At 45.2% G+C, this 57,671-nt stretch carries 36 protein-coding genes, 3 tRNA genes and 8 rRNA genes (1 of these 47 running past the window's edge); 38 read left to right on the top strand and 9 right to left on the bottom strand.

Annotated elements, in window-relative coordinates; translation table 11 throughout:
* Positions 1-169: 169 nt before the first annotated feature.
* A complete protein-coding gene (queG, locus tag ITG09_01670; protein ID UPR52393.1) occupies positions 170-1,312 on the bottom strand; it encodes a tRNA epoxyqueuosine(34) reductase QueG in 1,143 nt (380 codons plus the stop codon).
* Between the two features lie 241 nt (positions 1,313-1,553).
* On the opposite strand from queG, the gene tsaE reads away from it, so the two are divergent.
* The 8 genes from tsaE (at position 1,554) to hflC (ending at position 11,068) form a co-directional block, all read left to right on the top strand.
* Positions 1,554-2,018: a tRNA (adenosine(37)-N6)-threonylcarbamoyltransferase complex ATPase subunit type 1 TsaE gene (gene tsaE / locus ITG09_01675; protein ID UPR52394.1), complete on the top strand. Its 465-nt coding sequence runs from the start codon at positions 1,554-1,556 to the stop codon at positions 2,016-2,018.
* On the top strand, positions 2,012-3,727 hold the full coding sequence (locus ITG09_01680) for an N-acetylmuramoyl-L-alanine amidase (protein ID UPR52395.1): 1,716 nt from the start codon (positions 2,012-2,014) through the stop codon (positions 3,725-3,727). Before tsaE ends, ITG09_01680 begins: the two co-directional genes overlap by 7 nt.
* A gap of 53 nt (positions 3,728-3,780) precedes the next feature.
* Complete coding sequence (gene mutL / locus ITG09_01685; GenBank protein ID UPR52396.1) at positions 3,781-6,021, top strand: DNA mismatch repair endonuclease MutL; 2,241 nt, start codon at positions 3,781-3,783, stop codon at positions 6,019-6,021.
* Positions 6,022-6,118: 97 nt separating this feature from the next.
* Positions 6,119-7,051 (top strand): tRNA (adenosine(37)-N6)-dimethylallyltransferase MiaA, encoded by a 933-nt coding sequence (miaA, locus tag ITG09_01690; protein UPR52397.1) that lies wholly within the window; start codon positions 6,119-6,121, stop codon positions 7,049-7,051.
* Positions 7,052-7,243: 192 nt separating this feature from the next.
* On the top strand, positions 7,244-7,507 hold the full coding sequence (gene hfq, locus ITG09_01695) for an RNA chaperone Hfq (protein ID UPR52398.1): 264 nt from the start codon (positions 7,244-7,246) through the stop codon (positions 7,505-7,507).
* A 44-nt stretch (positions 7,508-7,551) separates the two neighbouring features.
* Positions 7,552-8,859 carry a GTPase HflX gene (gene hflX, locus ITG09_01700; GenBank protein UPR52399.1) on the top strand — a complete coding sequence of 436 codons (1,308 nt, stop codon included), beginning with the start codon at positions 7,552-7,554 and terminating at the stop codon, positions 8,857-8,859.
* Between the two features lie 26 nt (positions 8,860-8,885).
* A complete protein-coding gene (gene hflK / locus ITG09_01705) occupies positions 8,886-10,088 on the top strand; it encodes an FtsH protease activity modulator HflK (GenBank protein UPR52400.1) in 1,203 nt (400 codons plus the stop codon).
* Positions 10,089-10,090: 2 nt separating this feature from the next.
* Positions 10,091-11,068, top strand: coding sequence for a protease modulator HflC (gene hflC, locus ITG09_01710; protein UPR52401.1), 978 nt, complete (start codon positions 10,091-10,093; stop codon positions 11,066-11,068).
* 189 nt (positions 11,069-11,257) lie between these two features.
* Here the strand turns inward: hflC and ITG09_01715 are convergent, their stop codons facing one another.
* A complete protein-coding gene (locus ITG09_01715; protein UPR52402.1) occupies positions 11,258-11,446 on the bottom strand; it encodes a DUF2065 domain-containing protein in 189 nt (62 codons plus the stop codon).
* A 172-nt stretch (positions 11,447-11,618) separates the two neighbouring features.
* Between ITG09_01715 and ITG09_01720 the strand changes: the two genes are divergently transcribed.
* Together ITG09_01720 and ITG09_01725 are read left to right on the top strand one after the other, a co-directional pair.
* Entirely contained in the window at positions 11,619-12,935 is a 1,317-nt protein-coding gene (locus tag ITG09_01720; GenBank protein ID UPR52403.1) for an adenylosuccinate synthase, read from the top strand.
* Positions 12,936-13,231: 296 nt separating this feature from the next.
* The gene (locus ITG09_01725) at positions 13,232-13,867 is read left to right on the top strand and encodes a sel1 repeat family protein (GenBank protein UPR52404.1); all 636 of its coding nucleotides are present in this window, start codon (positions 13,232-13,234) and stop codon (positions 13,865-13,867) included.
* 220 nt (positions 13,868-14,087) lie between these two features.
* On the opposite strand, the gene ITG09_01730 is transcribed toward ITG09_01725, so the two are convergent.
* Positions 14,088-15,497: an amidohydrolase gene (locus ITG09_01730; GenBank protein ID UPR52405.1), complete on the bottom strand. Its 1,410-nt coding sequence runs from the start codon at positions 15,495-15,497 to the stop codon at positions 14,088-14,090.
* A gap of 248 nt (positions 15,498-15,745) precedes the next feature.
* Between ITG09_01730 and rnr the strand changes: the two genes are divergently transcribed.
* From rnr to rplI, 5 genes are all read left to right on the top strand, one after another.
* Entirely contained in the window at positions 15,746-18,247 is a 2,502-nt protein-coding gene (rnr, locus tag ITG09_01735; protein ID UPR52406.1) for a ribonuclease R, read from the top strand.
* Between the two features lie 157 nt (positions 18,248-18,404).
* Positions 18,405-19,145, top strand: coding sequence for a 23S rRNA (guanosine(2251)-2'-O)-methyltransferase RlmB (rlmB, locus tag ITG09_01740; protein UPR52407.1), 741 nt, complete (start codon positions 18,405-18,407; stop codon positions 19,143-19,145).
* A 292-nt stretch (positions 19,146-19,437) separates the two neighbouring features.
* Positions 19,438-19,851, top strand: a complete 414-nt coding sequence (rpsF, locus tag ITG09_01745; GenBank protein UPR52408.1) for a 30S ribosomal protein S6 — start codon at positions 19,438-19,440, stop codon at positions 19,849-19,851.
* Positions 19,852-19,983: 132 nt separating this feature from the next.
* Positions 19,984-20,211: a 30S ribosomal protein S18 gene (gene rpsR, locus ITG09_01750; protein UPR52409.1), complete on the top strand. Its 228-nt coding sequence runs from the start codon at positions 19,984-19,986 to the stop codon at positions 20,209-20,211.
* A gap of 38 nt (positions 20,212-20,249) precedes the next feature.
* Positions 20,250-20,702, top strand: coding sequence for a 50S ribosomal protein L9 (rplI, locus tag ITG09_01755; protein ID UPR52410.1), 453 nt, complete (start codon positions 20,250-20,252; stop codon positions 20,700-20,702).
* Positions 20,703-20,919: 217 nt separating this feature from the next.
* Here rplI and ITG09_01760 read toward each other — a convergent pair whose 3' ends face one another.
* Positions 20,920-21,804 carry a DUF481 domain-containing protein gene (locus ITG09_01760; GenBank protein ID UPR52411.1) on the bottom strand — a complete coding sequence of 295 codons (885 nt, stop codon included), beginning with the start codon at positions 21,802-21,804 and terminating at the stop codon, positions 20,920-20,922.
* Between the two features lie 175 nt (positions 21,805-21,979).
* Here ITG09_01760 and ITG09_01765 point away from each other — a divergent pair, with 175 nt between their 5' ends.
* Genes ITG09_01765 through ITG09_01775 form a run of 3 tightly spaced genes read left to right on the top strand, consistent with a single transcriptional unit; the run spans position 21,980 to position 25,671 of the window.
* Positions 21,980-23,371, top strand: coding sequence for a replicative DNA helicase (locus ITG09_01765; GenBank protein ID UPR52412.1), 1,392 nt, complete (start codon positions 21,980-21,982; stop codon positions 23,369-23,371).
* A 6-nt stretch (positions 23,372-23,377) separates the two neighbouring features.
* Positions 23,378-24,463: an alanine racemase gene (alr, locus tag ITG09_01770; GenBank protein ID UPR52413.1), complete on the top strand. Its 1,086-nt coding sequence runs from the start codon at positions 23,378-23,380 to the stop codon at positions 24,461-24,463.
* A gap of 2 nt (positions 24,464-24,465) precedes the next feature.
* A complete protein-coding gene (locus tag ITG09_01775; protein UPR52414.1) occupies positions 24,466-25,671 on the top strand; it encodes a BamA/TamA family outer membrane protein in 1,206 nt (401 codons plus the stop codon).
* A gap of 118 nt (positions 25,672-25,789) precedes the next feature.
* Here ITG09_01775 and ITG09_01780 read toward each other — a convergent pair whose 3' ends face one another.
* Positions 25,790-26,209, bottom strand: a complete 420-nt coding sequence (locus ITG09_01780) for a YjbQ family protein (protein UPR52415.1) — start codon at positions 26,207-26,209, stop codon at positions 25,790-25,792.
* Between the two features lie 326 nt (positions 26,210-26,535).
* Between ITG09_01780 and pgi the strand changes: the two genes are divergently transcribed.
* Positions 26,536-28,188 (top strand): glucose-6-phosphate isomerase, encoded by a 1,653-nt coding sequence (gene pgi, locus ITG09_01785; GenBank protein UPR52416.1) that lies wholly within the window; start codon positions 26,536-26,538, stop codon positions 28,186-28,188.
* A 158-nt stretch (positions 28,189-28,346) separates the two neighbouring features.
* On the opposite strand, the gene ITG09_01790 is transcribed toward pgi, so the two are convergent.
* The 4 genes from ITG09_01790 to ITG09_01805 all read right to left on the bottom strand — a co-directional run bounded on the left by ITG09_01790 (position 28,347) and on the right by ITG09_01805 (position 34,388).
* A complete protein-coding gene (locus ITG09_01790) occupies positions 28,347-28,808 on the bottom strand; it encodes a chemotaxis protein CheX (protein UPR52417.1) in 462 nt (153 codons plus the stop codon).
* A 17-nt stretch (positions 28,809-28,825) separates the two neighbouring features.
* Positions 28,826-29,284 carry a zinc uptake transcriptional repressor Zur gene (gene zur / locus ITG09_01795; GenBank protein ID UPR52418.1) on the bottom strand — a complete coding sequence of 153 codons (459 nt, stop codon included), beginning with the start codon at positions 29,282-29,284 and terminating at the stop codon, positions 28,826-28,828.
* A 338-nt stretch (positions 29,285-29,622) separates the two neighbouring features.
* Positions 29,623-30,945 carry an IS4 family transposase gene (locus ITG09_01800; GenBank protein ID UPR52419.1) on the bottom strand — a complete coding sequence of 441 codons (1,323 nt, stop codon included), beginning with the start codon at positions 30,943-30,945 and terminating at the stop codon, positions 29,623-29,625.
* Between the two features lie 128 nt (positions 30,946-31,073).
* A complete protein-coding gene (locus ITG09_01805) occupies positions 31,074-34,388 on the bottom strand; it encodes a hypothetical protein (protein UPR52420.1) in 3,315 nt (1,104 codons plus the stop codon).
* Between the two features lie 338 nt (positions 34,389-34,726).
* Here ITG09_01805 and ITG09_01810 point away from each other — a divergent pair, with 338 nt between their 5' ends.
* The 19 genes from ITG09_01810 to ITG09_01900 all read left to right on the top strand — a co-directional run.
* Positions 34,727-35,647: a LysR family transcriptional regulator gene (locus ITG09_01810; GenBank protein UPR52421.1), complete on the top strand. Its 921-nt coding sequence runs from the start codon at positions 34,727-34,729 to the stop codon at positions 35,645-35,647.
* A 266-nt stretch (positions 35,648-35,913) separates the two neighbouring features.
* Entirely contained in the window at positions 35,914-36,894 is a 981-nt protein-coding gene (gene dusA, locus ITG09_01815) for a tRNA dihydrouridine(20/20a) synthase DusA (GenBank protein ID UPR52422.1), read from the top strand.
* A 248-nt stretch (positions 36,895-37,142) separates the two neighbouring features.
* Positions 37,143-37,364 carry an envelope stress response protein PspG gene (pspG, locus tag ITG09_01820; GenBank protein ID UPR52423.1) on the top strand — a complete coding sequence of 74 codons (222 nt, stop codon included), beginning with the start codon at positions 37,143-37,145 and terminating at the stop codon, positions 37,362-37,364.
* Positions 37,365-37,478: 114 nt separating this feature from the next.
* A complete protein-coding gene (locus ITG09_01825; GenBank protein UPR52424.1) occupies positions 37,479-38,168 on the top strand; it encodes a TIGR04219 family outer membrane beta-barrel protein in 690 nt (229 codons plus the stop codon).
* Positions 38,169-38,370: 202 nt separating this feature from the next.
* Complete coding sequence (locus ITG09_01830) at positions 38,371-38,601, top strand: hypothetical protein (GenBank protein UPR52425.1); 231 nt, start codon at positions 38,371-38,373, stop codon at positions 38,599-38,601.
* A gap of 123 nt (positions 38,602-38,724) precedes the next feature.
* Complete coding sequence (locus ITG09_01835; GenBank protein UPR52426.1) at positions 38,725-40,590, top strand: assimilatory sulfite reductase (NADPH) flavoprotein subunit; 1,866 nt, start codon at positions 38,725-38,727, stop codon at positions 40,588-40,590.
* Entirely contained in the window at positions 40,590-42,317 is a 1,728-nt protein-coding gene (cysI, locus tag ITG09_01840) for an assimilatory sulfite reductase (NADPH) hemoprotein subunit (GenBank protein ID UPR52427.1), read from the top strand. The genes ITG09_01835 and cysI overlap by 1 nt, the downstream gene beginning before the upstream one ends.
* Entirely contained in the window at positions 42,310-43,086 is a 777-nt protein-coding gene (locus tag ITG09_01845) for a phosphoadenylyl-sulfate reductase (GenBank protein ID UPR52428.1), read from the top strand. The genes cysI and ITG09_01845 overlap by 8 nt, the downstream gene beginning before the upstream one ends.
* Before the next feature lie 689 nt (positions 43,087-43,775).
* Positions 43,776-45,330 (top strand): 16S ribosomal RNA (locus ITG09_01850).
* A 397-nt stretch (positions 45,331-45,727) separates the two neighbouring features.
* Positions 45,728-48,620, top strand: a 23S ribosomal RNA gene (locus ITG09_01855).
* A 134-nt stretch (positions 48,621-48,754) separates the two neighbouring features.
* Positions 48,755-48,870, top strand: a 5S ribosomal RNA gene (rrf, locus tag ITG09_01860).
* A gap of 393 nt (positions 48,871-49,263) precedes the next feature.
* Positions 49,264-50,818 (top strand): 16S ribosomal RNA (locus tag ITG09_01865).
* Between the two features lie 64 nt (positions 50,819-50,882).
* Positions 50,883-50,958, top strand: a tRNA-Glu gene (locus ITG09_01870).
* 372 nt (positions 50,959-51,330) lie between these two features.
* Positions 51,331-54,223 (top strand): 23S ribosomal RNA (locus tag ITG09_01875).
* A 134-nt stretch (positions 54,224-54,357) separates the two neighbouring features.
* Positions 54,358-54,473: ribosomal RNA gene (rrf, locus tag ITG09_01880) — 5S ribosomal RNA — on the top strand.
* Between the two features lie 393 nt (positions 54,474-54,866).
* Positions 54,867-56,421, top strand: a 16S ribosomal RNA gene (locus tag ITG09_01885).
* Positions 56,422-56,488: 67 nt separating this feature from the next.
* Positions 56,489-56,565 (top strand) — tRNA-Ile (locus ITG09_01890).
* A gap of 14 nt (positions 56,566-56,579) precedes the next feature.
* A tRNA-Ala gene (locus ITG09_01895) sits at positions 56,580-56,655 on the top strand.
* 370 nt (positions 56,656-57,025) lie between these two features.
* A 23S ribosomal RNA gene (locus ITG09_01900) occupies positions 57,026-57,671 on the top strand (it continues 2,247 nt past the right edge of the window).
* The 16S, 23S and 5S rRNA genes sit together here with 3 tRNA genes alongside, the layout of an rRNA operon.

Below are 57,671 nucleotides of genomic sequence, written 5' to 3' on the forward strand. Positions count from 1 at the left end.
GTGTTTAACTTTGTGAGGGTGTCGGAAGTTTACGAGAAATCTGAATTTTTTCCACATTGTTAAAATTGAGAACAAGGTCAAACATTGTTCTAAAATTATGTGCAACGGGTTGTCTTAAATGTTGGACTACTGATGTGGTGTAACTAGACAACCCTTGATACTTAAAGGGCTAGGCATCTCTTGGAAGGCCTTTCTCAACAATACGTATCAATCTGTGCTTTTTCGTGGCGATTTTGCTGCTGCCTTCTTGCACGCTACTCGCGTTGGGTAACTGCTGTAGTTGTTTATTCAAAGCCCACTCAATATGCACATCCAACATATCGCTTTTCCCTTGATGAGATTCCAGTGTTTCAACAATGCGTTGTTGAAATGGTGCATTGCCCATCGCAACAAAGATATTGCGTAACCACTGGGTGTGGCCAATACGTCTGATTGCTGAGCCTTCCATCTTCTTTAGAAAGGTCGCTTCATCCCAACTTGAAAGCAAAACCAGATCGGCTTCTTGGAAATCTTCTCTGCGGTGAAAGTCTGTTTGCTCTGTGAGTTCAGCATGACGGTTCCATGGACAAACTAATTGGCAGTCGTCGCAACCGTAAATACGATTACCAATGGCGTCTCTAAATTCTTCCGGGATCACACCATCGTATTCAATGGTTAAGTACGAGATACATTTGCGCGCATCCACAACGCCATCAGCAATAATGGCGCCTGTGGGACAAGAGGTGATACATGCGGTACATTTGCCGCACTCATCGATACTTGGCGTATCTACTGGAAGCGGGATGTTAACTAAGAGCTCCCCTAAGAAGAACCAAGAGCCAGCGTCTTTATCAAGAATTAACGAGTGTTTACCTGTCCAACCCAACCCCGCTTTTTGAGCGAGCGGTCTTTCCAAAATAGGCGCTGAATCGACGAAAGGACGTGAGTCTAAACCTTCGACTTCCTTCTCGATTCTTTGTCCTAGCTTTTTCAATTGGTTACGGAACAATTTATGATAATCGCGGCCTAAAGAATAACGGCTGATATAACCTTGAGTGGCATCGCTTAGGTTAGAGGCAAACTGCGCTTCTGGTGGTAGGTAGTTCATTCGGGCGCTGATCACTCGAATGGTGCCAGGATGAAGCTCATTAGGGCGAGCTCGCATCATTCCATGTCGAGCCATCCAATCCATTTCGCCGTGATTACCAGCATCTAGCCATGCTTGAAGAGGAGCTTCGTGTTCACTTAAATCAACATCGCAGATGCCAACTTTTTGAAAGCCTAACTCTTTTCCCCAGATTTTAATTTTTTCAGCAAGATGGTCTAGATTCATGGCTTAATTCTTATTTTCTCTGTTTTACAATTAGAGATAAGGCTAATTAAAATTAGGTTCGGCAAAAATGGGGGCGGATCTTAACGGATCTTAGTGGTATTGACCAGAACAGACGCGTTTTAAGCAGTATTTTTCATAGAACTTACACTTGAGTGCTTGTCTCCCAAAAGCATCACGGTTTACTATTCTTGTTCTTTTGATTTTTATATAGTCAACGATCGATTTTTTAGAGAACGTATTCATGAGCACGAAACAATTTACTTTGAAAGATGAACAGGCAACGATTCAACTAGGAACGGAGCTGTCCAATCTTTGCTCACAGCAGACGACTATTTATCTGCATGGTGATCTTGGCGCAGGTAAAACGACTTTTAGTCGTGGCTTTGTAAAAGCACTTGGCCATCAAGGAAATGTAAAGAGCCCAACGTATACTCTAGTTGAACCTTATCAACTTGCCGATTGGCAGGTGTACCACTTTGACCTTTATCGCCTAGCCGATCCAGAAGAGTTAGAGTTCATGGGAATTCGTGACTACTTTACTCCGGATGCTATCTGTTTGGTTGAATGGCCTGAGAAAGGCTATGGGATGCTACCAGAAGCGGATTTGGACATTGATATTCGTTACCAAGACGATCACCGTATTGTTTCTTTAACCGCTAATAGTGAATACGGACAGCGCTTACTTAGTCAGTTGGAGTTATGTTGATTTCTAAACGCCTTTTTTCAACAGTGGCCATGATGGCTGCTGTTTTTTCTATACTGTTTTCTTCACTTGTTTCTGCAAACTCACTGAAAAGCTTAAGAGTTTGGCCTTCCCCAGAAGAAACTCGTGTGGTTATCGACTTAAAATCAGAAGCGGACTTTAGCTATTTCACTTTGAGTAGCCCAAGTCGTTTAGTGGTCGATTTAAAAAATACCAACCTTGCGACTAAGTTACCGGTCGTGGTGAAAGATAGCCCTGTTCTATCTAAGATTCGTAAGAGCTCACCGCCAGACAAAAGCACGTATCGCTTGGTTTTTGAGTTAAAGAAGTCGTCTAAAGCAGAGTTGTTCAAACTGAACCCGACTCCGGGTGGTCAGTATGGGCACCGCTTGGTGATCGACTTACCTCATGGCGCTGCAAGTAAAGCGACACCGACGCCGAGTAAGCCAACGGTAAGCAAAGACATTAATCAGGTTAAGCGTCAGAAAGACATTCTAATTGTGATTGACCCTGGCCACGGCGGGGAAGACCCTGGCTCAATCGGCCCATCCCGCAAGTATGAAAAAGACGCGACTCTGAGTATTTCTAAGAAGTTAGCAGCTCAACTGAATGCGGTTCCGGGGATCAAAACTCGTATGACTCGTAATGCTGACTACTTTGTGAACCTGAATCGACGTGTTGCGATTGCTCGTGAGAATGAAGCTCACCTAATGATCTCTATTCACGCAGATGCCTTTACGACGCCACAACCAAGAGGTGGTTCGGTGTTTGTGCTGAACACTCGACGTGCCAATACTGAGATTTCGCGCTGGATCGAGAACAAAGAGAAACAGTCAGAGCTGCTCGGTGGCAGTGGTGCTGCGTTCACTGGCAATATTGATGATAAGAACGTAAACCAAACCCTGCTTGATTTGCAGTTTAGTCACTCTCAAAAAGAGGGCTACAAACTGGCAACGGCAATTCTGTCTGAAATGGGTAAAGTCGCGAAGCTGCATAACAGTAAGCCGATTAACACCAGCTTAGCGGTATTACGCTCACCACAAATTCCATCAGTATTGGTCGAGACGGGCTTTATTTCAAACCCAACGGAAGAGAAGCTTCTTTTCCAACGTTCGCACCAAGATAAATTGGCACGAGCAGTGACTAAAGCCGTTGTTAAGTATTTGAAGGCTAACCCGCCAGAAGGGATTAGCCTGTCTAATGCGACCCCATCAACGGGTAGCGTGAGCCAGCATAAAGTGTCTCGTGGTGAGTCTTTATCGGTGATTGCGAGCAAATATGGCACCTCAACGCAGGCCTTGATGAAACTGAACAATCTGAAATCAAGTAGCCTAGCAATTGGTCAAGTGCTTAAGATTCCAGGCAGCGCTTCAAGTTCATCATCAAGCAGTGCTGTTAAAACTAAGACCATAACTCACACGGTTAAGTCTGGAGAGTACCTAGGTAAGATCGCCAGCCGCTATAAAGTCTCGGTGGCTGATATTAAACGTGAAAACCGCTTAAAATCAGAAACGGTGAGAGTGGGTCAGAAGTTACGTATTACGGTTGAAGTAAAAGACATACCTCTGCGTAAACACAAAGTCGCAAGAGGTGATTACCTAGGTAAGATAGCCTCTAAGTACGGTGTGAGTGTTGATGGTATCCGTAAAGCGAATAACCTACGTTCTGACAGCCTAGCGGTGGGGCAGGTGTTGATTATTCCACACAAATAAGCTTTTTAACGCAGACATGTTTTCATCAATGGCAGTATAAGGTAGCTATAAATATGACGATCAAAATACTGCCAGCTCGGTTAGCTAACCAAATTGCAGCGGGTGAGGTGGTAGAAAGACCCGCTTCTGTTGTGAAGGAGTTGGTTGAAAACAGTTTGGATTCAGGTGCGACACGTATCGATATTGATATCGAGAAAGGCGGCGCTAAGATGATCCGCGTTCGTGACAACGGCAAGGGCATCGTCAAAGATGAGCTTGCCTTGGCACTGAGCCGTCATGCGACCTCTAAGATCCATACCCTTGATGACCTTGAGGCGATCGTCAGCCTAGGTTTTCGTGGTGAGGCGCTAGCGAGTATTAGCTCGGTTGCGCGTTTAACCATGACTTCACGCCCTGCCACTCAAGATCAAGCTTGGGCAGCGCACAGTGAAGGTCGTGATATGCAGGTCAAACTGCAGCCTGCAGCGCATCCGATTGGTACCTCTGTTGAGGTGTTGGACTTATTCTTCAATACTCCTGCTCGTCGCAAGTTCTTACGTACTGAGAAAACCGAATTCACGCATATCGATGAGTTACTCAAGCGCATTGCATTGAGTCGCTTTGATGTGACGATCAACCTCCGCCATAACGGTAAAATGATTCGTCAGTACCGTGCTGCTAAAACACAAGTTCAAGCAGAAAAGCGCATCGCTGCGGTATGTGGTAATCCTTTTGTTCGTCATATGCTTAAGATCGAGCTAGAACATCAAGGCCTAAAACTTCATGGCTGGATCACCACGCCTGAAGGAGCAAGACAACAAAGCGATCTACAATACTGCTATGTGAATGGTCGTATGATGCGCGACAAGCTGATCAATCACGCGATTCGTCAGAGCTATGAAACCAGCCTTCGTCCAGATCAATTCGCAACGTATGTGCTATTCATTGAACTCGACCCGCATCAAGTGGATGTGAATGTTCACCCTGCTAAACATGAAGTGCGTTTTCATCAAGCGCGTCTTGTGCATGACTTTATTTACCAAGCATTGAGTGATGGTTTAGCCCAAAGCAAGCAAATCGATGCTGCGCCAATTAATCAGTCGGCTTTTCATCAATCAGAAGTGACACATCATCAACAAGATAGTTCGATGTCTGAGATGGGGGATGTTGCGGCTTTCTCTGAGCCAGAAAACACGCTACCTAGTAGCGCGGATCAAAGCCAAATTTCGGAAAGGCTGCGACACGCTATTGAACAAACGCCTGCCTATCCGAGAAAAGCCGAATCTGAACAGGTTTATGATAACCCTCAGCACAGTGTTAATGATGCTGGTCAGCGCTACAGCCCACCAGAAAACCGAGGTTTATCGTCTAGCCGGGGCTCTTCAAGCAACTTAGATTCGTCAACTAACATGAGTTCAGCTAGCACTGGCTCGTCGGCTCATGAAACCAGCTTTACCGGCTCTCCTCGTCAAGAGTGGACTGAGTCTCGACCTGCTCCGAGAAAAGAAAAAGAACCCAACCAACATCATGCTGCCCCCGTGCCTTCAAAGCGTGAAGTCAAAGCCTACAAAGAGCTTCTGAAAACGCCAGATTTTGATGAACAAGTTGTAGCTCCATCATCGCCTCAAGAGCATGTAGCACCAGTAGAAACCAGAGACAACATAGAAAATATAGAAGCTAAGTCTGTTCAACAGAATCCTGTTCACTTAAAGCCAAGAGCACCTGTGACGGACTTAGGCAAAGCAGTTTCGGTAGTGGAACGCCAATATTTGGTAATGGGAAACAAAAACGGCAGCGTACTGGTGTCTCTAGCCAAAGCTGAATTGCTACGTGTGATTGGCCAACTTGATACCCGAGAAGGGGCGTTAAAAAGCCAGCCGCTGTTGGTGCCTTTATCAATCAAATTAGGCGCTGATTTAGTGGGTGTCGCTAAGGCGCTAAGCCAAATGCTGTCCGTGCTTGGTATCGAGCTTAAAGCTAGGAATAACGAAGCGATCATGGTGATGGGCGTGCCTTCCCCTTTAAGGCAGCAAAACTTACAAATTTTGATCCCAGATCTGTTATCTTACGCGGCTTCATTCAACGCTCAGATAGTTGATAGTCACTCGGCTAATACTTCCAGCGACCTGTTGCCATCATTGGTCAACTGGATCGGGATTCAAACGGCACAAGTAAAAAGCGACTACACTTTATCTGAAGCGGTTCAACTAGTTGGGGAACTTGAACAACTTTGGCATGGTCTACTTCCATTAGATGATCCAGAGTTTGTTAATCCTATCGACTTTTCAGCGACTATAGCCGCGTTTACGGTTTAACTTTTTCGCGACGAAATTTGTCTTTTTAGCTGAAGACGTCGCGACACAAAGCCCTTTGCTAAAAAGAGCTAAAACAGAGAAGCAAAAACAAAATATCATGACTGAAAAATTACCTTTAGCGTTGTTTTTAATGGGCCCAACGGCGTCAGGAAAAACAGATTTAGCTATCCGCTTACGTCAGAAATACCCTGTAGAGATCATCAGCGTCGATTCGGCACTTATTTACAAAGACATGGATATTGGTACCGCTAAACCGGATGCGGAAGAGCTTGCGCTCGCGCCTCATCGCTTGATTGATATTTTGGATCCAAGCGAAGCGTATTCTGCGGCAGATTTTCGTCGTGATGCGATCAGTGAAATGAACAAGATTGTAGCGGAAGGCAAAATCCCGTTACTTGTTGGTGGCACAATGCTGTATTACAAAGCATTGTTAGAAGGTTTGTCGCCATTACCCGCGGCGGATCAAGAGATTCGTAAGCAGATTGAAGCGGAATCTATCGAACAAGGTTGGCAGGCATTGCACGATCAATTAAGAGAGATAGATCCCGTATCCGCTGAAAGAATACACCCAAATGATCCACAAAGGCTTTCAAGGGCATTGGAAGTTTACCGAATTTCGGGTAAAACATTAACAGAGCTAACTCAAACGAAAGGCGATAGCCTGCCATTTCGTGTAAAACAATTTGCAATAGCTCCCAAGGAAAGGACTGAACTCCATCGCCGTATTGAACTGCGTTTCGAGAAGATGATAGAAGCGGGATTTGAAGATGAAATGAAGGCGTTGTACGCCAGAAAAGATCTTCACCCTGAACTGCCATCGATCCGATGCGTTGGTTATAGGCAGATGTGGGATTATTTAGACGGTAATTGTGATTTAGACGAAGCGGTTTTCCGTGGTGTCTGTGCAACCCGTCAGTTGGCCAAGCGACAAATCACCTGGTTGCGCAGTTGGGATGATTTAACTTGGTTAGATAGCGAAAACATTGATCAAGCGTTAGAAACTCTTTCAGATGCAATAGCATCTGATTAGTATTGCTGTGTATAATGTGATCGCTTTTGCGTGAATATACTCTGGAAAGGATCCGTTATTGAGGCTTTTAAAAAATCACAGCCTTTCAATAACAACGGAGTTTTTTTATTCATTTAGCTCAGATGCAAGGCCGCACCTTTTTGTGCACCACTAGCTAAATAATTACAACAAAATACAAATAAGGAAAATAAAATGGCTAAGGGGCAATCGCTACAAGACCCATTCCTAAATGCACTCCGTCGTGAGCGTATTCCAGTCTCTATCTATCTTGTTAACGGCATTAAGCTGCAAGGTCAGATCGAGTCTTTCGATCAATTCGTGATCTTATTGAAGAACACAGTAAACCAAATGGTTTACAAGCATGCGATTTCTACTGTGGTACCTGCTCGTGCAGTTAGTCACCACAGCGGCGAGCAACGCACGCCATCTGATCGTCCAGAGAAGACTGAAGATTAATCGTTCAATTGATACAGCTTGCGCTGTAATAAGGAGTTGGTTGCTTGTTTGACCGTTATGAATCCGGCGAGCGAGCCGTACTTGTTCATATCAACTTCACGCAAGAGGGAGAATGGGAAGACCTAAGCGAATGTGAAATGCTGGTCTCCTCAGCGGGGGTAGAAACGCTACAAGTGATTACTGGTAGCCGACAATCCCCACTCCCTAAATACTACGTTGGAGAAGGTAAAGCCCTAGAAATCGCACAAGCTGTTCAGCTGACCGGTGCTGAAATTGTGATTTTTAACCACTCCCTCTCTCCTGCCCAAGAGCGAAACCTCGAACAGTTGTGTAAATGTCGTGTGATTGATCGCACGGGTTTGATCTTAGATATTTTTGCACAGCGTGCGCGAACTCATGAAGGTAAGCTACAAGTTGAGCTCGCTCAGCTTCGTCATATCTCTACTCGATTGATTCGTGGTTGGACTCACCTTGAAAGGCAGAAAGGTGGTATTGGTCTTCGTGGTCCAGGTGAAACTCAACTGGAAACCGATCGACGTTTGTTGCGTGACCGTATAAAGGCAATACTGCGTCGTTTAGCGAAAGTGGCTAAGCAACGTGAACAAGGACGACGTGCTCGTAATCGAGCTGAAATCCCAACAATTTCTTTGGTTGGTTATACCAACGCAGGGAAATCAACACTTTTCAATCGCATCACAAGTGCTGGTGTTTATGCGGCAGACCAACTGTTTGCAACCCTAGACCCAACATTACGTAAGATTGATTTGGCAGATGTCGGGCCTGCAATTCTCGCAGATACCGTAGGTTTTATCCGTCATCTACCACACGACTTAGTCGCTGCGTTTAAGGCAACATTACAAGAGACGCAGGAAGCTGACATTTTGTTACATGTTGTTGATGCCAGTGATGACCGTTTTCGTGAGAACATTCAGGCTGTTCATGAAGTATTAGAAGAAATTGATGCTCATGAAGTGCCAACCCTTGTAGTCATGAATAAGATTGACTGCATGGAAGACCAAAAACCTCGAATTGAAAGGGACGAAGAGGGCGCACCTCGCGCTGTTTGGGTTTCTGCAATGGAAGGAGAAGGTATTGAACTGCTGTTTGAAGCTTTAACCGAGCGTTTAGCGAGTCAGATGGTTCAATTCCGGTTGTGTATTCCACATCAACATCAGGGCCGTATTCGTAGCTTATTCTTTGAGATGAAATGTATTCAACAGGAAGAGTATGATGACAATGGTAACTTGTTGATAGATATTAGAATGCAACAAATAGATTGGTCTAAACTCGAAAAAAGAGAAGGGGCGCTCTTAGGTGACTTTATCGTTACCAAAGAGACTGCTACAGTATAACGTCATATCAATGATGGAGTTTTCTAATGGCGTGGAATGAGCCTGGAAATAACAACAACGGCGATAATAACGGCCGCGATAACGACCCTTGGGGTAAGAACAATAATCGCGGCGGCCGAGATCAAGGACCGCCAGATCTAGACGAAGTGTTTAGTAAACTAAGTCAAAAGTTAGGTGGCAAGTTTGGTAAAAAGGGTGGTAGCGGTAACGGACCATCTATTGGTGGTGGCGGTGCAATTGGCTTTGGTGTCATTGCCGTTATTGCGATTGCTATCTGGTTCTTCGCTGGTTTCTACACCGTTGGCGAAGCAGAAAGAGCAGTAGTACTTCGATTGGGTCAGTTTGACCGTATTGAAGAGCCTGGTCTTAACTGGCACCCACGCTTCATTGATGAAATCAAAGATGAACAACTGGTAAACGTTCAAGCGATTCGTTCTCTACGTGCTGCTGGCACGATGCTAACGAAAGATGAAAACGTTGTGACCGTTGAAATGGGTGTTCAATACCGTGTTTCTGACCCATACAAGTACTTGTATCGTGTAACGAATGCTGACGACAGTTTACGCCAAGCAACCGATTCTGCGCTTCGTGCGGTAATTGGTGACTCACTAATGGATAGTATCCTAACAAGTGGTCGTCAACAGATTCGTCAAAGCACTCAAGAAACGTTGAACCGTATTATTGATAGCTACGACATGGGTATTCTGATTGTTGACGTGAACTTCCAGTCAGCACGTCCACCTGAGCAAGTGAAAGATGCATTTGATGATGCTATCGCGGCTCGTGAGGATGAAGAGCGTTTCGAGCGTGAAGCTGAAGCTTACCGAAATGACATTCTTCCAAAAGCAACAGGTCGTGCTGAGCGTTTGAAGAAAGAAGCGGTGGGTTACTCAGAGCGCACAGTTAATGGTGCTCTAGGTCAAGTGGCTCAGTTCGAGAAACTGCTACCTGAATACCAAGCTGCTCCTGAAGTAACACGTAACCGTATGTACCTTGATACAATGGAAAAAGTGTACTCAAGCACATCGAAAGTCCTGATCGATTCTGAATCAAGCGGTAACTTGCTATACCTACCAATTGATAAGCTAGGCGCACAAGGTGGTTCTCAGTCGGGCACTCGCCCTGCAAAAGCATCATCAACTTACGATCAAATTGAGTTAGAAACTCAAGCGGATCCAAAGCCTAGCACTCAAACTCGTTCAGACAGTTCACGCCAAGGGAGATACTAATAATGCGTAAATTAATGATCCCTGTATTAGTTGTGACGATTGCCCTTCTGTTGATGTCACTGTTTGTGATTCAAGAAGGTGAGCGTGGCATGGTAATTCGTTTTGGTCGAGTTCTCGATGACAACGGCGTATCACGAATCTATGAACCAGGCCTGCACTTTAAACTGCCAATGTTTGATCGCGTAAAAGTACTTGATGCTCGTATTCAAACGATGGATGGTCGCTCTGACCGTTTCGTAACATCAGAGAAAAAAGACGTTCTAATTGATACCTACGCAAAATGGCGTATTGCTGATTTTGGACGTTTTTATCTGAGTACTGGCGGCGGCAATATCATGACGGCAGAAGCACTTCTTGAGCGTAAAGTGACAGATGTTCTTCGTTCTGAAATTGGTGCTCGTGAAATTAAGCAGATCGTATCAGGCCCTCGTAATAAGGACATCCTGCCAGACTCTGCTGATAGCGAAGTCGTCACAACGGTAGCGGCTGCAGAAGCTCTAGAAGTTGATGGCGAACGCGACAAGATCATGGAAAACGTTTTGTCTGGAACGGCAGAAAGTGCGATGGCTGATTTAGGTGTTGAAGTTGTTGATTTCCGAATGAAGAAGATTAACCTTCCTGACGAAATCAGTGAATCTATCTACCGACGTATGCGTGCAGAACGTGAGTCGGTTGCTCGTAGACACCGTTCTCAAGGTCGTGAGAAAGCAGAAGTTATTCGTGCTCAAGCTGAGCTAGAAGTGGCAACAGTTCTTGCTGAAGCTGACCGTACAGCTCGAATCACTCGTGGTGATGCAGATGCAGAAGCAGCTAAGATCTACTCTGATGCGTTCAGCAAAGATCCTGAGTTCTATGGCTTCATGCGTTCATTGCAAGCTTATGAGACATCATTTAGCGATAAGAGCGACATTCTTGTACTGGATCCGAAGACTGACTTCTTCCAATACATGAATCAAGCAAGCGGCGCGCCAGCAAAATAAGCTGATGCGTTAGCGAATGCTTAGCTCAATAAGCAAAATACGTTAAAACTTAAAAGGCTCCCATTGCGGGAGCCTTTTTGTTTTCTATGACTTATTTCAGGACGAGACATGCTTGCAGACTCACTATTGGGGCGCGAAAGAAGGCGCTTAACAGAGTGGTACTTATAAACAGATTAGTACTTATAGAAACTAACGGTAGGTCATGAAAGCGATAACGGCGCCAGCGACCACAAGACAGCCGCCAATGCGGCGCAGTTGCGTGTCTGGTTGTTCGCTCAGTTGCGCAACCATGTTTCTCCAGCCATTGGGTGCAATCAAGGGGCCAAGCCCTTCAACAATAAGTACGAGCCCAATAGCGAGCCAAATTGATTGAGACATGCTTCTGCCTTTTGTCTTTAAAAAGGTAATGATATCAGTATCTTTACACATTCGCCTTCAGTTGTTGGTGGTTTATTTTTGTACAGCATTAACGTTTATGAACAAAAAGTGACTGCAAGAAGTGTGATTCAGTGCTAGAATCCATTTTTAATTAGCAACAGAAATTGGAAAGATGGGAAATAACGTAGTCGTTCTAGGCACCCAATGGGGTGATGAAGGTAAAGGTAAAATCGTTGACCTTTTAACTGAAGATGCAAAATACGTGGTTCGCTACCAAGGCGGTCACAATGCAGGTCACACACTTGTAATTGACGGTGAAAAAACCGTTCTTCACTTAATTCCATCAGGTATCCTACGCAATAACGTTAAATGTGTTATTGGTAACGGTGTAGTATTATCGCCTGACGCACTTCTAAAAGAAATGAAGCCTCTTGAAGATCGCGGTATTCCAGTACGTGAACGTCTTTTCATCTCTGAAGCTTGTCCTCTAATTCTTCCGTACCACATTGCTATCGACAACGCGCGTGAAATCGCTCGTGGCGCTAAAGCTATCGGTACAACGGGTCGTGGTATCGGTCCTGCTTACGAAGATAAAGTTGCTCGTCGCGGTCTACGCGTTGGCGACCTTTTCGATAAAGAAGCATTCGCTGAGAAGCTAAAAGAAGTTATGGAATTCCACAACTTCCAACTAGAGCACTTCTACAAAGCTGAAACAGTAAGCTACGAAGAAGTTCTTGAGCAAGCGATGAGCTACGCAGACATGTTAACTGCGATGGTTATCGACGTAACTGACGAACTAGACGCAGCACGTAAGCGCGGCGACAAGATCATGTTCGAAGGTGCTCAAGGTACGCTACTAGATATCGACCACGGTACTTACCCATACGTAACGTCTTCTAACACGACTGCTGGTGGTGTTGCTGCAGGTTCTGGTTTTGGTCCTCGTCACATCGGTTACATCCTTGGTATTACTAAGGCTTACTGTACTCGTGTTGGTTCAGGTCCATTCCCAACTGAGCTATACGATGGCCTTGATAAGCAAGACCCAGTTGGTAAGCACCTAGGCGATGTTGGTCACGAGTTTGGCGCAACGACTGGTCGTCTACGTCGTACTGGTTGGTTCGATGCTGTCGCTATGCGTCGAGCAATCCAAATCAACTCTCTATCTGGTATGTGTCTAACTAAACTAGACGTTCTAGATGGCCTAGAAGAACTAAAAATCTGTACTGGTTACAAGATGAAAGATGGTTCTATCCTAGAAGTTTCTCCAATGGCTGCTGAGTCATTCGAAGAAGCGACGCCAATCTACGAAACAATGCCTGGTTGGTCTGAAAACACATTTGGTGCTAAATCTATCGACGCGCTTCCACAAGCTGCTCTAGATTACATCAAGCGTATCGAAGACCTAACTGGTGTTCCAATTGATATCGTATCAACTGGCCCAGATCGTAACGAAACTATCATCAAGGTTCATCCATACGGCGCGTAATGCCTGTTGAGTGATTACCACAGCACGTAAAGTGCTTGATAATTAAATCGTTTCTAAAAGCCGACTTTCTTAAGTCGGCTTTTTAATACCTGCAATTTAGCCACTCACTCTTTGATGGTGATCTTTTAAGCATCATCAGGCAAAATATTGCCCATTAGCGGCAAGTTTTGTCTAAAGCCATCAAGGTTGTTGCCGATACAGATATCATGGAAAGTGAAGTTCACCCTATTTTTTGCGTCTGCCTCGGTAGGCAATAAGAAATAGATAACTTTAGCGACAGATAATTGAGTGCAGGTATGAAGCTACGAATTGTGGCAGCTTCATTAATAATGGCGCTGAACTCACCCTTGAGTCATGCAAATTTGGCTGATGTGGGAGAGCCCGTTCCAATATATACAGAAGCTGAACTGATTAAATTAATCGAAAATAATCGACATCTAGAGCGTGTGAAAGCGGATAAGTGCCAGCTAGTAGAAGATATCGTTGCTCGTGCAACGCGTATTAGCTTGCCTTCTTATGAGTTTTTATACGGTGATATGCTGGCGTGGGGTGTGTGTGTTCCACAAGATGTAGAGCTTGGTCTTTACTATATGGAAAACGCAGCGCATCAAGGTTTACCCGCAGCACTAGAGCAACTGGGTCGTTATTATTCTCGTGGAACCTTGGTTCAACAAGACAAAGAGCGTGCAATTCCGTACCTACGCGAAGCGGCTTCTATGGGTAACTTAAGTGCGAGCATCCACTTAGCAGAACTCTTGTTACGTGACTACGGCAGTCCGTTAGATTATGAAGATGCTTACCGTTGGTTGTATAACTCGGTAACCGCAGACCAAAGACAACACAGGCGTATCACTGTGCTTCGCAGCGGTCTGGAGCAGAGAATGCCAGACAATATTATTGCTCGAGCAAAACGCCGAGATGTGTTCTGGTAATTACGAATATAAATTAAGGTGATGGCTAACGACTGCACTCGTTAATCATCTATCTTGATCTAGAAAGATATCGATATAAAAAGGCCTCGTAGGTAAATACCTATGAGGCCTTTTTTGATCTGAACTGCTTTTTTGTTTAACCGCTTTTTAGATTTAACAGCAGTCTTGATTTACCCGCTTTTTAGAGTTAACAAAAAGCGCAGTAATTTAGTCTTAGCCGTTATTGAACAATTTCACCAGATTCAATCACCGTTTTACGAACGACCTTGGTGAAATCGAGTGCTTCCTGGCGGATCTCATCTTCGTCTACCGTTAGCATGTCGCGATCTTGCATGATGATCTTGCCATCAACGATGGAGTGGCGAACGTTACCCGAGTTAGCTGAGTACACTAAAGCTGAGTATGGGTTGTATACCGGAATCATGTTTGGCGCTTTTGTGTCGATCACTATGATGTCGGCAAGCTTGCCTGCTTCAAGAGAGCCGATCTTATCTTCCATATGTAGTGCTTTTGCTGCGCCCATTGTCGCCATGTCGATCACTTTGATCGGCGGCATTGCCGCACGATCTTTGTTTACTAGTTTGTGAACTTTAGCGACTTGGTTGAATTCATCAATGGTGCTCAGTGTGTTACCAGACATTGGGCCATCGGTACCTAGACCAATACGAACGTTTTCGTCGTACATCTTAAGGGCAGGGGATACGCCTTTCGCTGATTTGATATTGGCACTCATGTTGTGAGCGACACCCATACCTGATTTTTTCACCAGTTCGATATCATGGTCATCCACTAGGATCATGTGTGCACCAACCAGATTTTTGTTCAATGCGCCAATGCTGTCCATGTATTGAACCGGGGATAACCCATCAGAACGCTCTGCGATTTTCTCTTCTTCACGGTGTGATTCTGCAAGGTGAATCATTACTGGTACATCTAACTCTAAAGAGAGTTTGGAAATTTTCTGCAGGATCTCAGTCGTATTTGTGTAAGGCGCATGTGGGGCAAATGCTGGCGTGATTCGCGGGTGATCTTTGTATTCTTCAATGAAGTTCAACGCGTACTTAATGCCCTCTTCGGCGTTGGCTGCGTCAGCGACTGGAAACTTAATCACGGTTTCACCAAGAATGGCACGCATACCGATCTTATCGACGGTTTTCGCTACTTCATCTTCAAAGTAGTACATGTCGGCATAAGTGGTTACACCGCCTTTTACCATCTCGACGTTACCTAGGTTGGCACCAATACGTACCATGTCTCGTGACACCAACTTCTTCTCTAGAGGGAAGATATAACGGTGAAGGCGATCTGGCACATCATCGGCTAATGAGCGAAACACGGTCATTGATACGTGAGTATGAGTATTGATGAGACCTGGCATGACGATATCGCCATCAACGTCTAAAACTTGCTTCGCTTGGTACTGCTTCTCTAGTGAAGCATCACCTACCGCAATGATTTTGTTGTCTTTCACGACAACCGTTCCGCTCTCATAAACCGTTTTATCTTGGTTCATGGTGAGAACCATCGCATCGGTAATCATCAGGTCGGCTTTTTCCATTGCTGAACTTGCAAAGGGAAATAGAGCTAGGCTTGCCATTGCTGAAGCCAATAAGGTGCGTTTTAGTTTCATATCAATACTCAGAACAGGAGTTGGTAAAGTGCGTGGATAATAGTGTATTTCATTCATGGCGCAAACGTTTGTTTTATCGTTTGCGTGAAATTTTGATGATAGTCCGCGGCTATGAAGTGATGTTTCATTAGATGAAAATAGTTATCAATCTGAGGTTATTTGAGGGTTTTCCAAAGCATATCTGTAGGTTACCCCTAGCATCAGATATACTAGGGGTATATACCTTCCTTGCTTAAGCAGGCCCGCCTATGTCAAAAAACACACCAACGTCAGAAAACACGACAGCGACAACCACTGTTGATCCTTTTGCCGACCGAGAGTCGAAAAATTACGAAAACCCAGTACCAAGCCGAGAGTTCATTATTTCGTTTCTAACAGAAGCGAATATTCCAATGAACCGTAACGATCTATTCGAAGCTTTGGGTCTGGCTGGAGAGGAACAATACGAAGGGCTGCGTCGTCGTTTACGTGCAATGGAGCGTGATGGACAGCTTATCTTTACTCGTCGTCAGTGCTACGCATTGCCTGAGAAGATGGAACTGATCAAAGGCTATGTGATTGGTCATAAAGACGGTCATGGTTGGGTTCGTCCAGACGGTAGTGTGGGTAAAGACAATGATATCGTGCTGCCGCATCACCAGATGAAAACCATCATGCACGGTGATTACGTATTGGTTCAACCTACTGATAACAGTAAACGTGGTCGTCGTGAAGGTCGTTTGGTTCGTGTTCTTGAAGAGCGCACAACTCCACTTGTTGGTCGTTTTTTCTTAGAATATGGCCATTCTTACGTGGTTGCTGATGATTCACGTATTAGTCACGACATCCAGATCCCTACTGAGCATAAAGGCGGTGCTCGAATGGGTAATGTGGTTGTGATTGAAATTACGGATCGCGGTGGTCGTTCTCGTAACATGATGGGTAAAGTGACCGAAGTTCTTGGTGAGAACATGGCACCGGGTATGGAAACGCAGATTGCGATCCGTACTCACCAGATCCCACAAGAGTGGCCTGAAGCGGTAGATAAGCAAATCGAAAACCTCGGTGAGCATGTTCCTGAAGAAGCAAAAGAAGGACGTGTTGATCTACGCAAACTACCATTGGTTACGATTGATGGTGAAGATGCGCGTGATTTCGATGATGCGGTTTATTGTGAAGCGAAGAAAGGCGGTGGCTGGCGTCTATGGGTAGCGATTGCCGACGTAAGTTACTACGTTCGCCCAGATACAGCGCTAGACAAAGAAGCGATTAACCGTGGTAACTCGGTATACTTCCCGTCACAAGTAGTACCAATGCTGCCAGAAGTGCTTTCAAATGGTTTGTGTTCATTGAACCCTCAAGTCGACCGTTTGTGTATGGTGTGTGAGATGACCATCTCAGACAAAGGTAAACTGTCGGGTTACAAGCACTACGAAGCGGTAATGAATTCTCATGCTCGTCTTACTTATAACAAAGTAGGTGCGATCTTAGATGGCAATGAAGAATTACGTGAGCGTTACGAACCAGAAGTGCCACATCTTGAAGAGCTTCATAAGATGTACAAGGTGCTTAAGAAAACGCGTGACGAGCGTGGTGCGATTGAATTTGAAACGGTCGAAACTAAGTTTATCTTTAATGCGGATCGTAAGATTGACCGTATTGAGCCGGTAATTCGTAACGATGCACACAAGATCATCGAAGAATGTATGATTCTTGCGAATATCGCCTCGGCATCTTACGTAGAAAAAGCCAAAGAGCCTGCGTTGTACCGTGTTCACGATACTCCAGGTGAAGAGCGCTTAATGGGCTTCAAGAGCTTCTTGAGTGAATTAGGTTTAACGCTGGAAGGTGGTTTGTCTCCATCTCCGGTCGATTATGCACAACTGATGCAACAGATTAACGAACGTGAAGATCGTGAGTTAATCCAAACAATGCTGCTGCGCTCAATGAAGCAAGCGGTATACAACGCGGATAATGCGGGTCACTTTGGTTTAGCTCTTAAACGCTATGCTCACTTTACCTCGCCAATTCGTCGTTACCCAGATTTGCTATTGCACCGTGCGATTAAGTACCTTATTGCGAAAGAAGAAGGTCGTAACAGCGAACGTTGGACGCCAACCGGTGGTTACCACTACACTTTCGATGATATGGACTTCTACGGCGAACAGTGTTCAATGACTGAGCGTCGTGCTGATGACGCAACACGTGAAGTAAACGACTGGTTGAAGTGTGAATACATGCAAGACCATGTCGGCGAAGTGATGGATGGCGTAATTGCCAACGTGACTGGCTTTGGTTTCTTTGTACGTCTAACTGAGCTGCACATTGATGGCTTGGTGCATATCTCAGCGTTAGCGAACGATTACTACCAGTTTGATGCTGTTGGTCAGCGTCTGGTGGGTGAAAGCTCTGGTAATATCTACCGCTTGGGTGATTCGGTTAAAGTTAAGGTTTCGGCAGTTAACTTAGAAACTCGCCAAATCGACTTTGACTTAGAAGACACCGATCGTCAGCCGCGTGGTAAAGGTAAAACAGCCAAGAAGCGTGCAGCAGAAGCGATGAAAAAGGCGAAAAGCAAGAAGCGTTCAGCAGTGAAGAGCAATAAGCCGGGTGTATCAGCGAAGCCTATGGTTGAGCCAACTAAGCGACCAGATGGAAGCAGCGAAGGCCCAGCTAAGAAGAAAAAATCATCGAACAAAACCGGTGCTGCTAAAGCTCGCGCAAAGAAAAAGCGTGCTGCAAGCCGTAAGCCAAAGGCTGATAAGTCTTAAGCTATCGTCATTACAGTGACTAGTAGGGCTTAACGTCTAACGAATTTAAATGCGAGAGTATCAGGCGGAAGATGCATGCTCTCGGAATAAACAACACAGAGGTGGGTGCATCGGGTTTGATGCCTTCATCTCTGAGCAATAAGAGTAACCAGAGACAATGAGTAACGAATTTATTTACGGTATTCACGCGGTGAAAGCCGTACTAGAAAAAGATCCAGCACGCTTTATTGAAGCGTACGTGCTTAAAGGCCGTCAAGACGATCGCCTTCTTCCATTACTGAATCAACTGCAGCAATTTGGCGTGTCGATTCAACAAATGGGTCGTAAGCCGCTTGATGAAAAAGCACAAGGTGCAAACCACCAAGGTCTTATTGCTAAGGTGAAGCCTGCTAAGCAGCTTAATGAAACTCACCTAGACGATATCCTTGCGCAGCACGAACAGCCTCTGCTGTTGGTTCTAGACGGCGTAACAGACCCTCACAACCTAGGTGCTTGCTTACGTAATGCAGATGCCGCAGGTGTGGCCGCTGTTATCGTTCCTAAAGACCGTTCTTCTCCGCTAACGGCAACGGTAAGTAAGGTTGCTTGTGGCGCAGCAGAAACGGTTCCGCTAGTACGAGTGACTAACCTGGCTCGCACAATGCGTGCACTGCAAGAACAGGGTGTATGGTTTGTGGGTACCGCAGGTGAAGCGACACATGATATCTACCAAGCGAAGCTAACAGGCCCTCTTGCAGTAGTTATGGGCGCAGAAGGTGACGGTATGCGTCGTCTAACGCGTGAAACCTGTGACGACCTGATTAAGATCCCAATGGCAGGTAGTGTGTCGAGCCTAAACGTTTCGGTAGCGTCAGGCATCTGTCTGTTCGAAGCGGTACGTCAGCGCCTAGCTCAATAGCGTTAAGCTGAGTCAAAAGACAAAACGACTTTAAGTCTATGAATTTATTAGCGCTCACCACTTGCTGGTGGGCGTTTATTTTTAGGCTGTAATAGCAAAATCCATCGGTTTGTCGGATGGCTAGATGGCGACAGAAAAACTGTTTCATTATTAGCCAAATACCGCTTGCCAATATCGGGTTCTTTCTATAATATTTGCCGTCCTTAAAACTCGGTCATTTTTCTTTAGTTCCTTGCTTCCCTTGGACGACCGAGCCTTTCGTGGAAGCTAATAATCCGTAAGGAGCAACCAAATGCGTCATTATGAAATCGTATTCATGGTTCACCCTGATCAAAGCGAGCAAGTTGCTGGCATGATCGAGCGTTACACTGGTTCAATCACTGAAGCTGGTGGTACTATCCACCGTCTAGAAGACTGGGGCCGCCGTCAAATGGCTTACCCAATCAACAAACTTCACAAAGCTCACTACGTTCTTATGAACGTTGAAGCTGGCCAAGAAGTGATGGACGAGCTAGAAACTGCTTTCCGTTTTAACGATGCAGTTCTACGTAACATGATCATGCGCACTAAAGGCGCTGTGACTGAGCAATCTATCATGCTTAAGCAAAAAGAAGAGCGTGCAGAGCGTGCTCCTCGTCGTGATGACCGTGAAGAACGTGCACCACGTCGTGAAGAAGAAGCTAAGCCAGAAGCTGCTGCTGAGTAATTCTTTTTTGGCCTTTTAGGTCATTAAATTTTATTCAACTCGTTTAGGTATTCTCACTACAAGCATTTGCTTAGACTTATTTATAAGTTCGTGTGAGTACCGCATTATTAAATTTAGATCAGGAGATAGCCCATGGCTCGTTTCTTCCGTCGTCGTAAATTCTGCCGTTTTACTGCAGAAGGCGTACAAGAGATTGACTACAAAGACGTAGCAACTCTAAAAAACTACATCACTGAAGCTGGTAAAATTGTACCTAGTCGTATCACTGGTACAAGTGCTAAATACCAACGTCAGCTAGCTCGCGCTATCAAGCGTTCTCGTTACCTAGCACTACTACCGTACACTGACAAGCATCAGTAATCGGTAATAGTTAATAATAGTTTAAGAGGACTAAGATAATGCAAGTTATTCTACTTGATAAGATCGGTAACCTAGGTGGCCTTGGCGACCAAGTAAACGTTAAATCTGGTTACGCTCGTAACTTCCTTATCCCACAGGGTAAAGCAGTTATGGCAACTAAAGACAACGTTGCTATGTTCGAAACTCGTCGTGCAGAACTAGAAGCTAAAGTTGCTGAGCAACTAGCTGCTTCAGAAGCTCGCGCTGAGAGCGTTAACACTCTAGAAGGCGTTACAATCGCTTCTAAAGCTGGTGACGAAGGTAAACTATTCGGTTCTATCGGTACTCGTGACATCGCTGACGCTATTACAGCGGCAGGTGTTGCAGTAGCTAAGAGCGAAGTACGCCTACCTGAAGGCGCTCTACGTAACATCGGCGAATTCGAAGTAAGCATCCAACTTCACTCTGAAGTTTTTGCTACTGCGAAAATCGCTATCGTTGCAGCTGAGTAATTTCAGTACCAAGACGAATTCTTTCTTTTGAAAGTTTTAAACACCAGCTTCGGCTGGTGTTTTTTTATGTCTGGAATATAGGAAAATATAGGGAAGGGTTATGGTAAGTAAAAAGCTTACGGTGATCCATAAGCTCTTATTGCTGAACAGGCCGTTCTTAAGGTTAGAAGTGCCGTTAAGAATGGAATTGCTCTTAAGGTTAGAATTAGTCTTAACGTTAGAACTGGAAGAGCAGGTTAATCGACAGCACAGAGTCTTCTTTGCTTAAACCTTCAGGTACCTTATCGTGGTACTGGCGAGAGTGAGCTATTTTCAGCGCGATATTGTCAGTAATATCGTTGATCGCTTCTAATTCAGTATCAAATTTCAGGTTACTGTGGCCAGATACTAACGTCACGTCTGCCTTGAGCTGCAAATTCTTCAACACCTGCCAAGACGTATTCACGTTACCACGGAAAATTGCTTCTTCAACAATATCTGGGAAGATGATGTCATCATCGTCTATTTCATCGAGGTTTGGCTCTTGGTAACGAAAACCTGGGCCCATTTCGACTTCCAACACAAACTCTTCAGTATTTGAAAACTGGTAACCCAGACCACTCGAAATTGTATAGTCCTTAAAGTAAGCACTGTATCGAGAGTCGACGCCTTTAAAGCTGCCGTAAAGGTAGGTTTTAGGGCTTAACTTGTAGTCACTCTGAGCCGAGTAAGTTGATTGCCTTTTGTCTTCTTCACCATCTTTATAGAGGTTATAGTATTTCCATTCACCACTGGTTCTATGACGACCAGCCGTGTACTCACCGTTCAGGCGTGCGTTAAGCGCTCGTGAATCAGAATTACCAGTATGCGACTGATATCCAAATTCGACTTCCGTTTTTAGCGGGCTCGGCAGTTCTGTATCACTCGTATCACTCGGTGCGATATCCAACTCTTTTTCTTCAGGTGTTGGCGCAACGACGACCGGCTCTGCAGTAGGTTCTGGTACTACTATAGAGTCGAGGATTGCATCAACAGAGGCTTTAGCATCATCAGCTAAGGCTAACGGAGTGCTCAGGAGACCGATGCTTAGAAGACCAGTGCTCAGAGCCAATAATTTGGACACGCATACCTCAGTTATACAGTGAATGAATGGCGGGATCGTAATGCTACCCTTGGTTAATTCCGTCAGCAATAAGTAAATTCTTCCTGAAGAATAAAACAAACTCATAGGATCGGATTACAAACGGATGTTCTTGGGTATAATGAACGATCATTATTAGTTATTGAGTGTAGTCATAGTGGATACCAAAAGTCAGAAATCAGCCAACGATCAGGTGGACGCCATCAAGGTCCCGCCACATTCATTAGAAGCTGAGCAATCTGTTATTGGCGGTTTGTTATTGGATAACGAACGCTGGGATACAGTTGCCGAAAAGGTTGTGGCCAAAGACTTTTATAGCCGTCCTCACCGTCTGATCTTTGAAGCGGTAAAGGATATCCTTGAAGAAAGCTCTCCTCTGGACCTTATTACACTCTCTGAACACTTAGAGCTACGCGAGCAACTTGAAGAAGTGGGTGGCTTTGCTTACCTAGCTGATCTAGCTAAGAACACACCAAGCGCGGCTAACATCAATGCGTATGCGGATATTGTGGCGCAACGTGCACTCGTTCGCAGCCTGATTGGTGTCGCGAATGAAATTGCTGATTCTGGTTATGATCCTCAAGGTCGTACATCGGAAGAACTTGTTGATCTGGCTGAAAGTAAAGTCTTCGCGATTGCTGAAGGCCGTGCAAGTGAAAATGAAGGTCCACAAAACGTTGATAGCATTCTAGAGAAGACACTAGAGCGTATCGAGATCCTGTACAAAACGCCGCAAGATGGTGTGACAGGTGTCGATACTGGCTTCAACGACCTCAATAAGAAGACTGCAGGTCTACAAGGTTCTGACTTAATTATTGTCGCGGCTCGTCCATCGATGGGTAAAACCACCTTTGCGATGAACTTGTGTGAAAACGCAGCGATGAAACAAGATAAGCCTGTTCTGATCTTCTCTCTTGAGATGCCAGCCGAACAGCTGATGATGCGTATGCTTGCGTCACTTTCTCGTGTCGACCAAACCAAGATTCGTACCGGTCAATTGGATGATGAAGATTGGGCGCGTATTTCATCGAGTATGGGTATTCTTATGGATAAGAAGAATATGTATATCGATGATAGCTCGGGTCTGACACCAACAGAAGTACGCTCTCGTGCTCGACGTATTGCTCGCGAGCATGATGGTATCTCTATGATCATGATAGATTACCTTCAATTAATGCGTGTACCTTCGTTATCTGATAATCGTACTCTTGAAATCGCCGAGATTTCTCGCTCATTGAAAGCGCTCGCAAAAGAGCTCAACGTTCCGGTTGTTGCACTTTCTCAGCTTAACCGTTCCCTAGAGCAACGAGCTGATAAGCGCCCAGTTAACTCGGATTTGCGTGAATCAGGTTCGATTGAGCAAGATGCCGATTTGATCATGTTCATCTATCGTGATGAGGTTTATAACCCAGACAGTTCACTGAAAGGCATCGCTGAAATTATCCTTGGTAAGCAGCGTAACGGTCCTATCGGCTCGGTTCGTCTGACATTCCAAGGGCAACACTCCCGATTTGATAACTATGCAGGCCCTGCATTTGATGATGAGTAATCGCTAATGACTTACATGAAAGCGGCGACGGCGAGCATTGACTTAAACGCGCTCGAACATAACCTGAACCAGATAAAGTCGAAAGCGCCTCAGTGCAAGGTAATGTCTGTTGTGAAAGCCAATGGCTACGGACACGGCTTACTGCATATCGCTAAGCACTCGAAAAACTCAGATGCTTTTGGTGTGGCGCGTATTGAAGAAGCATTACAGCTTCGTGCTGGTGGCATAGTTAAACCTATTTTGTTGCTGGAAGGTTTTTACTCTTCGGGTGACTTACCCATTCTAGTGACCAATAACATTCAAACCGTGGTGCATTGTGAAGAGCAATTAAGCGCGCTAGAGAATGCCGATTTGGAAACACCCGTTGTGGTATGGTTAAAAGTCGACAGTGGTATGCATCGTTTAGGTGTTCGTCCTGAGCAATACCAAAACTTTGTTGAGCGTTTGCATCAATGTGCGAATGTTGCTAAACCTCTTCGTTACATGAGCCACTTTGGTTGCGCTGATGAGTTGGATAGAAGCACGACCGTTGAGCAGACTGAGCTTTTCTTATCTCTTACCGATGGTTGTGAAGGGGAGCGTTCACTTGCTGCTTCTGCGGGTCTATTAGCTTGGCCTGATAGCCATCTTGATTGGGTTCGCCCCGGAATCATCTCTTATGGTGTTTCTCCGTTTGTTGATAAATCAGCGCAAGAGCTGGGCTTTTTGCCGGTGATGACTCTGACTTCACACTTAATTGCGGTTCGTGATGTGAAGGCTGGTGAAAGTGTGGGTTATGGTGGTAACTGGACCAGTGAGCGTGATACCAAGGTTGGTGTTATCGCAATTGGTTACGGCGATGGTTATCCTCGCACTGCACCTAACGGCACCCCAGTATTCGTAAACGGTAGAAAAGTACCAATCGCAGGGCGTGTCTCCATGGACATGCTAACGGTTGACCTTGGTCCTGATGCTACGGATAAAGTGAGTGACGAAGCGACGCTTTGGGGTAAAGACTTACCTTCAGAAGAAGTGGCTGAACATATCGGCACTATCGCTTACGAACTCGTGACTAAACTGACGTCTCGCGTGGCGATGGAATACGTAAAATAGATATGTTCAAGCGAACTTCTCGATACTGGTTAATGTCTGCAATGGCAGTAACTGGTGTCAGCTTTTCTTCTTCTGTTCTAAGTGAAGAAAAAGACTCCGCTTTTGTTCCTTTCTATTTCAGCACCGAAACCATGGGTAATACCTTTGGGGTTGCTGGTGTCGCAAAGGGCGTTTGGCAACCTCAAGCCGCTTTGTTTGGTATGGCTTTGTATTCAGACAAAGACAGTTACGTCGGTTTTCTATCGGCCTTTAATTATGCCTTGTCTGAGAATATCTTGTTTAGTACTCAGATGTACCAAGCGCGCTTCAACGACAATCCTTATTATATTGGCTCTCAAGGCGATAACGATTCATCTATCGATAACAAAACCATTGCCGATGGCTTAGAGCAGAATTATCAGTTTGAATTTAAGTATCTGCTGCCTTGGGGCAATGTTGCAGAGCATGGCTTACTCGGCGCGTTTCAGCCAATCAAAGAGGTCAGTTTTGCTTCGCCAGTTGAATCGGGTGTCAGTTCGATTGTCTTTACGCCTTTTTATACCGCTCGTGAGCTGGAAGGTTTAAATAATACCGAGGAGGCGACCGGTTTTAGTTTGGCGTTCGATTGGGATAATCGTGATAGTACACGTAACCCAACCAAAGGCTCTCATACTAACCTTGAGTTCACCACCGGTGCCGATAGTTGGTCTAACGACGATTTGTGGCTGAAATGGACTTTTCAAAACAGTCAGTACTTCGCTTTAGGTCCTCTAGGGGGCTTGTTCGACCAACAAGTTGTGGCACTCGATTTCTATACCGCTGATACACCAACCTGGGATAACTGTTCTGGGCAAGATTGTGCTCGTCCACCGGAAACTGAACAAGCTCGACTTGGTGGTTTATATCGCTTACGAGGTTATACAGGAGGTCGCTACCACGGACGTTCTGCGGTTCATTACTCTGCTGAGTACCGAGTGATTCCTGACTGGCAACCTTTGGGTGATATCCCAGTGATTAACTATTACGATTTGCCTTGGTGGCAATGGGTGGCGTTTGCCGAAGTCGGGCGCGTTGCTGATGAGTACGATATAAAAACACTGCACTCGGATATGAAATGGAGCCTAGGTGGCGCTGTTCGTTTTCAAGTGGAAGGTATTGTCGTTCGTGCTGAGTTAGCTCGAGGCGGTGATGAAGGGACCTTTAGGGTTATGATAAACCAGCCCTTCTGAAGCTTTCGGCCTACAGTAGGCCAAATACTATCTTGATAAGAGTGGTCGTGGAAACACACCACTCTTTTTGTATTAAAAAAGCATTGTTTTTATTAATAAAATCTTGCTTTCAAATAGTCTACTCACCTTGAATAGTCGCAATCACTGTGCGGCTGCCACCACAATCACGGTGTTCACCCAAGTATATGCCCTGCCATGTTCCCAAAGCTAAACGACCGTTGGTTATCGGAATTGTCACACTGGTGCCAAGTGTCGATGCTTTAATATGAGCAGGCATGTCATCATCACCTTCATAGGTGTGTCTGTAATAAGCGGCTCGCTCGGGTACGAACTTATTGAAGTGTGATTCCATGTCGCGGCGAACCGTCGGATCGGCGTTCTCATTGAGTGTGAGGCTGGCAGAAGTATGTTGAAGAAAAAGATGTAATAAACCAACAGATAGAGAATTGATATCGTTTATCTGTTGTTCAATTTCATCAGTAATGAGATGAAATCCACGCTTTCGTGCATTTAGGTGTATAGTCTTCTGAATCCACATACGCCATCCTTTATAATGTGTTTGGAAAAAAAGTGGTTTAACGCTATCTTTTGAACTTGAATTTATCAGCTATCGCTCACATTTAATTATGTTAGAGCCTGAGTCAGCATCGATCCCTCTATCAGGAAATCGAATTCTGATTTATCTCAAGGTGGCGCTCTTCATATACGGCATAATACGTCGTGAAAAAAAATTACAAAGAATCTTTCAGTGGTGATGCGGTCTGGTCATCATAGAAAAATATAAACTTTCGCCTAATCGGGGGTTCTATTCATCACTCTGGTGACGTCTAGAATAAAACCTACAGTAATATCGGGATAGATACCATGTTGAAAAATATCAACCCAACGCAAACACAAGCGTGGAAAGCTCTAACTGCACATTTTGAGTCTGCTCAAGATATGGATATGAAAGAACTATTTGCTCAAGATGCAAAGCGTTTCGAGAGCTTTTCTACTCGTTTCGGTTCGGACATCTTAGTGGATTACTCTAAGAACCTTATCGACGCTGAAACGATGCAGCACTTATTTGCTCTTGCGAATGAGACTGAGGTTAAGTCTGCAATTGAAGCTATGTTTAGCGGTGATGCAATCAACAAGACTGAAGGTCGTTCAGTACTTCACACTGCTCTACGTAACCGTAGTGATAAGCCAGTAATGGTTGATGGCAAAGACGTAATGCCAGCAGTTAATGCAGTACTAGCAAAAATGGAACTGTTCACACACCGTATCGTTTCTGGTGAGTGGAAAGGTTACACAGGTAAAGAGATCACTGATGTAGTCAACATCGGTATCGGCGGTTCGGACCTTGGTCCATACATGGTGACTGAAGCACTAACTCCATACAAAACTCGCCTAAACATGCACTTTGTTTCTAACGTAGACGGCACTCACATCGTTGAGACACTTAAGCCTCTTAACCCAGAAACAACACTGTTCCTAGTGGCATCAAAGACATTTACCACTCAAGAAACAATGACGAACGCACACTCTGCGCGTGATTGGTTCTTGGCTGAAGCGGGTGATAACGCACACGTTGCTAAGCACTTCGCAGCACTATCAACAAACGCAACTGCGGTTGCTGAGTTTGGTATTGATACTGACAACATGTTCGAATTCTGGGATTGGGTAGGCGGTCGTTACTCACTATGGTCTGCGATTGGTCTGTCTATCTCTCTTTCTATCGGCTTTGATAACTTCGTTGAGCTATTAGATGGTGCTCACGAGATGGATAACCACTTTGCTTCAACTGAATTTGAAAGCAACATTCCTGTTATCCTTGCGCTTATTGGCGTTTGGTACAATAACTTCCACGGCGCTGAGTCAGAAGCGATTCTACCTTACGATCAATATATGCACCGTTTTGCTGCTTACTTCCAACAAGGCAACATGGAATCGAATGGTAAGTTCGTTGACCGTGACGGTAATCCAGTAGAATACCAAACTGGTCCTATCATCTGGGGTGAACCAGGTACAAACGGTCAGCACGCTTTCTACCAACTGATTCACCAAGGCACTAAGCTGATCCCATCAGACTTTATTGCTCCTGCTATCAGCCACAACCCAGCATCTGATCACCACCAGAAGCTGATGTCTAACTTCTTTGCTCAAACTGAAGCACTAGCATTCGGTAAGACAAAAGAGACAGTAGAAGCTGAATTCCTAGCGGCAGGCAAAACAGCAGAAGAAGCAGCTGAGCTTGCGCCTTTCAAAGTGTTTGAAGGTAACCGTCCAACGAACTCAATTCTTGTTAAGCAAATCACTCCTCGCTCTTTAGGTAACCTAATCGCGATGTACGAGCACAAGATTTTCGTTCAAGGCGTAATCTGGAACATCTTCAGCTTCGACCAATGGGGTGTAGAGCTTGGTAAGCAACTAGCAAACCAAATTCTTCCAGAGCTTGCTGACGATGCTCAAGTAACCTCTCATGACAGCTCAACAAACGGTCTAATCAATGCATTTAAAGCGCTTAAAGCTTAATTGAGTTGATAGCCTGAAAAGAAGCGCCAACCTTCGGGTTGGCGTTTTTGTATCTGTAGAGCAAGCAATGGTTAAATCGCAGGTAATAAAAAAGGCTGACGTATCTGTCAGCCTCTTAAATACAGTGTCAGCCTTCTAAATATTTGCAGTGGCTACTTCTATTCGAAACAGATCTCGATGAAGGCATTACCCCATTGAGATGAGAAAGGCATGATGATGATTGCTCCTTCACATTTGTGACGGATAGTATGTCCTTTGCCTGAAACGACGATTGGCGTAGCCATATCGAAGTCAAAGCCGCTTTCTGCAAGAATACGTTTTGCACCGCCAGTCACCATGTTGGTGATTTCACCGACCATATCAGTGACTTCTTCGTTCAAGCCGTTTGGTCGTTCACCTAGCATGTTTTCCATGATTTCAAGAGCGAGACCTTCATCGAAGGTGATCGACATTGAACCACGAGATTGTGTACCCACCATGCCAATTAGGCCGGATACATCACCACGAGCGATCTCATCTTTCTTAACTCTTGGTTTTTGTGGCTTTAATTCTAGAGAAGCCATCGTTTTTAATACGTTCATCAAAGAAGCTAAAAACGGGTTTACAAATTCAGCGCGCATAATGTTCTTCTATAATCTTATTCTTTCATATCGGAGGAGCAAGTCTGGCAAATACCATGCGATTCAATGACTTGATTTGTCAATTGAAAACCGTGCTTCTCAGCGTTACTAGCGAGTAGAGTAACAAGCGCATCGTCTTGCAGTTCTACCACTGTGCCACATTTATCGCAGATCAGTAGTTGGGAGAAATGTTTATTGGCATTGCAAGAACAGCAGCATATAAAGCTATTGGTTGACTCAACTCGGTGAATGAAACCTTGTTCCAGCAAGAAATCCAAAGCGCGATAAACTGTAGGTGGCTTGGCTTGCGGTTCACTGACTTTCAACTGCTCTAATAATTCATAAGCACTGGAGGCTTTTTTATTAGAGAAAATGAGCTCAAACACTCGCTTTCTCTGAGGCGTTAATCTAACGCCTCGCGATGCGCATATCCCTTCAACTTGCTCTATTAATGTGTGGTCCAAATTTTTCACCATTCAATCGGACATCCCTAATCAAACCTTGTTTCTAGGTTACTACGTTTTGGGAGCCAATGATTTCTATTAAAGTCAGGTACAGAGCGTATTGTGACCCACGACTTTGAATAAGACAAGGTAACTCAAAATGACAGTGTGACTCAAGGCATAACTGATTAATGGGGCTGAATTAGAGATCTGGTGAATAGGTTTATAAAAAATGTGAGGCAAAGTTCATATCGTGTGATGTATGTTGGTGTGCAATGTGTTTTTTCACTCGGATTTTAGATTATCGAGACAAATGTACCGTGTGATATAAAAAAGGCCCAATAAATGTTGTAATGCCGTTCGGATAAGCATTACTGCTTGAACCTAAACGGATATTTGGCTGGAACAAAGAGGACTGAACGTGGAAACGTTCGGTCCTTTCTTTTATCCGGAAGAATGAAGTGACTCAGACTTTCTCTCATCCTTTTAAGTTTGACTGGTAGGGTTCCGTCTGGGCTTAAAGCTAGCCAACGTAATTGCGCATCAATAAGGTTAATTGCGGCGGTAAAACTTACCCTAGTTGCTCGAACCCCGGCTTCTGAAGCTATCTTAACCATCTCTAATCGCACTAAGTTATAGGCAAGTAATACGCCCCAAAGCTCTTGCTTCACTCCGGCAGAAAAACGACTTCGTAAAGTGACGTGACTTTGCAGTTGAGTCTGTTTAATTTCACCATAACCTTCTTCTATCTCCCAGCGTTGCCAATAAATACGCAGCAGGCTTTCTAGCGAGTATCTACTAGGGTCTGTAAGTGAAGTAATAAAACCTTTTATCTCACCTTTTGGCTCTTGATATAGGACTAATCTGGCTTCCCAACGTGCGGGTAAATTCGGATTCTGCCGTTGAGCTTGAGGAGAGATAGGCATTGAGATGAGCATGTCGTTCTCAGCATATTTCTCCAACACTTCATAGCGTAGCTTACGTTTTGCAGGCATTAACCAGTGAGCATTTTCCGCACTCTCTTGCCACGACAACAAAAGGTCTGCCGAGAAATAACAACGATCAAATAAGGTCAATGAGTGTGCGGGGATATCATTGAATAGGCGCTTGGCTAGGGTCGTTTCACCGACATGACAACCATCAAAAGCTGCCCCCATAATCATTCGTGTTTCTGTTGACATCAAAGCGACTAAACGAAGTTGAGGGTAAGGTTTCAATTTTTTAGAGATGAACCCAAATTCTTCAGCGTTCTCTGTGGAATCTTGACACCTAAATGTTGTCCCATCGACAGCAAGAACATTAAGCCCTAAGTCTTTGTCTTGTTGAAGGATATCTTCGCGCCAAGCCTTTACCGTTGTGTGAAACAGAGCCGCTAACGGACTCTCATCTAGACGTCGGCGTGAATCAGTTAGGACACTGGGTGCAACACGAGACCAACTATCTTCAGGTTTAGGCTGAAGTGCGATGTCTAATGAACTGCATACCTCTTTGATAGACATGTTGCGTTGCAGTCCCATCCAAATAACTAACCAGACAGCTTGCTGAGCGGGAAGTCGGCGTCGTCTTATGCTCGCTTTATTGGTTTCAAGAAGAGCTTGTTCTATCCACTCAATCTGAATGGCGTCGACGACAGATTCATAATTGTCGGCATCTTCAATGGTCTCGTGTGCCATTGCTAATTCTTGTTCAAGCATAAAAAAAATCCCCATCAACGTTGTTGGTGGGGATTATCTGCTAACTGCAAGATCGTTCAAGTCTTCTTAAACGATCGGCATTACAATAAATGTTGGGCCTTACATAAAATAGCGTTAGTAAAAAATAGTTAATTTACTGGGGTGCTATCCCAGCGAGTATTGTATTTTACAGGTTCTTGGTAACGGCTATCCGTCTTGCCAATAAAGCTATAAACACTATTTGGAGTTAACGTCAGGTAATGAGGAAAGATAATTGAAGCATTACCCATAGCATCATTGAAACACTGGTTGCTCCCCCAACCCCACCAATAACTAGCTTCGGCACCGTCGCTTAACCAAAAGTTCTCAAAGTTATCTTCAAGCACTTCACAGGTAACAGCATCACCATTCATTGCGTTTTCAAACTTAATGATGGCTCTAGAGTCAGTCAAACTGATACTAACCTGACCTAGCTGAGATTCGTATTCTTGTTCTGTCGGTAAGTAAAAATCAAAAGTGTTTTCAGTTTGATTATTTGAGCTTGATTGAGCATTTAGGCGCTCTTCTACCGCACTTTTATCTGTAAAGTGAGCTTTGCGAGAGCCATGAGCAATAACTGATAGAGCGCCCGATGAGAGGTCTCTGGCATCTCCAATTACGGTATAAATTGTTGAGTAAGTGTCAGCTTGAACAACCATTACTGAGTTATCTTCATCAATGGTATATTTACCTACCTCAATCAAGTCAGCATCTGTGGGGCAAGTGGTATTGTTCGATGGATTACGTTTATTCCAGTAGTAAATGCCATCTTCAAATTTGACTGCATCACACCATACAACGCTATGCTCTAAAGATTCCCCATCACCAGTAGATGACCCAGATTCTGTCATATAGAACGTTTTGCCGTCCAGTAAGTTTGGGTCAAGGAGCTCTGGTAATGTTGGCGTAGGCTTAGGTTGTGTTGAGCTTGGGTCCCAAATCGCATTGATACTACGCAATAATGATTCATCGGGTGATTCGAGAACAATATCTACCTTTTCTCCGTCTTCATCTCCATGCTGAGCAACAAGAATTCGTAATTCACCATCATTAAATTGGCGCATATATTGTTGTTCGTAGTCGGCAAAGTTCATTCCTTTGTAAGTCAATAGCTCTTTACCATCATCTGACGTTGAAATTTCCCAAGTACCAGTCCAAATCATTGGCAATAAATCATCATCATAGGCTTCTAACTCACGAGCAGTAAAGATTCCTGACTTTGTCACGTCTGCAGCATAAATATTCTGTTGATTAACTGTGAAGTTTGCACTGCGTAAGCGTAGTGCTACATCAGAGTCGTTTTCCCAATCAATGCTTTGATAAACGGTGTTATCCATCGCAGGGACAGGTAGCATCGCGCTGAATGGCAAATCTTGTGTGGAGTCTAACCAATACAAACCACCTCCAAGTTCATAAACAATTTGGTAGTCCCCATTGTTTTCTGATGTATAAACAGGTGTGTAGGTATCTCCGTCACCAAGTAATGTGCCATCCGACTGGATTTCAATAGGCCAGCAATCATCACTGTTTGGGCTGATATCAAGTGTATTCTTGAATGACTCTAGTTCAGTAAGTTCTTCAGGTGTTTGAATGTTAAGGCTTTTCTTCCAGCAGAAGTAGTGCTGATCTTGGTCTTTCATCAGCGAAGCCCAACCCATCTCTAGGTCATGCTCATCTTCGCCAATCTCACCCATGCGCCACTCACCGCCAATAAAGTGCTTCTCTTCAAAGCGAGGGGTTGGAGCGGGTACTACTGGGTCTGTAGGTTCAGAGGAATCCTCTTCTGCCACCGATACATTAAATTCGGCCAAAACTAGGTCATGCACACCATCATCAGCAGAAATATCGAGATCAGCATTACCTTGAGTCGTAGGAGTGCCTATTAGTGAAAGAGTTGTCCCGTTAATTGTTGTATTAACACCTTCGATAGTGTTTTGCGCTGTCAGGGTTAATGCATCATCATCACTAAATAGTTGGCCGAGACTAATATTGCTATTCACAGTTTTACCAACCTGCAAATTAAGTTCTGTTAGCTCATCTGCTATGCGCTGTTGCTCTTTCTTGTTTAACTCAGGAATAGTATTTAGCGCTTGCGCAACATTTAGATTCAGCTCTGTGCTAACTGAAGGGTGGTAACCATCATTCGCAGTAACGTTGAATGTAAATGTACCTTCTTGTTCTGGTGTTCCAATAATATGCAGCTCAGCGCTTTCGTTATCAGCGTTGATACTCAAACCATTCCCCGTGAGGTCTGTTACGTCGTAAGTCAGTTCGTCGTTGTCTGCATCGATAAACAAGTCGTTAATCGATACACGTTCATCAACACTTTGGGTTGCTGTTAGGTTTAAAGCATCAAGGTCGGACTGTACGGTATTTTGCTCATTCAAGATTGGCGCAGCATTTGGTGTTGTTGCTGATACATTTAGCACTATTGGGTAAGAACGAGATGCTTCATCAGATGCATAGATCAACACATCGTATACACCAGCTTGAGTGGGAGTAACCGTTAAAGTTGTACCACCGTTCGTAATATCAGCGCCTGCTTCTGCTTGTGCGTCAACGGTATACACTAAGGAGTCGCCATCAGCATCAATGAAAAGTGCACTTAATTCATAGTTGCGTGATTGACCAAGTTCGAAGGTGACTGGTTGAATATTGGTGTCTTCAGCTTGGGTAGGGCGATGGTTAGTCTCAATACCTTCATAGCCGTTCTCACCAGTACGAACGATCGGAGAATAATCATCACTTAGCTCCTGGGTCTCATCGGCAATAATGTCTGACGTTTCTTGTGAAATATCTGAAACAACATTTAGCTGCTCTTCAACGTCAAGCACATTGTCATTGTCAACTAACGTTTCACCAACAACGTTGATCGCTTTAGCTTTTTCTGCTTCTTCACCTTCGCCTTCAGCCACTGCAACGTAATCGCCAAAGATATCTTCAGAGGTATAAACCACATCATCATTAGTATTGAAAGATTCAACAACAGCTTGTTCTGCTTCTTCTTGAGTCATTTCGACGCCATTTTCTTCGGCATGCTCAATTTGTTCAACAACGAGGTTAGTCATTGGACTGACAACCACAGGCTCATTTTTTGGTACAGAAGGGGCAGCAAGGGTAAATTCATCAACAACAACGCCGCGGGTCATATCAATCGTTTCATTTGCAATGGCTTTAATGCACACCTTTTGATCAACGATTTCATCCGTAAGATCGAGTGTTAGTTGGCCACTTTGGTTAGTTCTACCTACAAACGAGTCACAGTTATCTCCAATATAAACTTCGGCATTATTTAGGTAGCCATCAATGGCTGTGATTGTGAACTGTGGTGTTGGTGTTGGTGTTGGTGAAGAGTTTGAGTCATCGCTCCCACAACCCGTTAACGCCATTGAAACTGCCGCTGCCAGCAAGCTGATTTTTTTCATTACTCTTACGTCCTTCGTAGGTGAGTCTTTAGTCTTTGGTTTATCAGGATTTAAATGAAATATAACCATTTCATAAGATCGCGAAGTCTACGTTTTTGAGGGTGAAATTTGGCACTATCAAATATAAATAATTTTATATTAAGATGGTGGGTATTCAGTTTGTGAATATTGGTACATAGCTTTTGGTCGATGCAGTCGAGGAGGGGGAATAAGGCGCAAGCTGTTAATTAACTGTAGAAATCAGCGTGGTGTAGCGGATGGAAATTGTGTGAGGTCAACTTTCTAAAGAGTTATTACTGATATAATTAAATATAAAAATATTTATATTAATAATCCATATGAATTTTAATGAGTACTATTTGCTGGCTGTTTTTGCCGCAGTAGTGGAAGAGAGACAATATACCAACGCGGCGAAGCGGTTAGGGGTAACTCAGCCATCGGTGAGTCAAAGTATTTCAAAGCTGCGAGATATTTATAACGATCCACTTTTCATTAGGGAGAAGTTAGGCGTAAGGCCGACAGCATTTGCGTTAGAAATTTACCCAGATATTGCTGATGCACTTTTAAAGTTAGATGCATTATCTGCGACGAGGACTCGATTTGATCCGAGTCTGAGTAAGCGTGTATTTAAAATATCAACCATCAGTCTATTTGAGCACACTTTAATCCCCGAGCTTTTTAAGGAAATTGAAAATGAAGCTCCGTATGTGACGATTTTAGTTGATAATCACAGTACAAAAGAAACCAAAGATATGCTGAGGCAAGGTACGATTGATGTTTCACTAGAAGGTTCTTCTGATACTGAATCATCAATACTTTCCCACATGATTTATGATGATGAGTTAGTTATCGTCTGTCGGACAAATCATCCTGCATTTTCTGAAAGTATGATAAGCGAGAGTGAGTTTCTAGAACATCAACACGTTACACTTTCAAGTATCTCTGGTAGTCATAGTTTTTTCGAGAGTTTATTACCCTCGAGCGTCCAACTGCTACAAAAGCGAAAAGTGAAAAGGCAAGTTGCGAGTTATTGGGGGTTACTATCTTCTGTTCAAAATAGCAATAACCTGGCTATTTTTACTCGTAAAATGGTGGAAAAAAACTCGGACGTATTTAATTTAAAAATTTTGGATAACAATTTTTTAGAGCAGAAAGTTGAGGCTTGTGTGTATTGGTCAAAAGCTAGGAACCTTGACCCATCTATAATTTGGTTGACGAAAAAGGTTAAGGCTGCCGCTATTAATGCCTTATCTTGTTAGTTAGTGGTACTGCGATTGTGCCAGTGACATTCGTGTAGATAGAAATTATCGAGACTATTTAGGAACTCATGATTTGGTAATTAGACCTAGGATGAAAGGGAACGTGCCAAGCTTGCTTGTGATTGAAGCAATGTTGGTAGGGCTGTATAATCCCCCGCCTTATGTTGATCAGAGGGTGATCACTCATTCTCTCAACACTAAGAACAGCTAACACGTAAAGCGGTGTGCTATGAGCTATATCGTTGAATTTCTAAGAGGTATCAAGTATGCATCCATCATCCCGCTTATCCGTTGCTCCAATGCTCGATTGGACTGACCGCCACTGTCGTTACTTTCACCGTTTGCTTTCCCAGCAGACTCTTCTGTACACGGAAATGGTAACAACGGGCGCGATCTTACATGGTAAGGGCGACTTCCTAGAGTATAACGAGCAAGAACATCCGCTTGCACTTCAACTTGGTGGTTCAAACCCGGTTGATTTAGCTGCTTGTGCCAAGCTTGCTGGTGAGCGTGGCTATGATGAAGTCAACCTAAACGTAGGTTGTCCTTCAGACCGAGTTCAGAATGGTCGCTTTGGTGCATGCTTAATGGCTGAGCCAGAGCTGGTGGCAGATTGTGTGTCGGCGATGAAAGAAGTTACTGATATTCCAATTACTGTGAAAACGCGAATTGGTATTGATGACCAAGACTCTTATGAGTTTCTAACTAAGTTTGTTTCGACGGTTTCTGAAAAAGGTGGCTGTGAGCAATTTACTATTCATGCACGTAAAGCGTGGTTGAGTGGTCTTAGCCCGAAAGAGAACCGTGAGATCCCACCGCTAGATTACGATCGTGCATACCAAATCAAGAAAGACTTCTCTGATCTTGTGATTGCTGTGAATGGTGGCGTTACGACTCTTGAGCAAACTAAAGAGCACTTGCAACACCTTGATGGTGTGATGATCGGTCGTGAGGCTTACCATAGCCCGTTTATCTTGGCTGAAGTCGATCAGCAGATCTTTGGTTTAGACACGCCAATCAAGAAGCGCTCACAAGTGGTTGAAGAAATGTACCCGTACATTGAGCGTGAGCTTTCAAATGGTGCAAGCTTAGGACACATCTCTCGTCATATGCTTGGTTTGTTCCAAAGCATGCCGGGCGCAAGACAATGGCGTCGTTACATCAGTGAAAACGCACATAAGAAAGGTGCAGGTATCGAAGTGATGCAGACTGCATTGGCTAAGATCCCTAAAGAGCTAAACGTATAACCCCCTCGAGGTGAAAAGTTCGAGCTTAAAAGCCCAAGCTTAAAAACGTAAGGTTAAAATCTTAAGGTTAAATTCGCCACTAGAGGCTAAATTTACCATTGATAGTTTCTTAAAAAGCCACGCATTAATATGCGTGGCTTTTTATTTATCTGATAAATAAGGGTTTTATTGATTTTATTAACTTGGTATGGAAGCTGCAATGTTAGAAAGTAGGAAAGATAGGTCATTAACTCATTAGGGAGACCATTATGTTTGAATTAATCTTTGTTCTTATTTTCGTTGCCACTCTACTTGTCACTGGTATTACGTTTATGACGGTATTGGCTGCAACCGGAGTCGCGTTAGCTGTCATGTTAGTCTTAGGGATGATGGGCGTCGTGTTTAAGTTGCTGCCTTGGTTAATTGTGATTGCATTGGGTATCTGGTTTTTCAAAAACTTTGTACACAGTTCTAACCAAAGACGTTACTAAGGTCATGGTGTCGTCAAATCTTTGATCGTCATCGGTTTATCGTTTGAGAATTTAAGATGTGTGATAGAATTTTCCCCAATAATCTATGAATGTGCATACAATTAGCACAACGATATGGAATTGGAGCTATCTCAAATGAATAAAATGCCATTAATTGCTTTAGTGGGAATGCTATCTTTAAGCTCGGCAGTGTCTGCTGAAGAAGAGTTTTCTTACACGGCTAAAGTCGGTGCCGATATGTGGTGGGGAAGTACAAAGCTAAACGAAGTTAGACAAGATGATGATTCTAACTCACCTTCGTTGTATTTCGCATTTGAGCATAATGCCCCGATGCTACCAAACGCTAGCTTTCGATATACTTCTGTCGATGCGGATTCATTGGCCTTCGATAAGTACGATTACACCTTCTATTACACGTTGTTAGATCACAAGCTGATGAACTTCGATGCGGGTGTGACGTTTACTCAGTATTCAAATTCGAATTACATCGAACCGAAAACAGGTGGCGCTCAAACAAGCTTTGATGAATTTACTTGGAGCTTTTACGGTAACGCAGAGATCAACGTTCCTGACACCAACTTCGATATCATCGGTACGATGGAGTTCGGTGATAGCAGTGGTATTAAGAGCACTGATTTGATGGCGGGTGTTCAGTACCGAATTCCAGTATCAGAATCTGAAATTGCCCTGCGTGGTGGTTACCGTGTTATCGATTTAGACTCGGATGAGTTCTTTAGCTCTGATCTAGGTAAAAGCTTTGTCATGGTAGATGGCTGGTTTGCTGGCGCTGAAGTGCGCTTCTAGGCTATTCAAGCTAATTTTAAAGAGCATCTAAAACGAATTTTAGGAACGTCACTTTATTCAGTGGCGTTTTTTTATATCTATTGGTTATATCCTTCTGGAATTAGTTAGCACATTCATCACTTTCGACCATCCTTATACAGAGATCGAATTAGCGTCTATTCTTATAGGGTCTATGTTGTGAGGTCAAAGCAAGGGATGGAATATGACACTCAATGAATTACGAAATTTATATCGAGAAAATCTGTTAGTTGAAGCGATCATAGAGCCCTCAATTCAAGAAGGGTCTTGGGTTGTGGAGTTTCGCCATATGGGAGGTGGCTTTGTTCTGCTTACTGATGTTCATGGTGAAGAGTGCCATTACGCGGATTTAGACCTAGCATCTAAGTCGGCAATGGCGGTTGGCTTTCAGCAAGTTCGTATTGAAAACCAGTAAGTCAATTTACGTTTCAATCGGTTTTTACTTCCAAAAAGTTATAAAACATACTTTTCTATTCTTTCTTGTTATTAAAAGGAGTGGTTAATCTATCGTCACGCAATGATTAGGGATGTCGTGACCATGTCTTTAAATAAGAAAGAGTCTTCACAAAATAATAATGCACAGTCTGGGGCTAATGAGCTACCTGGGCTAGCAGCACCACTTAATGACCAACAATTGGGTCATCTGCAACACACTGTTTCTGAGTTATCTTCACAACAACTGGCATGGGTCAGTGGTTACCTTTGGGGAGTGAGCCAAGCTCAGCCTATCGGTGCAGCTGCGCCAATCGCTCAAGCGGCTGCTGCAGTAGCGGCTAAACCTGCGGGTAAGCTCAGCATTATCTTCGCATCTCAAACCGGTAATGCTAAAGGCGTCGCTGAATCGCTTGAGGCAGAAGCTAAAGCCTTAGGGATTGCTGTCGAGCTTTTCGATGCAAGTGATTATAAAGGTAAGAACCTAGCCAAAGAGACACACGTCATTTTTGTGGCTTCAACCAATGGTGAGGGCGAAGCCCCTGATAACGCTATTGAGTTGCATGAATTCTTACAATCGAAGAAAGCGCCAAAATTATCAAACCTACAATACGGTGTGATCGGTTTAGGTGACTCAAGCTATGAGTTCTTTTGCCAAACGGCTAAAGACTTCGATAACTTCCTCGCTAAGCTTGGTGCTAAATCGTTTGTCGACCGTCTTGATTGTGATGTTGATTACGAAGCATCAGCAACGGAATGGCGCGCTAAAGCATTAGAGCAAGTAAAAGAGACGCTATCGACAGGCACTGAAGCCGATGTGGTTCAATTACCAGTCGGTCAAGCGGCCGCTGGTCATTCGCAATACACCAAACAAAACCCATACACCGCGACACTATTGACGAGCCAAAAGATCACCGGTCGTGATTCGGGCAAAGATGTTCGTCATATCGAGATTGATCTTGATGAGTCGGGTATTACTTACCAGCCGGGTGATGCGCTAGGCGTATGGTTTGAAAACAGTTCAGAACTCGCAAATCAGATCCTGTCTAAGGTTGGGTTGTCTGGTATCGAAAGTGTTGATGTCGATGGTGACAACTTATCTGTCCACAGTGCACTCGTCAGTAAATTCGAGATTACATCTTCAAACCCTCAACTTGTGACTAAGTTTGCTGAGCTTTCGGGCAGCAAGAAGTTAATCAAGCTGGTGGAAGATAAAGACAAGCTTCGTGAATACGCGGGTAACACTCAAGTTGTCGATGTTTTAGCTGAGAAGAAAACTAAGCTATCGGCTGATGAATTGATTGGTCTACTACGTAAGCTGACACCGCGTCTCTATTCTATTGCATCAAGCCAAGCTGAAGTGGATGAAGAGGTTCACTTGACGGTTGGTTTGGTTGAATACCAAAAAGGCGAAGAGTCTCGTTTAGGCGGAGCTTCTAGCTTCTTAGCTCAACGTCTTGAAGAAGGTGGTGAAGTGAAGGTGTTTGTTGAGAACAACAATAACTTCAAACTCCCACAAGACGACAATACACCAATCATCATGGTTGGCCCGGGTACCGGTATCGCACCGTTCCGCAGTTTTGTTCAAGAGCGTGAAAACAATGATGCTGAAGGCAAAAGCTGGCTGTTCTTCGGTGACCGTACCTTTACTCAAGATTTCTTATATCAAGTTGAATGGCAGAAGTACCTTAAGTCTGGTGCGCTAACCAAGTTGGATGTGGCATTTAGCCGTGACCAAAAAGAAAAGGTTTATGTTCAAGACCGCTTAATTGAACAAGCAGAGCAGGTTTGGCAATGGCTGCAAGAGGGCGCGTACCTCTATGTATGTGGCGATGCGACTCGAATGGCGAAAGATGTTCATGAAGCGTTAGTTACAATAGCGGAAAAACATGGCAATCAGAGCCGTGAACAAGCTGAACAATATATTAATGATTTACGTAAAGCGAAACGTTACCAAAGGGATGTGTACTAATGAGCAAGCAAGTAATAGAGCAAGAAGTGCTAGGTCAAGTACTGGGACCTTTGGCTGACAATGAACGTCTTAAGCGTGAAAGTAAAAATCTTCGCGGTACGATTGAACAAGATCTCCAAGATAGAATTACGGGTGGTTTTACTGCCGATAACTTTCAGTTGATTCGTTTCCACGGTATGTATCAACAAGACGACCGTGATATTCGTAATGAACGTACCAAGCAAAAGCTAGAACCTTTACATAACGTCATGCTGCGTGCGCGTATGCCTGGCGGGATCATCACTCCTAAGCAGTGGCTCGCGATTGATAAATTTGCAGATGAAAGCACCTCTTATGGTTCTATCCGTCTCACAACTCGTCAAACTTTCCAGTTTCACGGTGTGTTGAAGCCGAACATTAAGTTAATGCACCAAACACTAAACAGTATTGGTATTGATTCCATTGCAACGGCGGGTGACGTAAACCGAAATGTTTTGTGTACCACAAACCCGGTTGAGTCTGAGCTGCATCAAGAAGCTTACGAGTGGGCGAAAAAGATCAGTGAACACCTATTACCTAAGACTCGTGCTTATGCTGAGATCTGGCTAGATGGTGAAAAGCTAGCAACAACGGATGAAGAACCTATCTTAGGTAGCAACTACTTACCACGTAAGTTCAAGACGACGGTTGTAATTCCTCCACAGAATGATGTCGACGTTCATGCGAATGATCTTAATTTTGTCGCGATTGCTAAAGACGGAAAGCTGGTGGGCTTTAACGTATTAGTGGGCGGTGGTCTTGCAATGACGCACGGCGATACCTCTACTTATGCACGTAAAGCTGACGACTTTGGTTTTGTGCCATTAGATAAAACGTTAGATGTAGCAGCTGCGGTGGTAACGACTCAGCGTGATTGGGGTAACCGTTCGAACCGTAAGAACGCAAAAACCAAATACACACTAGACCGTGTTGGTATTGATGTATTCAAAGCCGAAGTAGAAAAACGTGCAGGCGTTGAGTTTTCTGAAAGCCGTCCTTATGAGTTTACTGGCCGTGGCGATCGTATCGGTTGGGCGGAAGGCATTGATGGTAAGCACCACTTAGCGTTATTCATCGAAAATGGTCGTTTACTTGATTTCCCTGGGAAAGCGCTGAAAACAGGTGTTGCTGAAATAGCGAAGATCCACAAAGGTGACTTCCGCATGACAGCGAACCAAAACCTGATTGTTGCAGGTGTACCTAAGAGCCAAAAGGCTAAAATTGAAAAGCTGGCACGTCAATACGGTCTGATGGATGATGCCGTTTCCGAGCAGCGTAAAAACTCAATGGCTTGTGTGGCATTCCCAACGTGTCCTTTAGCAATGGCAGAAGCTGAGCGTTTTCTTCCTGAGTTTGTAACGGATGTTGAAGACATTCTGAAGAAACATGGATTACCAGAAGAAGATAACATCATCCTTCGTATCACGGGTTGTCCAAACGGTTGTGGTCGTGCAATGTTGGCTGAACTGGGTTTAGTCGGCAAGGCACCGGGGCGTTACAACATGCACTTAGGTGGCAACAAAGCCGGAACGCGTATCCCTAAGATGTATAAAGAGAACATCACTTCAGCTCAAATCTTAGAAGAGATTGATTCGCTGGTGGGACGTTGGGCTACGGAACGTAACGACAATGAAGGGTTCGGTGATTTTACAATCCGAGCTGGCATCATCGAAGAGGTGATCATTTCAAAGAGGGATCTGCATGCATAATTCTGTCGCTTCAAAACTGAAGTTAGCAGAGCTACTCGCATTGACTAAGACGGAGCAGATACTTCGTCTTGGACAAATCAATGCTGAGTTAGAGCAGCTAACCGCATTAGAAAGAGTTAAGTGGGCACTCGAACATTTAGAAGGGACACATGTTGTGTCTTCTAGTTTCGGAATCCAAGCGGCGTTGATGCTGCACTTAGTGACTCAAGTAAAACCAGATATTCCGGTTATTCTTACGGACACTGGGTATCTATTCCCGGAAACGTATCAATTTATCGATGAGTTAAGTCAGAAGTTGACTCTAAACCTTCAAGTCTTTCGTTCTCAGCAGAGCCCTAATTGGCAAGAAGCGCAATATGGCAAACTTTGGGAGCAAGGTATAGAAGGGATAGAGAAGTACAACAAGCTTAATAAAGTTGAACCGATGAGAAGAGCGCTGGATGAACTAGAGGCTGGCACTTGGTTTTCTGGGTTGAGAAGAGAGCAATCTCAATCGCGTGCAAACTTGCCTATCTTATCTATCCAAAATGGTGTGTTTAAGTTCTTGCCGGTAATTGATTGGACAAATAAAGATGTTCACTATTACTTAGAAGAGCATGGCCTCAGTTACCACCCACTTCGCGAACAGGGGTACCTTTCTGTTGGAGATACTCATACGACTAAGAAATGGGAACCGGGTATGACTGAAGAAGAAACCCGTTTTAATGGTCTAAAACGAGAATGTGGTCTCCATGAAGACGATGGAGAGCAATATGGCTCTGGGATTTAGACTCATTGCCATTTAAAAAGCTGCCTCAAGGCAGCTTTTTTAGTTTCTAGGGGATAAAATTAAAGTGATTGTGGATAAGTCTGTGGTTATTGTGTAGGTACTTTGTAGTTAAACTTGCATAAATAAGGCTTTGAGTGTTTATTCGTCATCTAACCGTTATTTTTACATTTTTCGCCAATAAACACTTGCCAATGTGAGGAACATCTCTATAATGCCGCCTCACTGACACGGCAGACGCCACAAGGCTTCAGCGAAGAATGTTAGTAAGGCAACTAGCTTTAAGCGATTATTCGCTCCTACTTTTTAAAAGTAGAAATTAATTTTCAAAAGTGTTTGACACTGAGAATTAAAACGCTAGAATGGCCGCCTCTTCCGAAGTGATGCAAGTCACAACGAAGAGAAGCTCTTTAATAATTTAAACCTATCAATCTGTGTGGGCACTCGTTGATGAATATCAAAACGTTTTATCTTCCCTTTTTATTAAGAGAAGTAAAACAGATTCCTCGGAATCAACTTTGGTTTCAATGAACTGAGTGACCAATACGAATAACTACTTTCTCTTGTAGAAAGAAAGTATTTGGCACAGTCAATTCATTACCATTCTGTTGGAATGGTAATAGCTTTAAAATTACACTCTTTATTTATAAAGAATAGTTTTGAAGTCAGTATTCGTTGAGTCACAAAATCTTAAATTGAAGAGTTTGATCATGGCTCAGATTGAACGCTGGCGGCAGGCCTAACACATGCAAGTCGAGCGGAAACGACATTATTGATTCTTCGGAGGATTTAATGGGCGTCGAGCGGCGGACGGGTGAGTAATGCCTAGGAAATTGCCTTGATGTGGGGGATAACCATTGGAAACGATGGCTAATACCGCATAATGCCTACGGGCCAAAGAGGGGGATCTTCGGACCTCTCGCGTCAAGATATGCCTAGGTGGGATTAGCTAGTTGGTGAGGTAATGGCTCACCAAGGCGACGATCCCTAGCTGGTCTGAGAGGATGATCAGCCACACTGGAACTGAGACACGGTCCAGACTCCTACGGGAGGCAGCAGTGGGGAATATTGCACAATGGGCGAAAGCCTGATGCAGCCATGCCGCGTGTATGAAGAAGGCCTTCGGGTTGTAAAGTACTTTCAGTTGTGAGGAAGGGTGTGTAGTTAATAGCTGCGCATCTTGACGTTAGCAACAGAAGAAGCACCGGCTAACTCCGTGCCAGCAGCCGCGGTAATACGGAGGGTGCGAGCGTTAATCGGAATTACTGGGCGTAAAGCGCATGCAGGTGGTTCATTAAGTCAGATGTGAAAGCCCGGGGCTCAACCTCGGAACTGCATTTGAAACTGGTGAACTAGAGTGCTGTAGAGGGGGGTAGAATTTCAGGTGTAGCGGTGAAATGCGTAGAGATCTGAAGGAATACCAGTGGCGAAGGCGGCCCCCTGGACAGACACTGACACTCAGATGCGAAAGCGTGGGGAGCAAACAGGATTAGATACCCTGGTAGTCCACGCCGTAAACGATGTCTACTTGGAGGTTGTGGCCTTGAGCCGTGGCTTTCGGAGCTAACGCGTTAAGTAGACCGCCTGGGGAGTACGGTCGCAAGATTAAAACTCAAATGAATTGACGGGGGCCCGCACAAGCGGTGGAGCATGTGGTTTAATTCGATGCAACGCGAAGAACCTTACCTACTCTTGACATCCAGAGAAGCCAGCGGAGACGCAGGTGTGCCTTCGGGAGCTCTGAGACAGGTGCTGCATGGCTGTCGTCAGCTCGTGTTGTGAAATGTTGGGTTAAGTCCCGCAACGAGCGCAACCCTTATCCTTGTTTGCCAGCGAGTAATGTCGGGAACTCCAGGGAGACTGCCGGTGATAAACCGGAGGAAGGTGGGGACGACGTCAAGTCATCATGGCCCTTACGAGTAGGGCTACACACGTGCTACAATGGCGCATACAGAGGGCAGCAAGCTAGCGATAGTGAGCGAATCCCAAAAAGTGCGTCGTAGTCCGGATTGGAGTCTGCAACTCGACTCCATGAAGTCGGAATCGCTAGTAATCGTGAATCAGAATGTCACGGTGAATACGTTCCCGGGCCTTGTACACACCGCCCGTCACACCATGGGAGTGGGCTGCAAAAGAAGTGGGTAGTTTAACCTTTCGGGGAGGACGCTCACCACTTTGTGGTTCATGACTGGGGTGAAGTCGTAACAAGGTAGCCCTAGGGGAACCTGGGGCTGGATCACCTCCTTATACGAAGATACTTACGATGAGTGTCCACACAGATTGATGGTTTAGATTTAGTTAAAGCCAGAGCTTTAATTAATAACGTAAGTTATTGATTAAAGCTTTTTGCTTTATGCTCTTTAACAATTTGGAAAGCTGACTGATTGATTACTTACGAGTAATTCAATCAAATTTAAAAGTTCTCAATGTTTATCTTTCATTAGATAAACACAACAAACACATTCAAGTGTCTTGTATTCGAATGATCAGAAATGATTGTTCATTTTTTGATTCTACTTTTTATTAAAAAGTGGAAACAAAAAGTAAATTGAGTCCGGCAAACAGTTATCAAGAATTAACCCTTCTTGATGACAACCAAAAACCTTGGTTAGTTGCCATACGCTAAGACCCTTTCGGGTTGTATGGTTAAGTGACTAAGCGTACACGGTGGATGCCTTGGCAGTCAGAGGCGATGAAAGGCGTAATAACTTGCGATAAGCCCAGATTAGGTAGTAATAACCTTTTGAGTCTGGGATTCCTGAATGGGGAAACCCACTTGCATAAGCAAGTATCCTGTTGTGAATACATAGCAACAGGAGGCAAACCGGGGGAACTGAAACATCTAAGTACCCCGAGGAAGAGAAATCAACCGAGATTCCGAAAGTAGCGGCGAGCGAAATTGGATTAGCCCTTAAGCTTTTAATGAGACAGATGAAGGCTCTGGAAAGTGCCGCAATAAAGGGTGATAGCCCCGTAATCGACATCTCATAATCAGTGAAAACGAGTAGGGCGGGACACGTGATATCCTGTCTGAATATGGGGGGACCATCCTCCAAGGCTAAATACTACTGACTGACCGATAGTGAACCAGTACCGTGAGGGAAAGGCGAAAAGAACCCCTGTGAGGGGAGTGAAATAGAACCTGAAACCGTGTACGTACAAGCAGTAGGAGCACCTTCGTGGTGTGACTGCGTACCTTTTGTATAATGGGTCAGCGACTTAATTTTAGTAGCAAGGTTAACCGTTTAGGGGAGCCGTAGGGAAACCGAGTCTTAACTGGGCGTACAGTTGCTAGGATTAGACCCGAAACCAGGTGATCTAGCCATGGGCAGGTTGAAGGTTGAGTAACATCAACTGGAGGACCGAACCGACTAATGTTGAAAAATTAGCGGATGACTTGTGGCTAGGGGTGAAAGGCCAATCAAACCTGGAGATAGCTGGTTCTCCCCGAAAGCTATTTAGGTAGCGCCTCGGACGAATACTACTGGGGGTAGAGCACTGTTAAGGCTAGGGGGTCATCCCGACTTACCAACCCTTTGCAAACTCCGAATACCAGTAAGTACTATCCGGGAGACACACGGCGGGTGCTAACGTCCGTCGTGGAGAGGGAAACAACCCAGACCGCCAGCTAAGGTCCCAAAGTATAGCTAAGTGGGAAACGATGTGGGAAGGCTCAGACAGCCAGGATGTTGGCTTAGAAGCAGCCATCATTTAAAGAAAGCGTAATAGCTCACTGGTCGAGTCGGCCTGCGCGGAAGATGTAACGGGGCTAAGCTATACACCGAAGCTGCGGCTACGTACCTTAGGGTATGTGGGGTAGGGGAGCGTTCTGTAAGCCGTTGAAGGTGGTCTGTAAGGGCTGCTGGAGGTATCAGAAGTGCGAATGCTGACATGAGTAACGATAAAGGGAGTGAAAAACTCCCTCGCCGGAAGACCAAGGGTTCCTGTCCAACGTTAATCGGGGCAGGGTAAGTCGACTCCTAAGGCGAGGCCGAAAGGCGTAGTCGATGGGAAACGGGTTAATATTCCCGTACTTCTTACAATTGCGATGGGGGGACGGAGAAGGCTAGGTGGGCCTGGCGACGGTTGTCCAGGTTCAAGTATGTAGGCGGAAAGTTTAGGTAAATCCGGACTTTCTTAACGCTGAGATACGATGTCGAGCTACTACGGTAGTGAAGTCATTGATGCCATGCTTCCAGGAAAAGCCTCTAAGCTTCAGATTGTAAGGAATCGTACCCCAAACCGACACAGGTGGTCGGGTAGAGAATACCAAGGCGCTTGAGAGAACTCGGGTGAAGGAACTAGGCAAAATGGTACCGTAACTTCGGGAGAAGGTACGCTCTTATCAGTGAAGTCCCTTGCGGATGGAGCAGACGAGAGTCGCAGATACCAGGTGGCTGCAACTGTTTATTAAAAACACAGCACTGTGCAAAATCGTAAGATGACGTATACGGTGTGACGCCTGCCCGGTGCCGGAAGGTTAATTGATGGGGTTAGACTTCGGTCGAAGCTCTTGATCGAAGCCCCGGTAAACGGCGGCCGTAACTATAACGGTCCTAAGGTAGCGAAATTCCTTGTCGGGTAAGTTCCGACCTGCACGAATGGCGTAATGATGGCCACGCTGTCTCCACCCGAGACTCAGTGAAATTGAAATCGCTGTGAAGATGCAGTGTACCCGCGGCTAGACGGAAAGACCCCGTGAACCTTTACTACAGCTTGGCACTGAACATTGAACCTACATGTGTAGGATAGGTGGGAGACTATGAAACCGCGTCGCTAGATGTGGTGGAGTCGTCCTTGAAATACCACCCTTGTAGTTTTGATGTTCTAACGTTGGTCCCTGAATCGGGATTACGGACAGTGCCTGGTGGGTAGTTTGACTGGGGCGGTCTCCTCCCAAAGAGTAACGGAGGAGCACGAAGGTGGGCTAAACACGGTTGGACATCGTGTGGTTAGTGCAATGGCATAAGCCCGCTTGACTGCGAGAATGACAATTCGAGCAGGTGCGAAAGCAGGTCATAGTGATCCGGTGGTTCTGAATGGAAGGGCCATCGCTCAACGGATAAAAGGTACTCCGGGGATAACAGGCTGATACCGCCCAAGAGTTCATATCGACGGCGGTGTTTGGCACCTCGATGTCGGCTCATCACATCCTGGGGCTGAAGTCGGTCCCAAGGGTATGGCTGTTCGCCATTTAAAGTGGTACGCGAGCTGGGTTTAGAACGTCGTGAGACAGTTCGGTCCCTATCTGCCGTGGGCGTTGGAAAATTGAAAGGGGCTGCTCCTAGTACGAGAGGACCGGAGTGGACGAACCTCTGGTGTTCGGGTTGTCATGCCAATGGCATTGCCCGGTAGCTAAGTTCGGAATCGATAACCGCTGAAAGCATCTAAGCGGGAAGCGAGCCTTGAGATGAGTTTTCCCTGGCACTATAAGTGTCCTAAAGGGTTGTCGTAGACTACGACGTTGATAGGCAGGGTGTGTAAGTGCTGCGAGGCATTGAGCTAACCTGTACTAATTGCCCGTGAGGCTTAACCATACAACACCCAAGGGGTTTTGTGGACTCAGATGTACCAGACCTTGAATGAGTTTGAAGAGAAATACTTTTAAATACAGTTTTCCAGATTATTTTGCCTTCAGTTTTTAAAAAACTGAAAGTAAAAGCAAAATTTGCTTGGCGACCATAGCATTGTGGACCCACCTGATTCCATGCCGAACTCAGAAGTGAAACACAATAGCGCCGATGGTAGTGTGGGGCTTCCCCATGTGAGAGTAGGACATCGCCAGGCTTTAATTTCGACTTTGTCTATTTAATAGACAAGTCACCATAGAGTTCTAAGTTTCTTAGAGTTTTATGTTGACTTTCAAAGTGGAAAGCGTATTATACGCGTCCTGCTTACGTGCTAAGGCACTGAAAGCAAAGCTCTTTAACAATTTAAACCTATCAATCTGTGTGGGCACTCGTTGATGAATATCAAAACGTTTTATCGTTAGATAAAACAGATTCTTCGGAATCAAAATTGATTTCAATGAACTGAGTGACCAATACGTTTAACTACTTGTAGTTATTCGGCACAGTCAATTCATTACCATTCTGTTGGAATGGTAATAGCTTTAGAATTACATGTTTACTTCGGTAAATATTAGTTTTGAAGTCAGTATTCGTTGAGTCACAAAATCTTAAATTGAAGAGTTTGATCATGGCTCAGATTGAACGCTGGCGGCAGGCCTAACACATGCAAGTCGAGCGGAAACGACACTAACAATCCTTCGGGTGCGTTAATGGGCGTCGAGCGGCGGACGGGTGAGTAATGCCTAGGAAATTGCCTTGATGTGGGGGATAACCATTGGAAACGATGGCTAATACCGCATAATGCCTACGGGCCAAAGAGGGGGATCTTCGGACCTCTCGCGTCAAGATATGCCTAGGTGGGATTAGCTAGTTGGTGAGGTAATGGCTCACCAAGGCGACGATCCCTAGCTGGTCTGAGAGGATGATCAGCCACACTGGAACTGAGACACGGTCCAGACTCCTACGGGAGGCAGCAGTGGGGAATATTGCACAATGGGCGAAAGCCTGATGCAGCCATGCCGCGTGTATGAAGAAGGCCTTCGGGTTGTAAAGTACTTTCAGTTGTGAGGAAGGGTGTGTAGTTAATAGCTGCGCATCTTGACGTTAGCAACAGAAGAAGCACCGGCTAACTCCGTGCCAGCAGCCGCGGTAATACGGAGGGTGCGAGCGTTAATCGGAATTACTGGGCGTAAAGCGCATGCAGGTGGTTCATTAAGTCAGATGTGAAAGCCCGGGGCTCAACCTCGGAACTGCATTTGAAACTGGTGAACTAGAGTGCTGTAGAGGGGGGTAGAATTTCAGGTGTAGCGGTGAAATGCGTAGAGATCTGAAGGAATACCAGTGGCGAAGGCGGCCCCCTGGACAGACACTGACACTCAGATGCGAAAGCGTGGGGAGCAAACAGGATTAGATACCCTGGTAGTCCACGCCGTAAACGATGTCTACTTGGAGGTTGTGGCCTTGAGCCGTGGCTTTCGGAGCTAACGCGTTAAGTAGACCGCCTGGGGAGTACGGTCGCAAGATTAAAACTCAAATGAATTGACGGGGGCCCGCACAAGCGGTGGAGCATGTGGTTTAATTCGATGCAACGCGAAGAACCTTACCTACTCTTGACATCCAGAGAAGCCAGCGGAGACGCAGGTGTGCCTTCGGGAGCTCTGAGACAGGTGCTGCATGGCTGTCGTCAGCTCGTGTTGTGAAATGTTGGGTTAAGTCCCGCAACGAGCGCAACCCTTATCCTTGTTTGCCAGCGAGTAATGTCGGGAACTCCAGGGAGACTGCCGGTGATAAACCGGAGGAAGGTGGGGACGACGTCAAGTCATCATGGCCCTTACGAGTAGGGCTACACACGTGCTACAATGGCGCATACAGAGGGCAGCAAGCTAGCGATAGTGAGCGAATCCCAAAAAGTGCGTCGTAGTCCGGATTGGAGTCTGCAACTCGACTCCATGAAGTCGGAATCGCTAGTAATCGTGAATCAGAATGTCACGGTGAATACGTTCCCGGGCCTTGTACACACCGCCCGTCACACCATGGGAGTGGGCTGCAAAAGAAGTGGGTAGTTTAACCTTTCGGGGAGGACGCTCACCACTTTGTGGTTCATGACTGGGGTGAAGTCGTAACAAGGTAGCCCTAGGGGAACCTGGGGCTGGATCACCTCCTTATACGAAGATACCACGATGAGTGTCCACACAGATTGATATGTTTAAACAGTTAAGAGTAACCTATGTCCCGTTCGTCTAGAGGCCTAGGACACCGCCCTTTCACGGCGGTAACAGGGGTTCGACTCCCCTACGGGATACCATCTTTAAGCACATTTATTTAAGTGTTTTTAAAAATGGTTCATTTATTGAATCAAGCTCTTTAACAATTTGGAAAGCTGACTGATTTGATTACTTACGAGTAATTCAAATCAAATTTAAAAGTTCTCAATGTTTATCTTTCATTAGATAAACACAACAAACACATTCAAGTGTCTTGTATTCGAATCAATGTTTACATTGATTCACAATTGAGTCCGGCAAACAGTTATCAAGAATTAACCCTTCTTGATGACAACCAAAAACCTTGGTTAGTTGCCATACGCTTATTTGTCTTCACTCCTGTTTGTCTTCACTTTTTAAAAGTGAAAATAAAAAGGAAAGTGAAAGCAAATAGAAACCCTTTCGGGTTGTATGGTTAAGTGACTAAGCGTACACGGTGGATGCCTTGGCAGTCAGAGGCGATGAAAGGCGTAATAACTTGCGATAAGCCCAGATTAGGTAGTAATAACCTTTTGAGTCTGGGATTCCTGAATGGGGAAACCCACTTGCATAAGCAAGTATCCTGTTGTGAATACATAGCAACAGGAGGCAAACCGGGGGAACTGAAACATCTAAGTACCCCGAGGAAGAGAAATCAACCGAGATTCCGAAAGTAGCGGCGAGCGAAATTGGATTAGCCCTTAAGCTTTTAATGAGACAGATGAAGGCTCTGGAAAGTGCCGCAATAAAGGGTGATAGCCCCGTAATCGACATCTCATAATCAGTGAAAACGAGTAGGGCGGGACACGTGATATCCTGTCTGAATATGGGGGGACCATCCTCCAAGGCTAAATACTACTGACTGACCGATAGTGAACCAGTACCGTGAGGGAAAGGCGAAAAGAACCCCTGTGAGGGGAGTGAAATAGAACCTGAAACCGTGTACGTACAAGCAGTAGGAGCACCTTCGTGGTGTGACTGCGTACCTTTTGTATAATGGGTCAGCGACTTAATTTTAGTAGCAAGGTTAACCGTTTAGGGGAGCCGTAGGGAAACCGAGTCTTAACTGGGCGTACAGTTGCTAGGATTAGACCCGAAACCAGGTGATCTAGCCATGGGCAGGTTGAAGGTTGAGTAACATCAACTGGAGGACCGAACCGACTAATGTTGAAAAATTAGCGGATGACTTGTGGCTAGGGGTGAAAGGCCAATCAAACCTGGAGATAGCTGGTTCTCCCCGAAAGCTATTTAGGTAGCGCCTCGGACGAATACTACTGGGGGTAGAGCACTGTTAAGGCTAGGGGGTCATCCCGACTTACCAACCCTTTGCAAACTCCGAATACCAGTAAGTACTATCCGGGAGACACACGGCGGGTGCTAACGTCCGTCGTGGAGAGGGAAACAACCCAGACCGCCAGCTAAGGTCCCAAAGTATAGCTAAGTGGGAAACGATGTGGGAAGGCTCAGACAGCCAGGATGTTGGCTTAGAAGCAGCCATCATTTAAAGAAAGCGTAATAGCTCACTGGTCGAGTCGGCCTGCGCGGAAGATGTAACGGGGCTAAGCTATACACCGAAGCTGCGGCTACGTACCTTAGGGTATGTGGGGTAGGGGAGCGTTCTGTAAGCCGTTGAAGGTGGTCTGTAAGGGCTGCTGGAGGTATCAGAAGTGCGAATGCTGACATGAGTAACGATAAAGGGAGTGAAAAACTCCCTCGCCGGAAGACCAAGGGTTCCTGTCCAACGTTAATCGGGGCAGGGTAAGTCGACTCCTAAGGCGAGGCCGAAAGGCGTAGTCGATGGGAAACGGGTTAATATTCCCGTACTTCTTACAATTGCGATGGGGGGACGGAGAAGGCTAGGTGGGCCTGGCGACGGTTGTCCAGGTTCAAGTATGTAGGCGGAAAGTTTAGGTAAATCCGGACTTTCTTAACGCTGAGATACGATGTCGAGCTACTACGGTAGTGAAGTCATTGATGCCATGCTTCCAGGAAAAGCCTCTAAGCTTCAGATTGTAAGGAATCGTACCCCAAACCGACACAGGTGGTCGGGTAGAGAATACCAAGGCGCTTGAGAGAACTCGGGTGAAGGAACTAGGCAAAATGGTACCGTAACTTCGGGAGAAGGTACGCTCTTATCAGTGAAGTCCCTTGCGGATGGAGCAGACGAGAGTCGCAGATACCAGGTGGCTGCAACTGTTTATTAAAAACACAGCACTGTGCAAAATCGTAAGATGACGTATACGGTGTGACGCCTGCCCGGTGCCGGAAGGTTAATTGATGGGGTTAGACTTCGGTCGAAGCTCTTGATCGAAGCCCCGGTAAACGGCGGCCGTAACTATAACGGTCCTAAGGTAGCGAAATTCCTTGTCGGGTAAGTTCCGACCTGCACGAATGGCGTAATGATGGCCACGCTGTCTCCACCCGAGACTCAGTGAAATTGAAATCGCTGTGAAGATGCAGTGTACCCGCGGCTAGACGGAAAGACCCCGTGAACCTTTACTACAGCTTGGCACTGAACATTGAACCTACATGTGTAGGATAGGTGGGAGACTATGAAACCGCGTCGCTAGATGTGGTGGAGTCGTCCTTGAAATACCACCCTTGTAGTTTTGATGTTCTAACGTTGGTCCCTGAATCGGGATTACGGACAGTGCCTGGTGGGTAGTTTGACTGGGGCGGTCTCCTCCCAAAGAGTAACGGAGGAGCACGAAGGTGGGCTAAACACGGTTGGACATCGTGTGGTTAGTGCAATGGCATAAGCCCGCTTGACTGCGAGAATGACAATTCGAGCAGGTGCGAAAGCAGGTCATAGTGATCCGGTGGTTCTGAATGGAAGGGCCATCGCTCAACGGATAAAAGGTACTCCGGGGATAACAGGCTGATACCGCCCAAGAGTTCATATCGACGGCGGTGTTTGGCACCTCGATGTCGGCTCATCACATCCTGGGGCTGAAGTCGGTCCCAAGGGTATGGCTGTTCGCCATTTAAAGTGGTACGCGAGCTGGGTTTAGAACGTCGTGAGACAGTTCGGTCCCTATCTGCCGTGGGCGTTGGAAAATTGAAAGGGGCTGCTCCTAGTACGAGAGGACCGGAGTGGACGAACCTCTGGTGTTCGGGTTGTCATGCCAATGGCATTGCCCGGTAGCTAAGTTCGGAATCGATAACCGCTGAAAGCATCTAAGCGGGAAGCGAGCCTTGAGATGAGTTTTCCCTGGCACTATAAGTGTCCTAAAGGGTTGTCGTAGACTACGACGTTGATAGGCAGGGTGTGTAAGTGCTGCGAGGCATTGAGCTAACCTGTACTAATTGCCCGTGAGGCTTAACCATACAACACCCAAGGGGTTTTGTGGACTCAGATGTACCAGACCTTGAATGAGTTTGAAGAGAAATACTTTTAAATACAGTTTTCCAGATTATTTTGCCTTCAGTTTTTAAAAAACTGAAAGTAAAAGCAAAATTTGCTTGGCGACCATAGCATTGTGGACCCACCTGATTCCATGCCGAACTCAGAAGTGAAACACAATAGCGCCGATGGTAGTGTGGGGCTTCCCCATGTGAGAGTAGGACATCGCCAGGCTTTAATTTCGACTTTGTCTATTTAATAGACAAGTCACCATAGAGTTCTAAGTTTCTTAGAGTTTTATGTTGACTTTCAAAGTGGAAAGCGTATTATACGCGTCCTGCTTACGTGCTAAGGCACTGAAAGCAAAGCTCTTTAACAATTTAAACCTATCAATCTGTGTGGGCACTCGTTGATGAATATCAAAACGTTTTATCGTTAGATAAAACAGATTCTTCGGAATCAAAATTGATTTCAATGAACTGAGTGACCAATACGTTTAACTACTTGTAGTTATTCGGCACAGTCAATTCATTACCATTCTGTTGGAATGGTAATAGCTTTAGAATTACATGTTTACTTCGGTAAATATTAGTTTTGAAGTCAGTATTCGTTGAGTCACAAAATCTTAAATTGAAGAGTTTGATCATGGCTCAGATTGAACGCTGGCGGCAGGCCTAACACATGCAAGTCGAGCGGAAACGACACTAACAATCCTTCGGGTGCGTTAATGGGCGTCGAGCGGCGGACGGGTGAGTAATGCCTAGGAAATTGCCTTGATGTGGGGGATAACCATTGGAAACGATGGCTAATACCGCATAATGCCTACGGGCCAAAGAGGGGGACCTTCGGGCCTCTCGCGTCAAGATATGCCTAGGTGGGATTAGCTAGTTGGTGAGGTAATGGCTCACCAAGGCGACGATCCCTAGCTGGTCTGAGAGGATGATCAGCCACACTGGAACTGAGACACGGTCCAGACTCCTACGGGAGGCAGCAGTGGGGAATATTGCACAATGGGCGAAAGCCTGATGCAGCCATGCCGCGTGTATGAAGAAGGCCTTCGGGTTGTAAAGTACTTTCAGTTGTGAGGAAGGGTGTGTAGTTAATAGCTGCGCATCTTGACGTTAGCAACAGAAGAAGCACCGGCTAACTCCGTGCCAGCAGCCGCGGTAATACGGAGGGTGCGAGCGTTAATCGGAATTACTGGGCGTAAAGCGCATGCAGGTGGTTCATTAAGTCAGATGTGAAAGCCCGGGGCTCAACCTCGGAACTGCATTTGAAACTGGTGAACTAGAGTGCTGTAGAGGGGGGTAGAATTTCAGGTGTAGCGGTGAAATGCGTAGAGATCTGAAGGAATACCAGTGGCGAAGGCGGCCCCCTGGACAGACACTGACACTCAGATGCGAAAGCGTGGGGAGCAAACAGGATTAGATACCCTGGTAGTCCACGCCGTAAACGATGTCTACTTGGAGGTTGTGGCCTTGAGCCGTGGCTTTCGGAGCTAACGCGTTAAGTAGACCGCCTGGGGAGTACGGTCGCAAGATTAAAACTCAAATGAATTGACGGGGGCCCGCACAAGCGGTGGAGCATGTGGTTTAATTCGATGCAACGCGAAGAACCTTACCTACTCTTGACATCCAGAGAAGCCAGCGGAGACGCAGGTGTGCCTTCGGGAGCTCTGAGACAGGTGCTGCATGGCTGTCGTCAGCTCGTGTTGTGAAATGTTGGGTTAAGTCCCGCAACGAGCGCAACCCTTATCCTTGTTTGCCAGCGAGTAATGTCGGGAACTCCAGGGAGACTGCCGGTGATAAACCGGAGGAAGGTGGGGACGACGTCAAGTCATCATGGCCCTTACGAGTAGGGCTACACACGTGCTACAATGGCGCATACAGAGGGCAGCAAGCTAGCGATAGTGAGCGAATCCCAAAAAGTGCGTCGTAGTCCGGATTGGAGTCTGCAACTCGACTCCATGAAGTCGGAATCGCTAGTAATCGTGAATCAGAATGTCACGGTGAATACGTTCCCGGGCCTTGTACACACCGCCCGTCACACCATGGGAGTGGGCTGCAAAAGAAGTGGGTAGTTTAACCTTTCGGGGAGGACGCTCACCACTTTGTGGTTCATGACTGGGGTGAAGTCGTAACAAGGTAGCCCTAGGGGAACCTGGGGCTGGATCACCTCCTTATACGAAGATACTTACGATGAGTGTCCACACAGATTGATTAGGTTTAGAAAAGTAAAGAGACGATATTGGGTCTGTAGCTCAGCTGGTTAGAGCGCTCGCCTGATAAGCGGGAGGTCGGTGGTTCAAGTCCACTCAGACCCACCAATATCGACCTAGATGGGGCTATAGCTCAGCTGGGAGAGCGCCTGCCTTGCACGCAGGAGGTCTGCGGTTCGATCCCGCATAGCTCCACCATCTTTAAGGGTTTTTCCCTAAGAATCTTTAAAAATGGTTTCGAAAGAAATCAAGCTCTTTAACAATTTGGAAAGCTGACTGATTTGATTACTTACGAGTAATTCAATCAAATTTAAAAGTTCTCAATGTTTATCTTTCATTAGATAAACACAACAAACACATTCAAGTGTCTTGTATTCGAATCAATGTTTACATTGATTCACAATTGAGTCCGGCAAACAGTTATCAAGAATTAACCCTTCTTGATGACAACCAAAAACCTTGGTTAGTTGCCATACGCTTATTTGTCTTCACTCCTGTTTGTCTTCACTTTTTAAAAGTGAAAATAAAAAGGAAAGTGAAAGCAAATAGAAACCCTTTCGGGTTGTATGGTTAAGTGACTAAGCGTACACGGTGGATGCCTTGGCAGTCAGAGGCGATGAAAGGCGTAATAACTTGCGATAAGCCCAGATTAGGTAGTAATAACCTTTTGAGTCTGGGATTCCTGAATGGGGAAACCCACTTGCATAAGCAAGTATCCTGTTGTGAATACATAGCAACAGGAGGCAAACCGGGGGAACTGAAACATCTAAGTACCCCGAGGAAGAGAAATCAACCGAGATTCCGAAAGTAGCGGCGAGCGAAATTGGATTAGCCCTTAAGCTTTTAATGAGACAGATGAAGGCTCTGGAAAGTGCCGCAATAAAGGGTGATAGCCCCGTAATCGACATCTCATAATCAGTGAAAACGAGTAGGGCGGGACACGTGATATCCTGTCTGAATATGGGGGGACCATCCTCCAAGGCTAAATACTACTGACTGACCGATAGTGAACCAGTACCGTGAGGGAAAGGCGAAAAGAACCCCTGTGAGGGGAGTGAAATAGAACCTGAAACCGTGTACGTACAAGCAGTAGGAGCACCTTCGTGGTGTGACTGCGTACCTTTTGTATAATGGGTCAGCGACTTAATTTTAGTAGCAAGGTTAACCGTTTAGGGGAGCCGTAGGGAAACCGAGTCTTAACTGGGCGTACAGTT

The organism is Vibrio cyclitrophicus, assembly GCA_023206055.1.
GTDB classification, from domain to species: Bacteria; Pseudomonadota; Gammaproteobacteria; order Enterobacterales; family Vibrionaceae; genus Vibrio; species Vibrio cyclitrophicus_A.

Coding starts and splice junctions, on each gene's coding strand:
- queG (UPR52393.1), bottom strand. CDS start 1,312: ATGAATCTAGACCATCTTGCTGAAAAAATTAAAATCTGGGGAAAAGAG.
- tsaE (UPR52394.1), top strand. CDS start 1,554: ATGAGCACGAAACAATTTACTTTGAAAGATGAACAGGCAACGATTCAA.
- ITG09_01680 (UPR52395.1), top strand. CDS start 2,012: ATGTTGATTTCTAAACGCCTTTTTTCAACAGTGGCCATGATGGCTGCT.
- mutL (UPR52396.1), top strand. CDS start 3,781: ATGACGATCAAAATACTGCCAGCTCGGTTAGCTAACCAAATTGCAGCG.
- miaA (UPR52397.1), top strand. CDS start 6,119: ATGACTGAAAAATTACCTTTAGCGTTGTTTTTAATGGGCCCAACGGCG.
- hfq (UPR52398.1), top strand. CDS start 7,244: ATGGCTAAGGGGCAATCGCTACAAGACCCATTCCTAAATGCACTCCGT.
- hflK (UPR52400.1), top strand. CDS start 8,886: ATGGCGTGGAATGAGCCTGGAAATAACAACAACGGCGATAATAACGGC.
- hflC (UPR52401.1), top strand. CDS start 10,091: ATGCGTAAATTAATGATCCCTGTATTAGTTGTGACGATTGCCCTTCTG.
- ITG09_01715 (UPR52402.1), bottom strand. CDS start 11,446: ATGTCTCAATCAATTTGGCTCGCTATTGGGCTCGTACTTATTGTTGAA.
- ITG09_01720 (UPR52403.1), top strand. CDS start 11,619: ATGGGAAATAACGTAGTCGTTCTAGGCACCCAATGGGGTGATGAAGGT.
- ITG09_01725 (UPR52404.1), top strand. CDS start 13,232: ATGAAGCTACGAATTGTGGCAGCTTCATTAATAATGGCGCTGAACTCA.
- ITG09_01730 (UPR52405.1), bottom strand. CDS start 15,497: ATGAAACTAAAACGCACCTTATTGGCTTCAGCAATGGCAAGCCTAGCT.
- rnr (UPR52406.1), top strand. CDS start 15,746: ATGTCAAAAAACACACCAACGTCAGAAAACACGACAGCGACAACCACT.
- rlmB (UPR52407.1), top strand. CDS start 18,405: ATGAGTAACGAATTTATTTACGGTATTCACGCGGTGAAAGCCGTACTA.
- rpsF (UPR52408.1), top strand. CDS start 19,438: ATGCGTCATTATGAAATCGTATTCATGGTTCACCCTGATCAAAGCGAG.
- rpsR (UPR52409.1), top strand. CDS start 19,984: ATGGCTCGTTTCTTCCGTCGTCGTAAATTCTGCCGTTTTACTGCAGAA.
- rplI (UPR52410.1), top strand. CDS start 20,250: ATGCAAGTTATTCTACTTGATAAGATCGGTAACCTAGGTGGCCTTGGC.
- alr (UPR52413.1), top strand. CDS start 23,378: ATGACTTACATGAAAGCGGCGACGGCGAGCATTGACTTAAACGCGCTC.
- ITG09_01775 (UPR52414.1), top strand. CDS start 24,466: ATGTTCAAGCGAACTTCTCGATACTGGTTAATGTCTGCAATGGCAGTA.
- ITG09_01780 (UPR52415.1), bottom strand. CDS start 26,209: ATGTGGATTCAGAAGACTATACACCTAAATGCACGAAAGCGTGGATTT.
- pgi (UPR52416.1), top strand. CDS start 26,536: ATGTTGAAAAATATCAACCCAACGCAAACACAAGCGTGGAAAGCTCTA.
- ITG09_01790 (UPR52417.1), bottom strand. CDS start 28,808: ATGCGCGCTGAATTTGTAAACCCGTTTTTAGCTTCTTTGATGAACGTA.
- zur (UPR52418.1), bottom strand. CDS start 29,284: ATGGTGAAAAATTTGGACCACACATTAATAGAGCAAGTTGAAGGGATA.
- ITG09_01800 (UPR52419.1), bottom strand. CDS start 30,945: ATGCTTGAACAAGAATTAGCAATGGCACACGAGACCATTGAAGATGCC.
- ITG09_01805 (UPR52420.1), bottom strand. CDS start 34,388: ATGAAAAAAATCAGCTTGCTGGCAGCGGCAGTTTCAATGGCGTTAACG.
- ITG09_01810 (UPR52421.1), top strand. CDS start 34,727: ATGAATTTTAATGAGTACTATTTGCTGGCTGTTTTTGCCGCAGTAGTG.
- dusA (UPR52422.1), top strand. CDS start 35,914: ATGCATCCATCATCCCGCTTATCCGTTGCTCCAATGCTCGATTGGACT.
- pspG (UPR52423.1), top strand. CDS start 37,143: ATGTTTGAATTAATCTTTGTTCTTATTTTCGTTGCCACTCTACTTGTC.
- ITG09_01825 (UPR52424.1), top strand. CDS start 37,479: ATGGAATTGGAGCTATCTCAAATGAATAAAATGCCATTAATTGCTTTA.
- ITG09_01830 (UPR52425.1), top strand. CDS start 38,371: ATGACACTCAATGAATTACGAAATTTATATCGAGAAAATCTGTTAGTT.
- ITG09_01835 (UPR52426.1), top strand. CDS start 38,725: ATGTCTTTAAATAAGAAAGAGTCTTCACAAAATAATAATGCACAGTCT.
- cysI (UPR52427.1), top strand. CDS start 40,590: ATGAGCAAGCAAGTAATAGAGCAAGAAGTGCTAGGTCAAGTACTGGGA.
- ITG09_01845 (UPR52428.1), top strand. CDS start 42,310: ATGCATAATTCTGTCGCTTCAAAACTGAAGTTAGCAGAGCTACTCGCA.